Origin of the sequence: Flavobacterium rhizosphaerae (assembly GCF_046000445.1) — a bacterium.
Taxonomy (GTDB): domain Bacteria; phylum Bacteroidota; class Bacteroidia; order Flavobacteriales; family Flavobacteriaceae; genus Flavobacterium; species Flavobacterium rhizosphaerae.
Genome location: NZ_JBELPZ010000001.1, coordinates 403,700 through 461,370, shown reverse-complemented (window position 1 = coordinate 461,370; position 57,671 = coordinate 403,700). Strand labels below are relative to the sequence as shown.

The window sequence follows — 57,671 nt, the reverse complement described above, 5'->3', positions numbered from 1 at the left end:
AACCCGCCTGAAGGGTGAGAATGACTGGCTGTTGCCCGGAGGTTATGTAGGTAAAGGTGAAGAACTGAAAGAGGCAGCCATACGTATACTCGAACAGCGTACGGGAGCTAAAGATATTTACCTGCAACAGTTTGAAGTGTTTGACGGGCTTAACCGTACCAGCGCTTTTTTTGAAGAATACCCTGAAGGGTTATGGCATAAAATACGTTTTATTGCGGTAGGCTTTTATGCCTTGGTAGATTTTACCCATGTTATACCCGTAGCCGATGCTTTTTCATCGGATTGCGAATGGCAGGATGTTAACAACCTGCCCGGCATGCTTATGGACCATCGGGCGATACTTGATAAGGCTCTTATAACCCTTAGGCGCGAACTTAACTATAAGCCTATAGGGCTAAGCCTTCTTCCGGAAGAATTTACCATGCCGGAGTTACAAAGCCTGTATGAAATTATACTGGGCAGAAAACTGAACCGGGGAAATTTTTACCGTAAAATGATAGCCTACGGAATATTGATTAAACTAAACCACTCCAGGACAGGGGGAGCACACAAGGCACCTAATCTCTATAAATTTGATGTTGAAAAATACAACGAAGCACTGAAAGGTGGCTTTAAAGAAAGCTGGTAGCGCAGCTAACACTTCGTATAAAACAAGAGGGAGAATAAAAATTCTCCCTCTTGTTTTATATTTTATTATCGTATAAAGAAAAAGTTGTGCACCAGGTCCGGGTAAAGCCCCAGGCCTATGGTTATAAGTATTGATATTATGGCTACAGCTTTATAAAGCACAGGTGCGGGCTGGGTTTCTTCAGTACTGTCTTTGGTATACATGGCCAGTATCAGCTTAAAGTAATACCCAACACTCACTATAGAGTTTATAACCGCAATAATTACCAGTGCCACATGACCCCTTGACAAGGTTTGCTGAAAAAGGAAAAATTTAGCAAAAAACCCGGAAAATATTGGGATACCCGCCATTGATAGTAAAGCGCAGGTAAGCACCGCAGCCATGGCAGGGTTACTCTTACCCAGTCCATTAAAGTTGTATATTTTTTCGTTGTCTTTGTTAGTACACACAAAAATTACTACCGAAAAAGCGGCTATACCAGCAAGGGAATACGCACTGGCATAATACAGCAATGTGCCGTCGGCAAACGTGGGGTTTAAAAATATCATAAGCATAAAACCAGCATGTGATATACCCGAATAAGCCAGCATACGCTTTACGTTATCCTGCCTCAAGGCCAAAAGGTTACCCACAGTCATACTTAATACAATGGCTATGGTTATCACTACTATATAAGCACCACTTACTTCATGGTTCATGCTTTTCATTAGCCTGAAAAAAGCAGCCACTGCAGCTACTTTAGCCAAAGTAGCCATGGTAGCAGTACTTAGCGTAGGTGCACCTTCATACACATCGGGTGCCCAAAAATGAAAAGGCACTGCTGCTATTTTAAATAACAGACCTACAGTTAGTAATACTATACCTATAGTAAACCAAACAGGCAACTCGGTAGCAGATGCGGCAAATATTTCTGCGGTGTTAAATGAGCCGGTAGCACCATAAATAAGGGCAATACCAAACAGTATAACCCCCGATGCAAATGCACCCATTAAAAAATATTTCATACCGGCTTCGTTACTCTTCACGTTTTTAGGTTCACTGCCGGCCAGTACATATAATGCTATTGAAAGTATTTCTATACCAAGAAAGAACATGGCAAGGTTGCCAAATGACACCATAGCAACGGCTCCGGTTAGCAAAAACAGTTTTATGGCAATAAAGTCTGATAATTTCTGGCTGTGTTTTTTATGAAAGTCATAGCTTAACGCCACAAGGAAAATAGTAAGCAAAATAAACAGTGTGCTGAATGATACGGCATACCTGTCACTCACAACCATATTAAAATACTGTTGTTCATTAAGGCCAAAGCCTGTATTAGTACCCGTAACAACGCCATATGCTTTATAGCCTGCATAACCCAATATGGCTATAAGCCCTGCCAGTGTAATGGGCACTATGGCTTTTCTTCCGTTAAAAATTTCAGCTATAAGGCAAATAATACCTAATCCTGCAATAGCTATTAATAAATCCATTTTCTATTCAAATCGGGTTATATAAACTAAAACTTTCTCCAGGGCCGGTGTAACAAAATCAACCAATGGTTTAGGGTAAAGGCCAAAAAACAGCAATACTCCTATTATAATTACAAAAACGAGCCCTTCGTTAAAAGTAACATCAGCAAATGGTTTTGCATTTCTTTCGCCCAGCATAACGTGCTGAAACATCCTGAGCATATAAAAAGCACCCAGTATTATAGTGGTACCACCTAATATTGCATACCATATATTGGCCTGTGCAAGGCTGTATAATAATTCAAATTCTCCTACAAAATTAAAAGTACCCGGCAATGCTACCGATGCCAGCACCAGTATCATAAACATACTGGCAAATTTTGGTGTTTGCACCCGTATGCCGCCCATCTCGCTTATTTCTCCTGTTTTGTAACGGCGCTCAATAATTTCGGCTGCAAAAAACAGTCCCACTACTACAAAACCGTGGGCAAGCATTTGTATAAAAGCGCCCCTAAGACCGTCTAGTGTAAGCGTATATGCACCTGCTGCAATAAGGCCAACGTGTGCCAGAGATGAGTAGGCTAATAGCCGTTTAAGGTTAGTTTGCTTAAGCGCAAGTACAGACCCATATATAACACCTGCGATACACAGGGCAATACAAATTGTTTTATGTTGTGATGCCGCATAAGGCGTTATGGGCAATTGCCATTTTATGATGCTGAATAATGCCATTTTAAGCATGATTCCCGATAAAAGCATAGTGCCCGCTGCAGGGGCTTTTTGATATACATTGGCCTGCCAGGTATGAAAAGGCACAATAGGAATTTTTATGGCATATGCTAAAAAGAATGCGGCAAATATCCATGATTGTTCAGTAGATGTTAGTTGTGCATGGTACAGGTGTAGATCTAATAAAGAGCCTGTTTTCCTGTACAAGTATGCAAATGCGGCAAGCATAAATAAAGATCCGGCAAAGGTGTAGATAAAGAATTTTACCACCGCCTTTTTACGCTCTTCGGCATCACCGCTACCCCATATAAGGGCAATAAAATAAATAGGGATTAACGATAGTTCCCAAAAAATATAATATAAAAGTCCGTCAACACTTAAAAAAGAGCCCACCATGGCAAAAGCCATAAACATAATAAGGGCATAAAAGTTTTTGGTTTTAGGGAAAAGGTTTCCAAATGATGTATATACAATTAGCGGGGTTAGCGCCGTTGTAAGCAATACCATTGTCATAGACATGCCATCTGCCTGTAAAGCCAATGTTATACGCGGGTTGCTTATCCACTGGTGAAAATAACTTACACGCTCACCCTGCCCAAGGCGGTACATTATATAAAGTGTTGCCGCAAAAGCTGCCGTGCTGAAAATAAGCGCTGCCTTAGAGGCCCATTTATCGCCTACAAACCAAGTGGCTGCCGCCCCGAATAATAAAATGACAAGTATAAATGATACGTCCATCAGTATGAATTATTTTATCAAAAAGATATAACCAACTATAGAGCAAATGCCCATTACAAATATAAAAAGGTAAAAGCCGATACTTCCGTTCTGCATGGTGCGGCCTTCTTCTCCCAAAGCATTGGCAAGCTTGCCAAAACCATAAACAATACCCGATAGTGCTGCTTCTACTATGTATTTACAAAAATTACCCAAACCATAAACCGGTTTAACAATAAGGGCCATGTATAACTCATCAACATAAAACTTGTTGTACACTACTTTAGTAATACCATGTATATCTTTATCCTGTGGCGGCACTTCACCTTTTTTGATGTATTTAAAATAAGCCAAGGCTATACCTATTATAGCTCCAACCACCGCAATACCCATTAATATATAAGTGGTGCTGCCCATAGCGTGGTGTTCAGCAGGCACGGCGATTACAGGCGCAAGGTAATGATTTAGCCAGTTGCTGCCCGGTAAATTAATAATTCCTCCTACAGTTGCTAAAAGTGCAAGTACAATAAGGGGAAATGTAATAAGCGCAGGAGATTCGTGCAAATGGTGTTTTTGCTCTTCGGTACCGCGAAAATCTTTATAAAAAGTAAGGTATATTAAACGGAACATATAAAAAGCCGTCATTATTGAGGCGATAGAACCAATAGCCCATAGTACAGGGTTATGGTGAAACGCTGTCATCAAAATTTCGTCTTTAGACCAGAAACCGGCCAAGGGCGGTACGCCCGATATTGCTATAGAGGATACCAGGAAAGTAGCAAAAGTTACCTTCATTACTTTACGCAGGCCACCCATATTGCGCATATCCTGTTCGCCATGCAGGGCGTGTATTACAGACCCTGAACCTAAGAACAAACAGGCTTTGAAGAATGCGTGTGTTATTACGTGGAAAACAGCTATCTCATAAGCGCCGCAACCCAGTGCAAGGAACATAAGCCCAAGCTGAGATACGGTAGAGTAGGCCAGTACTTTTTTAATGTCGGTTTGGGCAAGGCCTATGGCAGCAGCTATAAGCGAAGTTACAGCGCCTACAATGGCAATTATATCCTGTACATCGGGTACCAGGTTAAATAAAAAATTCAGCCTTGTTACCATAAATATACCGGCTGTTACCATAGTAGCAGCATGTATGAGCGCTGAAACCGGGGTAGGGCCGGCCATTGCATCGGGCAGCCAGGTGTATAGTGGTATCTGTGCACTTTTACCACAGGCACCAATAAACAAGCACAGCATAGCTATACCAAGCCAGGTGGTGTCAACCGTCCAACCATTTTCAAGGGCGGCTTTAATTCCGTTATATTCAACGGTATGAAATAGGTAAGCAAGTATAAATATACCTATCAAAAAACCAAGGTCACCAATACGGTTCATGATAAAAGCCTTTTTGGCAGCATCATTATATTCCTGGTTTTTATACCAAAAACCTATGAGAAGGTAGGAGCAAAGCCCTACGCCTTCCCAACCTATGAACATTATAAGCAGGTTACTGCCCATAACCAGCATTATCATAAAAAAGATAAACAGGTTTAGGTAGGCAAAAAATTTATGCACATTTTCATCATCATGCATATAACTGATGGAGTATAGGTGTATAAGGGTGCCTATACCGGTAACAAACATTAGCCAAAGCAGCGAAAGCTGGTCTAGCTGAAAGCTGAAATCAACAGAAAAGTTAGTAAGTCTTAACCATGGGAAAAGGTTAACCATTACAGGCTCGTGCGTGCCCATAACCTGTAAAAAGAAAGTAAGGGTTGCGCCAAACGATGCGGCAACGGCTATAGTGCCTATCCAGCCCGGGGTGCTGTGCCCCAGTTTTTTTCCGAAAAATACATTTATTAAAAACCCGGCAAACGGGGCAAGTAGTAATAGTAAGGCCAAATTTGTCTCCATTAGGCGTTATCCTTTTAATTTCTTTAAGTTATCAATGTCAATACTGTGCAGGTTGCGGTATACGGCTACCAATATGGCAAGGCCTACGGCAACTTCGGCAGCGGCCACAGCCATAGAAAAGAATACAAATACCTGCCCGGCGGCATCCTGATGGTAGGTGCTAAAGGCAACCAATAGCAGGTTTACGGCATTAAGCATAATTTCTATAGACATGAACATAACAATGGCATTACGGCGGTACAGTACCCCAAAAGCACCTACACAAAAAAGCAGGGTAGAGAGGTAAATGTAATTATCAATGCCTATTTCCTGTAAAATATTTTCCATTTTAGCTATTGATGTGTTCTTTTTTAGATAATAATACAGCACCTATCATTGATACCAAAAGCAGTACCGAGGCAAATTCAAAGGGCACCATATAGTCGTTAAGCAATACCTCTCCCAGCACTTTAATAGATTGGTAATCTTTACCCGATATTTCATACTGGCGCATAGCGGGTTGAGATTTTATAAAAGTGGCTAAAAGTACAAAGGCAAGCAGACAGAAAGAAAACACGGCGGCAATGCGCGAAAGAAACGTTTTATCCCTTTCGTCTTCTTTGTTCAGGTTCATGAGCATGATAGTAAAGAGCATCAAAATCATGATGGCGCCTGAGTATACAATAATGTGTACTATAGCCAAAAATTGTGCATTAAACATAAGGTAATGCCCGGCTATAGAGAAAAAGCATAATACCAGGTAAATGGCACTGTGAATGGGGTTTTTACTAAATATAGTTAAAAAAGCCGTGGCAAGGGTAATGGCCGATAAAATGTAAAATAAGGTCAGCATACTAGTTCGCCATTTGTGTTTTATTGGTATTTTGTATAGCCATATCAAGCGGCATTACAAGTTTTTCTTTTCCGTAAATAAAATCTTCCCTGTCGCTTTGCGATTTTACCATCACGCGGCTTTTGGTAAGGTATATTGCCTGTTTTGGGCATGCCTCTTCGCACAGGCCGCAGAAGATGCAGCGCAACATATTTATTTCATAAATTTCAGCGTATTTTTCCTCGCGGTACAGGTGTATTTCATTAGGCTTGCGTTCGGCAGCTTTCATGGTTATGGCCTCTGCCGGGCAGCTAAGGGCACACAGGCCGCAGGCCGTACAACGCTCGCGCCCTTCGTCATCGCGCATCAGCATGTGCTGGCCACGGTATACCGGGCTAAGTTCACGTGTTTGCTCAGGATATTTTATGGTAACCTTTCTTTTAAAAAGGTGCTTTATGGTAATCATCAGCCCTTTAAAAATCGCTACAAGGTAAAGTTTCTCCCCAAACGTCATCGTTTTGTTGGAAACTTCCTTTTTGCGTCCGGATAATGACATCGTTTCTATTGACATACTATATTGTTTAGCCTTTTGAAGGCGGAATTATCTAATCATTTATGCTTTATCGGCAATTAAAATTACAATACCGGTAATAATAATATTTGCAATAGCCAGCGGTATTAATGATTTCCAGCCCAGTTTCATCAACTGGTCATAACGGAATCTCGGTATCGTCCAGCGTACCCACATGTAAAAGAATATGAACATGCATATCTTTATAAATAATACGGCAATACCTATAATGTTAGCCGGGTTATGGCCCAGGTTTTCTGCAACCCAATCCATGCCGGGATAGTTATATGCACCAAAATAAAGCACCGCCAGTATAGTTGAGCTGATGAACATAGAGGCATATTCGGCAAACAGGTAAAAACCCATTTTCATTGATGAATATTCGGTATGGTAACCGCCGATAAGCTCGGCCTCACACTCAGCAAGGTCAAACGGGGTCCGGTTGGTTTCTGCAAACGAACATACCAAAAAGATAAGGAAGCCCACAGGCTGGTAAAATACATTCCAGTTCATGCCGTGCTGCCCGGCAGCAATTTCACGCAGGCTAAGGCTCTCAGTCATCATTAAAAGGGCAATAATGGCAAGCCCCATGGCTACTTCATACGATATCATTTGTGATGAGGCACGCATGGCGCTCATCAGCGAGAATTTATTATTAGAGGCCCATCCGCCAATCATAATGCCGTATACACCTACCGAAAGTACTCCAAATACATAAAGTATGGCCACATCAATATCGGCGGCCTGTAGTACAACATCACGGCCAAAAATTTGCAGTGTATCACCCCATGGTATTACAGCACTCGTCATTAGTGCAGTACTCATAGAAATGGCAGGCCCTACAACAAAAAGAAATTTATTTGGCGTATTAGGGAAAAACTCTTCTTTAGAGAAAAGTTTTAAACCATCGGCAAGTGGCTGTAATATACCGCCTTTACCTGCCCTGTTTGGTCCGATACGGTCTTGCAGCCAGGCTGCAATTTTACGCTCGGCAAGGGTTTCGTACATAGCAAAAAGCATGGTGATTGCAAAAATCACAACAATAAAAATGCCTTTCTCTATAATTATTGCACTATCCATTCTATTATAGTTAACAGTTTACGGCTTAAAGTTTACAGCTGTTTATTAAAAACAGGTAACCGGCAACCAACAACATTTATAAATTTCCTTCTTTAAAAACTTCTTTTTCTTTCGCGTCGAGCGTTATCTCCTTCATGCTTATCTTTTTACGATCCTGCTCACGCCCTAACAAAATTTGCTTTTCGGTTTCAATATGCACCGGCTCAAGCTTGCGGGTATAGTTATTTTGGTTAATAACCGAATCCTTTTCAAACTTGCGAGGGCCTTCAATTACCCAGTCGGCCGGGTCTTTATGCTCAAAGCGGCATTCGTTGCAAATAAATTCTTCCACTTCGTGGTATATGTCTTTACGTGCGGTAACCCTTTGTATTTCGTCGCCAAACATCCATAAGGTTGTTTTACCGCAGCATTTATCGCAATCCCTGTGTGCATTATACGGTTTGTTGAACCACACCCTTTGTTTAAAGCGGAATGTTTTATCGGTTAACGCTCCAACCGGGCACACATCAATCATATTTCCTGAAAACTCATTATCAATAGCCTTAGAAATATAGGTTGATATCTGTGCATGGTCGCCACGATTTACTACCCCGTGCACACGCTCATTAGTAAGCTGGTCTGCCGTCATTACACAACGGTAACACAGTATGCAGCGGTTCATGTGCAATTGTATATATGGCCCTATATTTTCAGGCTCAAAGGTACGCTTTTCTTCTATATAGCGTGTTTTGGCCGCACCGTGCTTAAAGCTAAGGTTTTGCAGGTCGCACTCCCCGGCCTGGTCACAAACTGGGCAGTCTAACGGGTGGTTTATCAGGAGGAATTCCGTTACCGATTTGCGTGCATCAAGCACTCTTTCGCTGGAGATGCTTTTTACCTCCATACCATCCATAACCCCTGTAACACACGATGCCATAAGTTTTGGCATCGGCCTTGGGTCTGCCTCACTGCCTTTGCTTACTTCAACAAGGCAACAACGGCATTTGCCGCCGCTCCCCTTTAATTTGGAATAGTAGCACATGGCGGGTGGCACACTTTCGCCTCCAATCATACGCGCAGCCTGCAGGATGGTTGTTCCCGGTTCTACATTTATTTCCTGGCCGTCTATTGTTACTTTCATCTTAAAATTTGTTTGAAAGTTTCATGTTTCAGGTTTCCCTGATATTAACATTACAACCTCTATTTTACAAAAAGCAAAGCCTGGATGCTTTTACTTTTTCGATTTAACAACTTAGTTACACTGTTTCTTTTGCCACAAGGTGCCTTACTTTTTCAAAAGGCTCGGCTACAAAATGGTCTTTGTTTTTAATTTTTTCAGGAAAACGAACATGGTATTCAAATTCATCCCTAAAGTGGCGTATTGCTGCTGCTACAGGCCATGCTGCTGCATCGCCCAGCGGACATATTGTGTTTCCTTCAATTTTTTTCTGTATATCCCAAAGCAGGTCTATATCTTCTTCGCGGCCTTCGCCGGTTTCTATACGGTATAATACTTTTTCAAGCCACCCGGTACCTTCACGGCATGGTGAGCACTGCCCACAGCTTTCGTGATGGTAAAACCTTGAGAAATTCCAGGTATTCCTAACCACACAGGCAGTATCATTATATACTATAAATCCGCCCGAACCCAACATAGACCCTGTAGCAAAACCACCATCACTAAGCGATTCATACGTCATTACACGGTCATTACCTTCGGCTGTTTTATAGATAAGGTTTGCCGGAAGTATAGGAACTGAAGAGCCTCCGGGCACCAAAGCCTTAAGCGGCCTGTCATCCATCATTCCGCCAAGATACTGGTCTGAGTTCATAAACTCATCTACCCCAAGGCCTAATTCTATTTCGTAAACGCCCGGGTTTTTACAATGCCCCGAAGCAGAAATCAATTTTGTACCTGTTGAGCGGCCAACGCCTATTTTAGCATATTCTGCACCTGTATTATTTACAATCCATGGCACAGCGGCAATAGATTCTACATTGTTTACCACCGTAGGTTCCTGCCATAAGCCTTTAACGGCAGGGAATGGTGGCTTAATCCTTGGGTTGCCCCTTTTTCCTTCAAGAGACTCTATAAGGGCGGTTTCCTCACCACAAATATATGCGCCTGCACCACAGTGCACAGCAAGGTCAAGGTCATACCCTGTACCTAATATGTTTTTACCCAGCCATCCTGCGGCATAGGCTTCTTTAATAGCTTTTTCAAGAATTTTGAACACCCACATGTATTCCCCACGGATGTAAATATAGCTCAGGTTAGCCTCTAAAGCATAGCTGGCAGTAATCATACCCTCAATTAACAAGTGGGGTATGTATTCCATTAAAAAACGGTCTTTAAATGTTCCCGGCTCCGACTCGTCGGCGTTACACACCAGGTGGCGTGGGTTGCCGGATTTTTTATCAATGAAACTCCATTTTAAGCCGGTTGGGAAACCTGCACCACCACGGCCACGTAGCCCCGATGTTTTTACTTCTTCCACAACCTCGTCAGGCGTCATTCCTTTCAGGGCTTTCTCCACCGAAGCATAACCACCCATTTTGCGGTATACTTCATAGGTTTTTATCCCCGGTACATTTATATGTTCTAATAATATCTTCCTTCCCATTATTGTTCGGTATAAGAATCCTGTTTGTGTAAATCTATCTTACCGGCACGGCAATCCTCAATAATCTGGTCTACCTTTTCTTTGGTAAGATGTTCTTTATAAAAATCACCAAGCTGCATCATGGGTGCATAACCACAGGCGCCAAGGCACTCAACACCTACAACGGTAAACATACCGTCGGGCGTGGTTTCGCCCGGTTTAATACCCAGTTTTTGACAGGTATAGTCTATAAGGTCTTCGGCACCACGAAGGGCACAACACGAAGTACGGCAAAACTCAAACATGTACTTGCCTATTGGCTTCTGGTTGTACATGGTATAAAATGATACCACTTCATACACCTCTATAGGTTGTATTTCTAGTATTTCAGCAACTTTATCCATCAGGGGAGCGCTAAGCCAGTTATCATGTGCATCCTGCACTTCGTGTAATACGGGCAGCAAGGCACTTTTCTTTTTATCAGCCGGGTAGTGGCTTAAAAGCTCATCAATCCTGGCCTGAAGGGCAGGGGTAATGTTTATTTCCTGATGTATGTTACTAACTTCCATACTCTTTTTGTTCTATATTCTATTTTTTATTTTAAATGTTGAATTTTAAATGACAGCGTCATCTTTCATTCATAATTTAAAATTTATAATTCAAAATAATTTACGCGTCAAGCTCCCCGGCAATTACATTAAGGCTACTTAGTGTGGCAATGGCATCACTCAGCATCTGGCCCCGTACCATATCATTAAATGCCTGGTAATATATAAAACAGGGCCTGCGGAAATGCAGCCTGTACGGTGTGCGGCTACCATCGGTTATCAGGTAAAATCCAAGTTCTCCGTTACCGCCTTCTACAGCGTGGTATACTTCTGTTTTTGGCACGGGCACTTCGCCCATCACAATTTTAAAGTGATAGATGAGTGCCTCCATATTATTATATACTTCTTCTTTAGGTGGCAGGTAATAATCGGGCACATTGGCATGGAAAGGCCCTTCAGGCAGTTTATCAAGCGCCTGGCGGATAATCTTCAGGCTTTCCCAAACCTCTGCATTACGCACACAAAAACGGTCATACGTATCACCTGATTTTCCTACCGGTACATCAAATTCAAAATCTTCATAAGAGCTGTAAGGGCTCATTACCCTTACATCATAATCTATGCCCGCAGCGCGCAGGTTAGGGCCTGTAAAACCATAGCTTATTGCTTTTTCTGCCGATATTGGCCCTACATCAATAGTACGGTCCATAAATATCCGGTTGCGCGACAGCATATTTTCGAATTCTTCCCATATTTTAGGGAATTCATCCATAAAATCGTTCAGCTTTTTAAAGGCAGCGGGGCTCCAGTCCCTTTCAAAACCACCAATACGGCCCATATTTGTAGTAAGGCGGGCACCGCAAATTTCTTCGTATATCTCGTAAATCTTTTCCCTGTACTGAAATACATAAAGAAAACCGGTTAAGGCGCCGGTATCTACCCCAAGTACCGAGTTACATATAATATGGTCTGCAATACGTGCCAGCTCCATTACTATTACCCTTAAGTACTGTACCCTTTTAGGGACTTCTATATCCAGGGCTTTTTCTATAGTCATCCACCATCCCATATTATTTATTGGGGCTGAACAGTAATTCATCCTGTCAGTAAGCGGTGTTATCTGGTAAAATGGCCTGTTTTCGGCAATTTTTTCAAAAGCGCGGTGAATGTAGCCTACGGTGCCTTCGCCATCCAGTATGCGTTCACCATCCATAAGTAGTATATTCTGAAATATACCGTGTGTGGCGGGGTGTGTAGGCCCAAGGTTTAGTATAGAGAGTTCGCTGCCGTCTTCATTCTGCCGTTGTTCAATCATTTTGGCATAGCGTTGCTCTGGTGGTAATAACAGGTCTGACATATTATTGTATAATTAGTCCTTGTTTTTAACTGTATAAGCATTATCTGTGGTACGGCCAAAAAAGCGGTCATCCTTATCGGTACGGCCTGCGTCTTCTAACGGGTACTCTTTCCGCATCGGGAATGATTCCATCTCATCCATGTTGAGTATTCTTTTCAGCTGTGGATGGCCTTTAAATATAATGCCGTAAAAATCGTAAGTTTCACGTTCCTGCCAGTTGGCGCTCAAAAAAAGGTTGGTAACGCTGTCTGTTTCAGGATTATCGCCGTTAAGGTATGTTTTTATCCTTATCCGCACATTATCTATCCAGTTATGCATATGATATACCACTGCAAACTGGCGTTCTTTATCATTATCAGGATAATGTATACCACATACATCGGTAAGGAAGTTAAAGCGGAGTTGTGGATCTTCTTTAAGATAACGGATTATGTTATTGGCTTCATCCGAAACCACTTCAAAAGAAAAGATGTCTTTTATCAGGATAAAATCACCAACTTTTTCGCCAAATTTTCCGGTAAGTTTTTCTTCTATTACAGCTAATTCTAAAGCCATTTGCTTATGATATATTATAAGAGGCCAATAATTCTTTATATTCAGGTGAGTTTCTGCGGCGTACCGATTCACTTTTTACAATGTCCTGTAGTTTAAGTATGCCGTCAAGTATCTGCTCCGGCCTTGGCGGGCACCCGGGCACATAAACGTCTACCGGTATCACCTTGTCAATGCCCTGAAGTACAGAATAGGTATCAAATACTCCGCCTGAGCAGGCACAGGCACCAACAGCTATAACCCACCGGGGTTCACTCATCTGCTCGTATACCTGGCGTAATATTGGAGCCATTTTTTTTGCAATGGTACCCATAACCAGCAGCATATCTGCCTGGCGTGGTGAAAAACTCATACGTTCTGAACCAAAACGGGCTACATCATAATGAGAGGCCATGGTGGCCATAAATTCTATACCGCAGCATGATGTTGCAAAAGGCAAAGGCCAGAGTGAATTTGCACGTGCAAGCCCTACAACTTCATCCAGCTTGGTAGCAAAAAATCCGTTACCCTGCACTCCTGCAGGAGTGTCAACTACTTTTATATCTGATGAATTACTCATGTTTAATCATTTTTTTTGTTAATCAGGTATGTAACTTCAAAAAGCATACCTAATTAACCAAGGGTTATTCCCACTCAAGGCCTTTCTTTTTAATTACATAAAAAAAGCCTACTACAAGTAGTAGCATAAATATACCCATTTTTATAAGGCCCTCTACACCCATGCCACGAAAGTTTACCGCCCAGGGATACATAAATATCACTTCTACATCAAACAACACAAACAGAATGGCTACAAGGAAATATTTAACCGAAAACGGGATACGCGCATTGCCTATAGACTCTATACCACACTCAAAATTTTTATCTTTATTTACTGAGTTTCTTTTTGGACCCAGCATGTTTGATACCGCTATGGTGCCTGCCACAAAGGCTATAGCAAGGCCCATTTGCATAAGTATTGGTATGTAATCTGCCTGATTTGTTTCCATATATAAAATATATTATATCTATATCAATACACAAATATACATGTGATATTTCAACTAATTCAACGTTTTTTTAAGAGATAAAAAACAATCGCTTAATTTTTACTGATTCTAAATAATGTAAAATTTACTTTTTTTAACGGGTGATGCATATTTGTCATTTACCTTAACCACTTGTTAACAAATCTTTAAAAAAAGGCATAAAAACTTTATTAAACATTATGTTTTTTGCTTGGTGTATGGTAACAAAAAAGCCGTGCGTATAGCACGGCTTTGGTTGGTTTAAGGTAAACGTAATATTATTATATATATATTATATAGCTGCTACTTGTGCTGCTACTTTACCTTTTTTTCCGTCTTCTTCTTCGTAACTTACTTTGTCGCCTTCGCGTAGTCCTTCTACCCTAAGACCTGAAGCATGTACAAAAATGTCCCTGCCTGTTTCATCGTCAGTTATAAACCCATAACCTTTAGATTCAATAAAAAATTTTACTTTGCCTGTTCGCATTGTTTTGGTAATAAAAAATTAATAATGGGTAAAGTTAGTATTATTTATTTTTCGGCAAAGGGATTTGTTAAAAAAAATGTAATATAGCTGGTTTTTTGTTTTTAAATTTATTATGTTGTAAAATTTGTTACAGTTTATTGCTTGATTTATAAGCATTGCATTTTCTGGCTAAACTTATCACATATGCCACCTGAAAGGTGCAAATGATAGCAGGCTTAAAATAATAGCCTTATTTTTTTAGTGTAATGTGCAGTTCATCAAGCTGTTTATTGTCAATAACACTTGGTGCGTCTATCATAACATCTCGGCCGCTGTTATTTTTGGGAAAAGCTATAAAATCCCGTATCGTTTCCTGTCCGCCCAAAATTGCCACAAGCCTGTCAAAACCAAAAGCAAGCCCACCATGGGGTGGCGCGCCATACTGAAAGGCGTCCATTAAAAAGCCAAACTGTGCTTTAGCCTCTTCTTCGGTAAAGCCAAGATATTTAAACATTAATGATTGTGTTGCCTTATCATGTATTCTTATTGAGCCACCTCCAATTTCGTTACCGTTTAATACAAGGTCATAGGCATTGGCACGCACTGCACCAGGATTAGTTTCTAAAAGCGCTATATCTTCGGGCTTTGGCGACGTAAAAGGGTGGTGCATGGCATGGAAACGCTCAGTTTCTTCGTCCCATTCCAAAAGTGGAAAATCTACTACCCATAATGGAGCAAACTCATCGGGTTTCCTTAAACCTAAACGCGTAGCCAACTCCATACGCAATGCGCTGAGGCGGGTACGGGTTTTGTTTGCATCGCCACTAAGTACTAATATAAGGTCGCCAGGTTGTGCACCTGTAGCCTCTGCCCATTGTTTAAGGTCGGCTTCATCATAAAATTTATCTACAGATGATTTAAGTGACCCATCTGTGTTATATTTAACGTAAACCATGCCGCTGGCACCCACCTGTGGGCGTTTAACCCACTCAATAAGTTCATCTATCTGCTTACGGGTATACTCGGCTGCGCCGGGCACCGCAATGCCCACAACCAGCTCAGAGTTGTTAAACACGCCAAATTCTTTATGCTGGGCTACTGTGTTCAGTTCTCCAAATTCCATCCCAAAACGTATATCGGGCTTATCATTGCCATACTTTTTCATAGCCTCATCATAAGTCATACGTGGAAAAGTACCTGTTTCAATGCCTTTCAGTTCTTTTAATAAATGACTGGCAAGGCCTTCAAACATTTGTATAATATCTTCCTGCTTTACAAAAGCCATCTCACAGTCAATCTGGGTAAATTCCGGCTGGCGGTCAGCACGTAAATCCTCATCACGAAAACATTTTACAATCTGGAAATATTTATCCATACCGCCTACCATAAGCAATTGCTTAAAAGTTTGTGGAGATTGCGGCAGGGCATAAAACTGCCCCTCATTCATACGGCTTGGCACTACAAAATCACGTGCCCCTTCGGGGGTACTTTTAATAAGTACCGGTGTTTCTACCTCTACAAAGCCCTTGCCTGAAAGGTAATTGCGCACTTCCATAGCTACCTTGTGGCGAAAAAGCAGGCTATTTTTAACCGGATTCCGGCGTATATCAAGGTAACGGTATTTCATGCGGAGGTCTTCGCCTCCGTCGGTTTCATCTTCAATTGTAAAAGGGGGCACCAATGCGGCATTAAGTACGGTAAGTTCTGTTACCAGTATCTCAACGTCTCCGGTAGCCATATTCGGGTTTTTGCTTTCGCGTTCTATTACAGTGCCCTTTACCTGTATTACAAATTCGCGGCCCAAGGTTTCTGCACGTTCAAAAACGGTACGGTCTGTACGGCTTTCGTCAAAAATTAGCTGTGTTATGCCGTAGCGGTCCCTAAGGTCGGCCCATATTAAAAATCCCTTGTTACGGGTTTTTTGCACCCATCCTGCCAATGTAACTTCCTGGTTTATGTTGGTGGCGTTAAGCTCGCCGCAATTATGGCTTCTGTACATTATATTGTTGTTCTGAATTTGTGCTGCAAATTTAGAAACTATTACTATATATTTATAGTTTATTGTTCATTGTTTCATCATTTGTAATTGGTGTCATTTACTTTATGTAACAATATATTTTGTTATTTTAGCATAAAACCAATTACTAATGAGATTATTATTTGCACTTTTATTTACAGTAGTTAGCCTTAACGCACAGCAAAATCTGGCAACGATAACCTTATTTGATAAAACACAGCCAAACAAAGGTTTTGCAATTACACAAAGTTATTTATCTCAGATTATAGAATTTATGCCATTAGGAAATTCTGGCAGCAATACTTACCGGGTTATATTTAATGTTACAAATGGCTTGTATGTTTTACTATGGGAAGATAAAATGCAGCCAATATATTTAGAAGAAGGGTATAAAGTAGCCATAGAAGTGGAAGAGGGAAATTTTCCTGAAAATTTGATTTTTAGGGGAGGGGGTGCGCTGGAGAATAACCTGTTGGTAACATATAGTACTTATGAATCTTCTTTTTTTAAAAAGATAAATGATAGCAAAGAAGATATTGAAGCGCAGGAAAATCTTATAAATGCCAATATTGAGTATATAAGGGATAAATTGAAGGATAAAAGGCTTAACAGGAATTTTGTGAAAGCAATGGATGATTTGGTGACGTACAAGCGAAGAAAGTGGTTTGAAGTTTTGAAACAAAATGAAAACAACCTTAAATTAAAAGGTAAGCCTTGCCCGGATTTTAAATATGAAAATTTTTCGGGAGGTACTGTTTCACCCAAAGACTGGAAGGGCCACTATGTCTATATTGATTTATGGGCTACATGGTGTGCCCCCTGCCGTGCAATACACCCCGAATTTGAAAAACTGATAACAGAGTATGCAGATGATAATATTGTATTTGTAAGCATTTCTATTGACAAGCTTAAAGACCATAAAAAATGGAGAAAGGTTTTAGAAACCGGACAACATGGTGGTGTGCAGCTTTTAGCCGACAAAGACTGGAACTCTAAACTTTTAAGAAAGTTATTGGTAAAAAGTATCCCCCATTTTATTTTGCTTGATCATGAGGGTAATTTTTTAGATGCTGATGCACCAAGACCGGGAACACCCGAGTTACAAGCGTTGTTAAATAGCACCCTGAGGGCAGATTAAAAAAACGTTTACGAATATTTTTTAGTATTTTCGTTATAAAATCCACAGGTTAATAATTATAAAGACAAATTGCATGAAGAAAATAACCATATTATTATTGTTTATTACTACAATAGTATTTGCACAAAACGATGTTGTAAGCTTTAAAGCAGATATAAAAAATGCTAATAGCGATTCTATAGTAATACGCACGCGCGGCTTTAGCCATACCATTAAAGGCCATAAAGGCTCGTTTAAAGATACATTTAAGGCATCCCCCGGATTTTACCAGCTATTTGATGGTACAGAACAAACATCGCTTTACCTTAAGCCTGGCTTTGATTTATCACTAAAGATGGATGCCAAAAAGTTTGATGAATCTATAAAATATATCGGTAAGGGCGAAAAAGAAAATAATTTTCTTGCACAACTTATGCTGGATATGGAGCAATTGAGCGATAAAATTGCGCAGGCAACCCCCGAAGAGCAAAATACAGCGATAACAGCTAAACTGGAAGCGTTAGAAAATAAGCTTGATGACCCTGAAATGGATGCCGATTTTAAAAATATGGTAAAGATGCAGCTGCAAGGCCAGAAAAAACAATTGCAAATGATGGCAGAACAAGCTGCAAAAAATAATGCATTGAACGGAAAACCTTCTCCGGTATTTAATTATGAAAATTATGCAGGGGGCAGTACCAGCCTTGAAGATTTTAAGGGTAAATATGTGTATATAGATGTGTGGGCAACCTGGTGCGGCCCATGCCGCCAGCAGATACCGTACCTGCAAAAGCTTGAAGAAGAATACAAGGATGAAGATATTGCATTTGTAAGTATTTCTATTGATAAAGAGAAAGACCATGGTAAATGGCAAAAAATGGTTGAAAGCCAATCGCTTGGTGGTACGCAGCTTTTTGCTGATAACGACTGGAACTCTGAGTGGACTAAGGGTTTTGGAATTAACTCTATACCGCGTTTTATATTGATAGATCCCCAAGGCAATATTGTTAATGCTGATGCGCCAAGGCCATCTGACCCTAGCCTTAAACAAAAGCTGGATAAACTGTTAAAAAAATAGTATACCTTTAGGTGTAGTATTTAAAAGCAATGTTAAATTTTACCTCAATGTTACCAAATTGTTAAGTGAATGTGTTTTTAATGTAAATAAATCATTATATTTGTTTAGTGATGAATGTTTAACTAAAAACACAAAGCGATGAAAAAGATTATTTTTGCAGCATTGTTCTTATCAGCCGGCATATTATCGGCGCAGGATATAAAACCAAAACACGAAATAGAAAACAATATAATTAAGTCTACCTATTATTATGATAACGGTAATGTAAAACAGTCCGGTTATTATAAAGATGGTAAACTTCACGGTGCATGGGTTGCTTATAATGAAGATGGCACAAAGCAATCTATGGGAGAGTATGTAAACGGCCAAAAAATAGGCAAATGGTTTTTCTGGACCGGAGAAACCTTAAACGAAGTTGATTATGCCGATAGCCGTATAGCCCAGGTAAAAACATGGAGTAAAGATGCTGTTGCTGTAAACAAATAATAGCTAACCTGATTTTTTAAAAATGAAAAGCCCCGCAAAATTCAATTTGCGGGGCTTTTGTTTTATACCATTGTTGGTTTTTTCTTCTTTTCTTTATTGTTGCGACCCCACCATATCAAAAAACCGGTAACGGGCAGCATAGCGCAGATAAAGCTTACTATAAAAGCTATTATTTTCCCCGGTATGCCTAATATGGCACCCACATGTATGTCATAATTAGCGGTTATAATCTTTTCGCCAAAATTCTTTTCGCTATGGTCACGTACATGCAATAGTTTGCCGGAATACTGGTCAAACTGCAATTGATGGTACACATAATACTTGCCTTTATACGGTTGCACATACGCCTCTATAGCGTTAATACTGTCTTCAGCTTTTCCTATACTAATGGCATCGGCGTTAGGATATTTTTCCCAGGTTATTGCACTGGCAATATCTAAAGCCCTGTCGGTATCGCCATTACTAATTACCGATTGTTTGTGTATCACTTCCGGCGGGGTTAGGCTTTGTGACCCCGCAACATATACTATGGCCTGAAACCATGTAAAGGCCCACACCATACCCGTAAAGGCTATAATTATAGCAATAAAAGAAATATAAAAGCCCAATATATTATGCAGGTCATAATTTTTACGGCGCCACTTTGTACTGTCTTTCCACTTAAATGCAAAACGTTGTTTGCGTGCCGCCTTGTTTTTTGGCCACCATAGTATAATGCCGGAGATAAGCATTATTACAAAAATAAAAGTGCCCCAGCCGACAATAACCTGCCCAATTTCGGTTTTAAGCAACAGGCTCCAGTGCAGCATTTTTATGATGTTAAAAAAATCTTTCTCTTCATTATAAACACCTAATATGTTTCCAGTATAAGGGTCTACATATATATGGTAATAATATTCTATAGTATCAAAATACCAGATGGAAGATGTATCTTCATTAGCCTTATAGCAATGAAATTCAAATGCTTTTTCAGGGTCTTTGTAAACATGCATATCCCCAAGGGCTATGGTATCTCCTACGGCCTGTAGCGTTTTGTTCCATATTACGCTGTTGGCAAGCCTTTTTTCTTTAACCTGCGGCACATACATAGCCTCACTACGTTGCCATTCGGTAATTTCCTGGCTAAAAACATAAATACAGCCTGTAGTACCCAGTAAAAGAACAATAAGCCCGGAAGCTAAACCGAGCACAAGGTGGATCCTGCCGATCCAGTATTTAAAATCCTTCTTTTTCTTCTTCTTTTTATGCATAGGGCTGCAAATATATAAAAAGCATGCCCCTGCAAATGCAGAGGCATACTATTCAAAAATATTAGAATTTATAAGTAACGTTGGCCGAGAACGAACGCGGCTTTTGTGGGCTTATGGTAGACCAGCCTTTGTAATACTCTTCGTTAGTAAGGTTATCAAGCTTTAGCGTAATAGTAAAGTCTTTTACATCGTAAAACACCGAAGCATTAAGAACAGTATATTCCGGTAGTGCAAAGGTACCTGCTACATTCCTGTTATAAATTTTACTTTCAGAGCCGTAGTTTCCACCAAAACCAAGTCCGAAACCGTTTAACAACCCGTTACCAAATCTATAACTTGCCCAAAGGTTAGCAAGATTTTGCGGGCCAGCGCTTTCGGGTCTGTTGCCTTTAAAATCAGAATCGCCTGCTACGAGTTTACTGTCGTTATAACTATAGCCGGCTATAAGATTTAAGCCTTCAACAGGGTTAGCCGTAATAAAAGCCTCAAAACCTTTACTGGTTTGTTTTCCATCTTGTAAATTAAGGGTTGAAAGGGTAGTGATAGTAGGGTCAGCCGGGTTATTTGTTACACTGGTAATGCTGTATACCATATCATCTACTGTAATGTCATAATAACTTAGTGTAGCGGTTAACTTGTTGTTGAGGTTTACTTTTACTCCACCTTCAAACTGTTTGGCATGTTCCGGCTTAAAGGTGCGTGAGGTGTTGGTTGATGCTATTACAGCACCTGTGCCGTCAGTTGTTGTAGAAGTATCAGTACCCGGTGCAACATTACTAAACCCATCCATATAGTTGGCAAATATTGATACTACATCAAGTACCGGTTGGTACACTAAGCCAAACTTAGGTGAATAAGCAGTCTGGTTATAATCATCAGACGAAGTGCTCAGGTTCCCTTTATTAGAAAAGCGGTCTACGCGAAGGCTTATCATGGCCGAAAGTTGTGGCAGGAAGTTGATAACATCAGATCCGTAAGCGCTGAATATTTCTTCTTTGGTTTTAGAAGGCGTAGCCTGGTCTCCTGATAGTATTGCGTTCATCCCGGCCTGGCTAAGTACACCTGTATCATCGCTGGTAGCAGTAACACCAAAGGCATTCATAACACCTGCAAACTTATCAAAATTGTTACCTATATAAACATATCCGTTGCCATAGTAGCCTGAACTGTTATTTACAACATTGCGATTGAAATAATCAACGCCTACTACCATGCGATTTCTTAAGCTGCCAATGTTAAAATCGCCAATAAAATTTTGCTGTGCATCAACACCATAGGTTTCAGAGTTTTGTTTGCTCATATAACGTGCAAATAAAAGACCTTCCAGGTTGTTATCCGGTAAAAGCGCTTCTGCAGTGCTGGTACCTTCGTATAAATAAGAATAAAAACCTTCTGATTTGGCTGAAGTTCTTGAAACTACGGTTTGAGATTTCCAGTGCTCATTTATTTTGTAGTTCATTTGTGCCTGCAGGTTAAACGTAGGGGTATCTATATACAAATCATTACTGGTATAAGAGCGGTTCCTGTCATAACCAAAGTCCTTCAGGTCGTTTATATTATTAACATGTAGTGGTGTTGAGCGGTCAAAAAACAGCATACCGGTATTGGTACCTCTGTTATTGTAAAATTCAGTATTTACAAAAAAGTTAAGCCTGTCATTTACTTTATATGTTAGTGACGGGGCTACAAAAAGTGATTTTCTGAAACCGGCATCCTGATAAGAATTTTCGGTATGGTAGGCAGCGTTTAGCCTTACAGCTACTTTCTTTTCAGTTCCTAAAGGGGTATTAATGTCTACCATATAGCGGTTAAGGCCATACGTTCCGCCTGTGTAAGATATATTTCCTCCAAAAGTGTCATAAGGTTTTTTGGTGGTAATGTTAATAAGGCCACCATATGATATAAGGCTACTGCCAAATAATGTGCCTGATGGGCCTTTAATTACATCTATACGCTCTGTGTTTTGAGGGTCTGCACTACCGTTTGATAGAGACGGTAATCCGTTTACCATGGTAGGCTGTACATCAAAGGCTCTAAGCGTGAAGTAGCCTGCACCGTCGCTACCCCTGCCGGTAGATTCCCACAATCTGTCTAAACCAGGTACATTTTTAAGGGCATCGTCCAGGTTTGTTACCAGTTGCTCGTTCATGAGTTCGGCAGTAACCGTATTATATACCTGTGGGTTCTCTATGTCTTTCAGGGGCATTTTTGCTACAATATCACTTTTTGTGCGTGCAAATTTGTTACCATTTCCGTTAATGATCACCTCGTTAAGCTCTTCATGGCTTATAGACAGGGTAACATTTTTGGTAAAGGTTTCACCCGCTGATATAGTTATGCTTTCTTCAACCGGGGTAATACCCACAGAAGTAAGCAGCAGGGTATATGAACCGGCTTTAACGCCCCTAATTTCATAAAACCCCTGTGTATTACTCACAGCAGTATAATTTGTACCTTTTAATACCACAGAAATATTTTCTGCCGGGGTATTATCATTCAGAATAATGGTTCCGTTTATCCTGCCGCGGTCCTGTGCCCAAAAGGTAAGGCTGGTACACAACGTAAGGCAAAAAAACAGTTTTTTTAATGTATTTGCGTTCATTTTATTATGGGTATTACAATTTTCGGGCACAAAAGTAAGCGGCAATACTATACCACGCAACATTATTTTTAATTATTCTAAATAAAATTAGTTGTATGAATTATATCTGTATCATTTATAGTTTATTAGCGTTAAAAAAATCATAAAAAAAGTCCCGGTTGCAAACCGGGACTTTCAAAAAATGCATGTTGTAATTTAGTGTTTGGCTGTAAAACCATCATCGCTTAATTCGCGGTGCTGGTAATCGGCAACCATAAGTTCATCAAAATTGGTTTTCTCTTTTTTAGAAACACGCCTTATAATACCGTCAAAAATTGAATATACCACCGGTACAATTATAAGCGTAAGGAAAAGCGAACTGATAAGCCCCCCGATAATTACCCAGGCAAGGCCATTGTTCATCTCGGCTGCGCCTCCTTTGGCAATGGCAATAGGTATCATACCAAAAACCATTGCAATTGTAGTCATCAAAATAGGGCGGAGACGGGCATGGTTAGCCTGTACAAGTGCATTAAAGGTTGTTTCGCCTTCGGCCTTACGTTGGTTGGTAAAGTCAACCAGAAGTATTGCATTTTTACATACAAGCCCAATAAGCATGATAATACCCAATATGGTAAAAATGTTTAGAGTATTGTTGGTTAATGCAAGCGCTATAAGTGCCCCGATAAAGGATAGCGGTACCGAGAACAATACCACAAACGGATACACAAAACTGTCATATAGGGCAACCATTACAAGGTATACCAATATAATAGCGGCAAGCAGCGCTATACCCAGGGTACCAAAACCTTCGCTTTGGTTTTCCATATCACCACCCCAAACATAATCTACTCCGGCAGGGCGCTCTAATTTGCTAAATTTAGTTTCCCACTCAGCAGCTACGTCACCGGTAGGCCTACCTACCGTTTGCCCCTGTATGGTTACTGAGGTACTTTTATCGCGCCTTTCCAGCAAACTTGGCCCAGATCCCTCTGTTACGGTGGCAAACTGGCTTAGTTTTATCTGCTGGCCCATAGCATTGGTAAAGGTAAGGTTACGCACATCATTAATATTCATACGGTCATACGCGCCAAAACGTATGTTTATATCATATTCATACTGGCCTGCCCGGAATTTTCCGTCGGTATTACCGTTAAAAGCTGTTTGCATGGTTAAACCTACAGTTTGCAGGTCTAAGCCAAGAGCCGACATTTTATCGCGGTCAACCTTAACATCTACTTCAGGAGAACCGGCTTCAGAAGTAAGCTTGATACCTGTTGCTCCTTTAATATCAGCCAGTTCGGCAGCGGCCCTGCGGGCAAAATCTGACACACTCTCAAAGTCGTTACCGGTTATAGTAAGTGCAAGCGGGGCTTCATCGGCACCACCCATAATACTTACCGGTACCGTTTTTACCTTAGCGCCTACCAGTATCTTTTCAAGCTCACGCTTGGTTTTGGCAGCATATACAAATGAGTTGTCTTTACGCTCTTGGCGGTCTACCAGTGTTACTGTAATTTCAGATTTGTAAAATGTAGTCTGAGATCCGGCAAAACCTTCACTGGTCTGCCCTACTGTGGTAATAAGGCTGGTGATTTCCGGCTTACTGTCCAGGTACGCTTCTGCCTGCTGGGTAAGAAAGTTTGTTTGCTCCAGAGAGGCATCTTTTGGTAACTCTAACTGCACCATGAATTGGCCCCTGTCTAACTTAGGGAAGAATTCACCCCCTACAAAACCGGCACCTACCAACGCAACAGAGCCAAAGAAAAGCAAGATTACTACAACAAGGCTTATTACTTTATGCCACCTTGTGCCTAATGACCATTTAAGTATGTCACTTACCCAGTGTGTAAACCTGTCAAGGCCTCTTTCAAACCCTAATATTATTTTGCCAAAAAAGTTTTTACCTTCTATATGCTCCAGCTTACCAAAGCGGGAAGAAAGCCACGGTATTAAAGTAAAAGAAGATAGTAATGATAGTAATGTGGCAATAACCACTACCACACAGAATTGTGTGATAATATTACTTACCAGCCCTGTACTCATGGCAATAGGCAGGAACACTACAACAATTACCAACGTAATGGCCGATACGGTAAACCCGATTTCTGATGTACCGTCAAAAGCAGCGCGTACACGGTTTTTACCCATCTCCATATGGCGGTAAATGTTTTCGAGCACCACAATGGCGTCATCCACAAGTATACCTACCACCAGCGATAAACCAAGTAAGCTCATCAGGTTAAGGGTATAACCCATAAGGTAAATACCTATAAAAGTAGCTATAAGCGATGCCGGAATAGATACCATTACAATAATAGCGTTCCTGATACTGTGAAGGAAGAACAGCATTACAAATGCCACCAGGAATACAGCCAAAAACAAGTCATGTATTACACCATCGGCTGCTACAAGGGTAAACTCAGAGGTATCATTTGCAATCTCCAGTTTTAGCCCTTCTTTTTCATAAGCCTTTTCAATATTTTGTACTTCTTTGCGCACATCTTCACTTACCTGCACTGCATTGGCTTCTGTTTGTTTGGTAATTTGTATGGCAATAGCCGATTTTCTGTCAACGCGCGATATTTTTTCGGCTTCTTTCTGGCTATCCTGCACATCGGCTATCTGGCCAAGGCGTATTTGGGTGCCGTTATCAGAATATACTACCAGGTTTCGCATTTCTTCTACACTTTTGTATTTACCAGAAAGGCGTACCAGCATATTGTTTTCACGTGTTTTAATGCTACCGGTAGGGAAATCAAGGTTAGAGCCCAATATTAATTGCTGTACCTGGGGTATACTAAGTCCATAGCCCTTTAATTTTTCCTCGTCAAGGTTTACCTGTATTTCACGCTCCTGGCCTCCAACAAGTGTTACCTGTGCCACACCATTAATACGAGACAGTAATGGCTCAATTTTTTTATCAAGCAGATCATAAAACGCTATTTCGTCCATGTTGCTTGTTGCCCCTAAGGTAATTACAGGGAGGTCACTTAGGGAGAATTTAACCAGTGCCGGAGGGTCGGCATCTTCAGGCAAATCTTTCTCTATGGCGTTTATTTTACGCTGGGCATCGTTAAGGGAATAGTCGGCATCGGCCTCCGGTTCCAGGGTAACCATTACCAACGAAAGGCTTTCGTATGATTTTGATTCTACTTTTTTTACAAGTTCAAGCGATGCAACCGCATCCTCTATTTTCTTTGTTACCGTATTTTCTATCTCACCTGGCGATGCACCCGGATAAACGGTAGAAATGGTAATAACATTCATTTCAAACTTAGGGATCAGCTCATAAGCAAGGTTGTTAAAGCTAAAGATGCCCCCAAGGGTGAGTATGATGAACAACACTATAATAAGCGTTGGCCGTTTTATTGATATTTCTGCTATTTTCATGGATATATTTTTAAAGGTTTACTCTTGTTAAAGGATGGGGCTTACACCCCATGTCTTAATCATTCATATTCCTTTTTTATCAGCTTATTTTGTAATGCTTACTTTAGTACCATCAGAAAGGTTTATCTGTCCGCTGGTTACAACAATGTCTCCTGTATTAAGGCCTTTTAGTACCTCTACCTCTTCGCCAAATATGCGGCCAGATACAATTTTGGTAAGTTTGGCTACGCTGTCTTTTACCACAAATACCTGGTTATTACCCACACCGCCTACAAATGAATTTCTCGGAATGGTAGTAACTTCTGCCTGTTTGCTGCCAGTAGCGCTAAACACGGCAGTGCCATACATACCTGCTTTGAGTTCATTATCAGGATTATTTGCAATTGTAATCTCTACCGGAAAATTTAGAGAACCGTCTGCTTTTGGGGCTATAAAGGTTATTTTTCCATCAAACTCTTTATCAGGGTATACACTTGCGGTTACTTTTACGTTTGCACCTTTTTGCAGTGCTGCTACCTGCGCTTCGGGCACGGTTACAAGCAGTTTTAAGCTGCTTACATCAACCAGTTCAAAAAGCACAGTGCCTGGAGATACCACGCTACCGGGTTCAATATTGCGTTTATTTACAATGCCGTTTATACTGCTTTTTATGCTGGCATCGCCAAGGCTTATTTTAGTTTGGTCATATTGTGCTTTGGCATTGGTAAGGGCCAGTTTAGACTGGTCTAATTGTTGTTTTGTTACACCGCCTGTTTTAAAAGCATTTTCATAACGCTGTGCATCATTTTTTGCATTTTCATAAGCAGCTTTTGCATTTTGCAGCTGTATGTTAAGCTGGTCTCCTTTTATAACAGCCAGTACCTGGCCAATACGCACGCGGTCTCCTTCATCTACCAGTACTTTAACTACACGTCCGCTGTTTTCTGCAGGAAAGTCTAATTGCTGTTTGGCCTCAAAAGTACCGTTAGCCAGATAATCAAGGTTTGGTACTTCTGTCTTAACAGTATCTACCCTAACGGCTACAGTAGTATTTTTTTGTGCTACAACTGCAGTTTCAGCCTCGTTCTTTTCTTTGTTTTTCGTTAAAATATAAGCGCCAAGGCCTACCAGCGCAATTATTACAATTATAGGAAGTATCTTTTTCATTGTTAAAGAATTAGTTTGTTAGTGTTTTTAGTTCGCCTTTTGCTTTTATTAATTGTATTTCTGCCAGTTTAAAATCAAGCAGGGCTGATGTATAATTGTTTTGCGCTTCAATATTAGAGTTTTCTGCATCAAGCAGGTCGGTTAAAGAGGCAAGGCCCTGTTGGTAGTTATTTTGGGTATTATCAAGCACCTCTTTGGCCAATGCTACATTTTCGCGTTGTGTATTAATGGTAATGAGGCTGTTTTCTATTTGGGTTTTTGCATTTTGGTAGGCCAGGTCAAGACTTAGTTTAGTGTCTTTTTTATCCTGCTCAATGCGCTTAAGCTCTATATCAGCCTGCCTTACTTTGGCGCGTGTGCCAAAACCGCTAAAAATGGGTATGTTAAGGTTAAGGCCAAGCGTAGAAAAATCAGACCAGTATACGCCGTTTGACGGTTTGGCGAACCAGGGTAGTTCCGGCCCCTGGCCAATATAGTTGTAACCCGCTGTAAGCGAAAGGGTAGGGTAAAATCCTGCCTGGGTAGCCTTTTTATTGTAAAAATAAAGTTTTTCCTGTTTTTCAAGAAGCTGGTACTCGGTGCGTATTGTTACATCAGGAGTGTCTTCAGTAGCAACAGGCCTAACTTCAAATTCTGTTTCGGGCAATGTAATAGGGGTTTCTATAGGCATGCCCATATAAAATTTAAGTGCATTTTCCTGTAGTGCTACCGCATTTATAAGCTGCTGGCGCTGTGTTTCTATATTACGCAGGTTTACATTCATACGGTCAAGGTCAATTTTACGTGCAAGCCCGTTGTCAAACTGTCCCTTTATGATATTGCGTACTTTAAGTGTGTTTTGGTACGTGCTGTCTATTAATACAAGGTTTTGGCGTTGCACATATACCTGGTAATAATTATTAGCCACCCGTTCTATTACCTGCTCTTCGGTAAGCTGGGCGTTTACCTGATAAAACTCGCGTGTGCTTTTAGCCGCCTTAAGCCCTGTAAAAACAGATTGGTCAAATATTGTCTGCGTAAGGTTAACCCCCGCAACCGAATTCCATTTTTGCCCTAAGGGCGCTAACACAGTGGTGCCCGGTGCTCCAAAAAAGTCGCCAGGAAGAGCGTTTAGCTGTAAAATAGGGTTGTAAGTAAGGCTCCCGTTTGCAGATATATTAGGTAAAGCCCGGGCGCGTACCTCCTGTATCTGGTACTCGCTGTTTTCTATATCCAGCTTTGCTTTTTGTGCCTCAGCTTTATTTTGCAGGGCATAATTTACAGCATCTTTAAGGGTAAGCACTTCTGCCTGCCTTTGCTGGGCATGCAGTAGCGGCACCATTAAAAGGGCTGTTAGCAGCGCAGCTGTTTTAAAAGAAAATCTTTTTTTGTTACTTAGAATTTTCATTTGCTAACTTAGTTGTTAATTGATAGATGATTTATATATTGAATAATAAGTCCATAACTATTTCTTTGCGTTCTTCCAGTATGCGGTCATAGCTTTCATTTGTCATGCCCATGGTTTCTTGTAACAACGGCCTCATTGAAACCGGGAAGGATACAAGTGAGATAAAATTGAGGACAAACTGCTCCGGCCTCATTTTTTTTATATTTCCCTTATCCATTTCTATGGCAATTTCAAGGTAAAATTTATCCAGCATTCTATTCATTGTTTCTTTATCCTTAAAATCGCATCCCTGGTTTACCTGTGTTACCATGTAAATATCAAGGTATGGGTAATCTTTACTTTGTTCTAAAAACATGTCCAGATAAGCGCTTATTTTTTCCTTAAAAGGAAGTTTAGAAAACACAATGCTTTCAGTACGCTCATGTTCTTGTTTTTGGGCATCTATAAACACAATATCAAACAGGTTATCGCGTGAGCGGAAATAATAATTTATAAGTGTACGGTTTACGCCCGCAGCATCTGCAATTTCCTGTGTAGTGGCATTAAAGCGGCCCTCAGCAAAAAACAACTTTTTAGCTGTGGCTTTAATTAGTTGTTCAGTATCTATAGTTGTAGTGTCCTCAGTTTTTTTAGCTGACATTTTTGTTTAACTTTTTAGTTTGACATTTTTGTCAATGCAAAATTATGCGGTTTCATAAAATGCAATGTTAAAAATTTGTTAATTAATCTTTTTCTTTAAGGTATCTTTCAAGTAGTGCAATGCCTTTTGGGGTGCATATGGCCCGGAGGTGATATTCAAGAAAAAGGTTTGTTGTTTTACCGATATTAAACAATTCTTCGTGAAATATTTCATTGTCTTTAGTACTGGAAACACCGATAAAATATATTCTTGAAATAAACTCTTTATCCAGTTCTTTTCTATAAAGCCCCATAGCCATACCTCTTTCAATATTGCTTTTTACGCTGGTATACATTTTATCAAACTGATTGCTGCGTAGCTTTTGGGCTATCTCCGGGAAAAATCTGTTGAGCTGGTAAATTATAAGTTGGTATTTTCCTTCTACAGTTTGTTTAACATACCTTCTTATTTCAAAAAGTTCTTCCATTGGGTCATGTATGGACGCGTTAATATTGTCAATATTACATTTAATAGTATCAACAATTTCCATACATACCGCTTCTACAAGGCTGTTTTTATTGGAAAAATGCTGGTAGATGGTTTTTTTGCTTATACCCATTTCCTGCGCAATATCATCAAGCGTTACCCCTTTGAGTCCCATTTTCATGTACATTTCGGTAGCTTTATCTAATATTGCCTCTTTCATTTTTAGTCAGAATTACGATGCAAATATAAACAGGAAACTTTTAAAACAAAAAAAGTTTCCAAAGTTTTTTAAAAAATGTTAAAATTGCACAGCAATGCACAAACAACTACTTTAGCAAAAAAAATTCTGTATGCAGCCTATAGCCCATTATCAGCAGATAATAACCGATTATTTTAACAACGTAACCTTTGATAAGCAGCCTACTGGTTTGTATCAACCCATCCAATACATACTTTCTTTGGGAGGTAAACGCATACGGCCGGTGCTTACACTTATGGCTGCCGAAATATTTGATACCGATTGCCGCAAAGCATTGCCAGCGGCAGTGGCTGTTGAGGTTTTTCATAATTTTAGCCTGGTACATGATGATATTATGGATGATGCACCCCTGAGGCGCGGACACAAGACGGTACATGAAAAATGGGATATAAACACCGGCATACTTAGCGGTGATGCTATGCTGATACTGGCTTACCAGTATTTTGAGCAGTATGAGCCTGAAATTTTCCGTTCGCTTGCAAAATTGTTTAGTAAAACAGCTTTGGAGGTATGCGAAGGGCAGCAATGGGATGTAGATTTTGAAACCCGCAGCAACGTTACCCAGGATGAATACCTGAAGATGATTGAATATAAAACCGCAGTATTACTTGGCGCCGCAATGAAAATGGGGGCTATTGTTGCACAGGCAACAGAAGAGAATTGCGATTTGATATATGATTTTGGGCGGTACCTTGGTATTGCTTTTCAATTACAGGATGATTACCTGGACGCGTTTGGTAACCCACAAACGTTTGGTAAACAGGTTGGGGGTGATATTATTGAGAATAAAAAAACGTATCTTTATCTTAAAGCCATTGAGCAGGCCAACCCGTATGAGAAGGAGCGGTTACTGCAATGGTTTGCGGTACAGCCCGATGACCATATGGAAAAAATTGCTGATGTTAAGCAGGTGTTTAAAACATCGGGGGCTGATGCGGCTGTAAAAAATGCTATTGAATTATATACCCTTAAAGCCTTTGAAACACTTGATAAAATGGATATTGATATAAGTAAAAAGCAAGCGTTAAGGGCTTTTGGTGAAATGCTTATGGAAAGAAACGTATGATTTTTACCCCTCCTGAAAATACCGACCTGCTATTGAGCGAGGCGCAGAAAGAGCAGTTGTACCAAAAACTTATTGAGCAGCTTAATAAAGATTTTGCACTGGCTAATGAATCTATAGACTTTGCCGAGGGTACCACACCAATTGAACTTAAAGTGCAGCTTCAGGATAAGGTATACAGGCTTATACAACATAAATTTGCCGAATACCTTAACCTGCTTTATATTATAGATGTGCCTGAGCGTGAAGTAAAATCGCTTGTTGGTAATGATATGGAAGAACTGGCCGAAAACATGTGTTTTTTAATATTAAAGCGCGAATGGCAAAAAGTGTGGTTCCGTAACAGGTATTAGAGTTTTTAGTTTACAGTGTTTGCTCACAATCTTAATACTCTCTTACTCTCTTGGTGAAATTTGTTGTAATCATTTCAATATATTTTACTAACAACTGGCAACTAATAACCATCAACAACAAATTAAAAATAAACCCTTATAAACGGCATCAGTGCATCGCTGTATACCCGGTCTTCTTCCCTGAATAAAACATTATAACGCAGCCCCACGGTAACATTGTTGGTACGGTAGCCCACGCCAAAAAATAAGGCAGTATTCCAGAAATTGCGTTCGTGCGAGCGGTTATACGTCGGTGTAGCAGGCCCGGGAAAAGTAACATCGTCATCATACGTCAGGTTTACCCGTAATTGCTCTACTTCAGCCGAAAGCTGTAACTGCTCTATCGGGTTAAACACCCCAATAACAGATCCCCCGTAAATCACAGATTTGTAATAGTTCTTATAGTTAACGTAGGTGCCCTGCAATCCTGCTCCCAAACCAAAATACTGGTTGAACTCGTACAGGGCTCCGGGGGCTACGCTAATATCTGTATAACCGTTGCCAAAAGCCACCCCAAGGCTCCCGCCAATACGCAGGTGGTCGGCAAAACTATTACCGTTTTGGGCATGCATACACAACATGTGAATAAATAACAGGCCTGTTAATGATTGTTTTGTTAAAATTTTGAAAATATTCTTCATAGCCAGCGTTGTGAGGTGAAAATTTGTAAGCATAAATATAGAAAAAACAAGGTCAGATTATTTCAATTATTGTACTTTTGCAGTAATTTTTGTAATTAAAAGAAGGTCATCAAAGACACACTATGGATAGATTTTCATTTTTAAATGCAGCAAATACTGCTTTTTTTGCCGATTTATACGATCAATATATTGAAAACCCTGATAGCGTAGAGCCTTCCTGGCGCGCATTTTTTCAGGGATTTGATTTTGCAGCGAGCGATTACGGCTCCGGATTTTCTGAAGCAGCACCCGCTGCTTCTTCACAGCAAACCGCTAATGCCCCGCAGGCTCCGGTTTCTGACTACACAGGCATCCCCGAAAAGGTGCAGAAAGAATTTAAGGTACTTAACCTTATTGAAGGTTACCGCACCCGAGGCCACCTTTTTACCGAAACAAATCCCGTAAGGGAACGCAGGCAATATACGCCTACTATAGAGCTTGAAGATTTTGGGCTGGGCAATGCCGACCTTGATACCGTTTTTGATGCGGGTAAAGAAGTAGGGTTGCCGCCATCATCATTAAGGCAGATTGTAGACCACCTAAAAAAAGTATACCGAGGCCATATTGGGGTAGAGTACATGTATGTACGCAACCCCGAGATAAGGCAGTGGATACAAAACAGACTTTCGGTTAACAATAACCAGCCGGAGTTTGATAGCGAACGTAAAAAAGCAATACTGGAAAAACTTAATGAAGCGGTGGCTTTTGAGAGTTTTCTCCACACAAAATATGTTGGGCAAAAACGTTTCTCTCTTGAAGGTAACGAAACCCTTATACCTGCACTTGATGCCCTTATAGAAGCCGCAGCTGATAAAGGCGTAGAGCAGTTTGTAATGGGTATGGCACACCGCGGACGCTTAAATGTACTTGCCAATGTATTTGGTAAAAAAGCTTCTGAAATCTTTAGTGAATTTGACGGTAAGGATTATGAGGAAGATGGTATGTTTGACGGCGACGTAAAATACCACCTTGGGGTTACAGCAGACAAGAAAACAAAAAGCGGGAAGAAAATAAACATTAACCTAGCGCCCAATCCAAGCCATTTGGAAACAGTAGGTGCGGTTATTGAAGGTATTGCCCGTGCCAAGCAGGACAGGTATTATGCTGAAGATACCTCTAAAGTACTGCCTATAGCACTTCATGGAGATGCAGCCATTGCAGGGCAGGGTGTCGTGTACGAAATTATACAAATGGCTAAGCTTGACGGTTACAAGACAGGCGGAACCATACACGTAGTGGTAAACAACCAGATTGGTTTTACCACGAATTACCTTGATGCCCGTTCCAGTACGTATTGTACTGATGTGGCTAAAGTTACCCTTTCTCCGGTACTGCATGTTAATGCAGATGATGCTGAGGCAGTAGTACATGCCATGTTGTTTGCACTTGATTTCAGGATGGAGTTTGGCTCTGATGTATTTATAGATTTGTTAGGGTACCGTAAATACGGGCATAACGAAGGTGATGAGCCGCGTTTTACACAGCCAAAGCTGTACAAAATAATTGCAAAACATGAAAATCCACGCGATATTTATGCCGAAAAGCTTATTGCCGCAGGGTTAATTGATAAAGATTATGTAGGCGGGCTGGAGCAAAAGTATAAAGAAGCACTGGAAGAAAGCCTTGAGGCATCTCGCAAAACCGATTATACTATAGTAACCCCGTTTATGCAAAATGAGTGGGAAGGTTTTGTGCATGCTGATGAACAAACAATGCTGGAAAAGGTAAATACAGCCTTTTCTCAGGATATGCTTACTGATATAGCAAAGGTTATAACACAGCTTCCTTCTGATAAGAAATTCATTAAGAAGATACAGAAACTGATTAATGACCGTAATAATATGTTTTTTGACACTGATAAGCTGGATTGGGCTATGGGTGAGTTACTTGCTTATGGTACACTGCTTACCGAAGGATATGACGTACGTATTTCCGGACAGGATGTAGAGAGGGGTACTTTCTCTCACCGCCATGCTGTACTGAAGGTAGAAGATTCTGAAGAAGAAGTAGTACTGCTTAACCAGCTTAAAGAACAAAAAGGTAAATTTTATATCTATAACTCGCTGCTTTCAGAATATGGGGTAGTTGGGTTTGATTATGGTTATGCCCTTGCCAGCCCTAATACGCTAACCATTTGGGAAGCGCAGTTTGGCGATTTTAGCAATGGCGCACAGATAATGATAGACCAGTATATTAGTGCTGCCGAAGATAAATGGAACAACCAAAACGGGCTTGTAATGTTACTGCCCCATGGTTACGAAGGGCAGGGTGCAGAGCACAGTAGCGCCCGTATGGAGCGTTATCTGCAGCTTTGTGCTAACCAAAATATGTATGTTGCAGACTGTACCACGCCCGCAAACTTTTTCCACCTGCTTAGGAGGCAGATGAAAACAGATTTCCGCAAGCCGCTTATAGTATTTACACCTAAGAGTTTGTTACGCCATCCGTTGGCGGTATCAAGTGTTCAGGATTTGGCCGAAGGTAATTTCCAGGAAGTCATAGACGACCCTGCAGCAGACCCTGCAAAAGTAAAAACGCTGGTATTTTGTACCGGTAAGTTTTATTATGACCTGTTGGCTGAAAGGGAGAAAAACGGCCGGGACGATGTTGCTTTTGTGCGTATTGAGCAGCTTTTCCCTCTGGCGCAAGACCAGATTGCTGAGGTTATTGCCCGCTACAAAAATGCTGACGATTATGTTTGGGCACAGGAAGAACCCCGTAATATGGGAGCCTACAGCTATATGCTTATGAATTTTACGCAAGTTAAATTCCGCGTGGCGTGCCTTAAACCGTCAAGCGCCCCTGCGGCAGGTAGTTCGGCACGTGCTAAAAAGCGCCATTCTGCAGCCATTGCTATGGTGTTTGATAAAGACTTATTTCAGGAAAAAAAATAACATTTACTAATATTGCATACCAAAATAAAATTATACTGACATGATTTTAGAAATGAAAGTTCCCTCGCCGGGGGAATCAATTACCGAAGTAGAAATAGCTACATGGTTGGTTAAAGATGGTGATTATGTTGAAAAAGACCAGGCCATAGCCGAAGTAGATTCAGATAAAGCAACACTTGAGCTTCCTGCAGAAGCCAGTGGTATTATTACCTTAAAAGCAGAAGAAGGTGATGCAGTGGCAGTAGGGCAGGTAGTATGCCTTATTGATACTGATGCTGCCAAACCGGATGGTGGCAGCGCCCCTGCAAAAGAAGAGAAAAAAGAAGAAGCGCCAAAGGCTGAAGAGAAGAAAGAGGCTCCTAAACAAGAAGCTCCAAAACAGGAGAGTTATGCTACAGGTACGCCTTCTCCGGCAGCTAAAAAAATACTTGACGAAAAAAATATAGACCCTTCTTCTGTTTCAGGCACAGGTAAAGGAGGACGCGTAACTAAAGATGACGCGGTTAATGCCAAGGCCAGTATGGGCACCCCTACAGGTGGCACCCGTGGTTCTGAACGTTCTAAGCTTTCTATGCTGCGCCGTAAGGTGGCAGAACGCCTTGTTGCTGCTAAAAACGAAACAGCCATGCTTACCACATTTAATGAGGTAAACATGACACCCATAAACAAAATAAGGGCAGAATATAAAGATGCCTTCAAAGCTAAACACGGCGGTGTAAGCCTTGGGTTTATGTCATTCTTTACTAAAGCGGTAGTACGTGCCTTACAATTGTACCCCGATGTAAACTCTATGATAGACGGCGATTATAAAATATCGTACGATTTCTGCGATATCTCTGTAGCAGTATCGGGCCCTAAAGGGTTAATGGTGCCTGTGGTACGTAATGCAGAAACACTTACTTTCCGCGGTATTGAGTCGGAAATTAAACGCCTTGCCATCCGTGCCCGCGACGGACAGATTACCGTTGATGATATGACAGGAGGTACCTTTACCATATCTAACGGTGGTGTATTTGGCAGTATGCTTTCTACACCAATCATTAACCCGCCACAAAGCGGTATATTGGGTATGCACAACATTATAGAGCGCCCTATTGCCGTAGATGGTAAAGTTGAAATTCACCCAATGATGTATGTGGCGCTTTCTTATGACCACAGAATTATTGACGGGCGTGAGTCGGTTGGTTTCCTTGTAGCAGTAAAAGAAGGTTTAGAAAATCCTGAAGAGTTACTTATGGATAACAATCCTAAAAAAGCATTAGAACTTTAATATATTGTCAGTATATATACTACAAACGCCCTGCAATCGCGGGGCGTTTTTGTTTTTTGTAATAATAGGAATATTAAAAATAAGCTAAAAGCTCGTAATTATTTATTTGTTTAAAAGGTTGTTGCTAACTTTAAAGGACCTTACTAATAAAACATTTCATGGCAAATAAACTAAAACCGGTTTCGGTGTGGGCGCTGGCAGCCGGAGGCATGGTGGGCGGCGGTATTTATACCGTGCTTGGTGTGGTTATAGCTGTTTCTGCGCAGTGGAGCTGGCTCTCATTTGCATTTGTAGGCCTTTTAGCTATTACTTCGGCATACAGTTATGTATTCCTGTCTAATAAGTTTAAAGAAAGCGGCGGCGCCTTTGCCTTTATAGAAGAGGTAGAAAATAAAGACCTTGCCGGTAGCCTCTCCTGGATGCTCATCCTCGGTTATGTGCTAACCATTTCCGTATATGCGTATGCCTTTGGGCATTATGTATCATTTGCTTTTCATGGCGGGCCGCTTATAACCCGCTTACTTGCGGCAGGTATTGTAATAGCCCTTATTGCCCTTAACCTTGCAGGGGTTGGTAAAATGACTAAGGTAGAAATTACCATTGTTACTGTAAACCTCTTAGTGTTGCTGGCACTTGGTGTATATGGCTTAACCCAATGGGAACCTGCACAGCTTGTTTCGGGTATAGAACCGCGCCCGGCCTGGGCGGGGCTGTTTGGCGGAGCCGCTATATTTATGGCCTATGAGGGTTTCCAACTGCTTAGTTATGAGTATGACCGTATTAAAGACCCTGAAAAGAATTTTATGCCGGTATTGATAAGCGCTACAATATTTGTAGTGTTGCTTTACATTATTGTAGCCCTGGGAGCCACGTTTATCGGTGGGGCAATATCATTGATTGACTTTAAGGAGATAGCCCTATCCGTAGCAGCTAAAAAATCTTTTGGCACTGCCGGGGTTGTTGTAATGACGGTTGCTGCGGGTTTTGCTACATCGGCCGCTATAAATTCAACGTTATTTTCTACGGCACAACTCAGCAGGCGCATTGCCGACGATAAAGAACTCCCACAATGGTTTAGCCACAAAAACAGCAATGGCGTGCCTGGGCGCGCTATAATATTAATAGGTGCAATAGCAGGGTTGCTTGCAGTTATAGGCTCCCTGAGCGCACTGGTAGAAGCGGCCAGCCTGGTGTTTGTGGTAACCTTTGGCATTGTGAATTTTATATGCTATAAAGAACGCGATACTAAAAAGTGGATTCCAATGGTAGGGGTGGTAATTGCCGGTATTACTCTGGTGGCATTGCTTTTCCGTGTAATTATATCCAAGCCTGTTGCATTTGGCGGGCTGGTACTTATAGTGTTGTTAATACAATTTGGGCGCCCGAAATTATTAAAGAACCAACAAAAATCAGCCAAATAAAATGAAGGTAGCTTACAACCCCCGTAATATAGCGTTTGGTATTTGTTTACTATTATTAGCCATTGCCGGATGCAGTAAACCTGACACAAAGCCAGCTAAGGTAAGGCTGGGGAATTTTTTGGCAAATAGCACCAGCGTTACGGTACAGATATATAATGAAAATGGCGTTAACGACAGTATTGAGGTAAAATATGGAGAAGTTACCTCCTATAAAACCTTACAGCCGGGGCGCTATGCTTTTAAAGTAATGGCACAGGGAAAAATCATACTGAATAAAACATACGGTTTAGGCGATGACGGCAGATATACCATTGATGTGGCAGGGCTGTTGCCGCAAGAGGCAAATAAGATAAATAAGCACATCACCTTAGCCAGACTGCAAAATATTACGGAGGGAGCCGCTGCACATCCTGCTAACGGGTATTATCCTGTACTGTCGCTGTTTAATGATTATTTTATTAAAGAAGATGGTAAAGGTAAAGTACGGGTGGTAAACCTGCTGCCGGGGGCTGTTGCGCTTGAAGCTATTTTTACTAAAGAAGATGAAGCAGTTAATGAATTTAGCGGACTGAAATATCCAAAAGCCGCGGAAACAAAACCTTTTGAGCCGGGGAGCTATACCATAAAACTAAAATATAAAGGAAATGCCCTTGCAGGGGTATTTAATAATGTGGTGGTTGAAGAAGGTAAACTAACTACTTTTTATATAATGCCTGATATGCATAATGATACCCCTATAATAGCAAAAACTACTGCTGAACCTTAAATAAAACCAGTAACTATAGCTTTAATTAAAACTTCAGTTACCGGATAGTATTTTTTACTTTTAAGTATTTATATAAAAAAATACTGTCTCCTGCTTATGGCAATGCATTTATCAATACTATAAGTTCTTCCTCAGTAGCCGTTTGCAGGTCTGCATCTTCAAAAGTTATAATGCCGTTTTCTGTAATTGTTACCGATTGAATGGCATATATCCATTCGCCATTATTTTCAGAAACAAATATAACACTGCATTCCAGCCCGATAGGTGTTTGCCCGTAGTGCTCAGAAAATAATCCCTTTTCAGCATCGTAGGTGTCAAGCACTGCCAAGGCATTATCCTCATCATTATACGCTAAATAAACAGCGCTGTTTGTGTTATCAAAACCATCAGGCACACCTACCTGTATAGTCGTTTTTGGCCTTGGGTCGCTGTACCAGCGGTCAACATTGGTCCAGCCAAACTGGTTAAAATATGCGTAGTAAACCCCGCCTTTCTGCCAAACGCCCTGCTTCTGGCCATTTACGTTATCGTCTTCTTCCCAAACAATATCACTTTCAGCTTCTATACCAAACCATAGTCCCATTTCGTTGTCCGGGCCACCTGTAAGTTCACATGGTACTGCAAGTTCTATAAAATACGCATCTAGCTGGTGCCCATTTTGTGTGGCATTTATATAAAATTCACCCCCCGATATAATAAGCGCTTTTTCAGCGCTATTTGTTAACCCCATTGTTGACATGCCAGTAGCCAGCATAGTACCGCGGTCAAATATTTCAACAAACTCAATGTCCACATTTCCGGTAACAACGCTGCCATTATAAGTAAAACTACCCAGGGCAAAACTAAGGGTTACGCCTTTTTGAGATGTTACCATGATGTATTGGCTGGCATCAACAGTAAACGTTTGCCTAATATTGTTGTAAGCACTTTCCTTAAGTGAGGTAAATTGTTGCTGCGTTGGAGGTGCAAACTGCGCCTGGCTGATTGGGTCATCATCATTACAACTGGTAAACAGAAAGGCACATAAAAGTGCTGAAGTAAATAAAACATTTTTCATAGCTTAAAAGTTTATTTTTATTTTAAGTCATTGATTTTACAAAAGGTTGCGTGTTATAGTAAAAAAACAAAGCAGAAATAGAAATCCTACTTTTTTATACTGTATATTGGTTGAAGAGGAGAATTTTTGATGTCAGGAGCTGGTGTTTTTCCCTCCTTAGCTTCTTTAAAAGCTATATCTTTGAATGATGTAAAATTCTGTTATATGAAAGATGTAAGCATATATTGTTATACAATTGTACTGTTGCTAGTTTCAGGATCTGTATTTGGGCAAGTACCTTACACGGCACAATCCTTCTTTAATGATTCAGTTGCTGTAATGCTTCCGGACAACTTAGTGAAAATAGAACATGAAGCAGTTAAAGCAACTTTTTCAACAGATACCAAAGATTTTTTTGCTTATAAAAATGATTCTGATGGAATTATTTTTACCATAAAAAAGACTGATAGAGAGGCTACACAAGCCACCCTGCCGGAGATTGAAGACCGTATGGCCTACGACCTGAAAAGTCAGTTGCCAGCTGCCATATGGAAGAGTGAGGGACTTACCAGTGTAAACGGCAGGAAAATTGCCTTTAACGAGTTTTATATACCCGATAGTAATTTTGGGAAATATTATTTTACTTTCTATACCGACTTTAAGGGCAGGTTATTAGTGTTTAGTTTTGAATGTTCTAAAAAAGATGCAAATCAATCACATATCGTTGCTAAAAAAATAATGAACAACCTTAAAATACAATAGCTATACTACTATCAACCGCATTAGCTTACGCTTGTTTAGGGTGTAATTGTTGGCTTTGTACAGGCCCAGTGCAGCATCGTTATGGCCTTCTACCTCAAGGTAAATAATTTTTATATTAAGCAGGCGTGCCTGCTGGTTTATAAATTCCAGTGCCTGTTTGCCAAGCCCGTTACCGCGCATTTTGGGTAGTATAAAGAGTTCATCTAAAAAAGCAATACGCCCCTTATACTCAAAACTAAAAACAAAAGTGAGTATAACGTAACCTACGGGTTCACCATTATACATAATTACCCAACCATTACCCAGGTGGCCACCATCAATAAATTCAAAAAACAATGCTCGTGAGGTTTGTGGGTCCATGGGGTAATTATCTATATCATAAAATTCGCCCATCATTTTCACTACAATGTCGGCATCGGCAGCTTCAAAAGGTTTATAGGTTATTTCGGTCATCATTGGTAATATAGTTTATAATTTTATGTACCGCGCCCCGGCTCATTTTTACAAAAGTTTCGGCAATATGGCCTTTTTCCTGCCGGTAAGTATCATTATATATCAACTCGCTCAGTGCAAGTTCAGTTTCAGCTTTATCTTTTACAGTAATGGCGCCACCGTTTTGCACCAGTGCAACTGCTTCGGGAAATTTTTGGTGGTTAGGGCCAAAAACCACAGGTATACCAAAAGCGGCAGGCTCTAAAATGTTGTGCAGCCCGGCTGTGCCAAAGCCCCCGCCCACATAAGCCACATCGGCATAGCTGTATATTTTGCCTAAAAGCCCTATGGTGTCAACAATAAAAACATCATACTCTGCAAGGTTTTTATCCTCCATTTCCGAATAAAAAAGCACCGGCTTTTTAAGGCTCTGTCTTAACCCCTGCATGTGTGCCTCGCCAAAAGTATGGGGTGCAATTATGAATTTAGTATCAACCGACCTGTTTATGAAATCAACAAACATGTCTTCATCCTTTGGCCAGCTACTGCCAAAAACTACAGTTGTTTTACCGTTGATGAATTTTTCTATAAAAGGCAGGCTATTATCTTGTTCAAGTATGCGGCTTACGCGGTCATAACGGGTATCGCCACTCACGGTAACATTAGCAAAACCAATGGTTTTTAGTAACTCTTTAGAGCTCTCGTACTGTACAAAAAAGTGGTTAAATGCTTTAAAAGCATTGCGGTAAATGCCCCCATACCATTTAAAAAATGCCTGGTTGGGCCTGAAAAGTCCGCTAATCAGGTAGGTAGGCGTGCCGGATTTTTTCAATTGGTTAAGGTAGTTAGGCCAAAATTCATATTTTATGAAAAAAGCCATATCAGGGTGCGCCAGTTTCATGAATTTTTTGGCATTGCTTATAGTATCAAGCGGTAAATAGACCACAACATCTGCGGCAGTGGTATTTTTTCGTATCTCATATCCCGATGGTGAAAAAAATGTAAGTAAAATTTTACTTTCAGGATAAAGCGCCCTCATTTTCTCCATTATGGGCAACCCCTGTTCATACTCTCCAAGCGAGGCCGCGTGGAACCAAATCACGGTATCGTCAGTGTGAACGAATTTTTCTAATGTGCTGAAAACGTGCTGGCGTCCCTCTACAAAAAGTTTCATTTTTTGGCTAAAAAGTGAAACAATTTTCAGTACAAAAGAAGCTATAAAGGTTATAAAACTATATAGGTACAGCATGAGCGGTAAATAAGCTGCTAAATTACTATTTTTGATTGGTAAGGCAGTATTTAATTAGTAGTTTTGTATGATTTTAATACGTTCAGTAACATGAAAAAAATACAAATGGTCGACCTGAAATCACAGTATGACCATATAAAAGATACGGTTAACGCTTCTATTCAGGAAGTGCTTGATAATACTGCTTATATAAATGGTCCACAGGTACATAGCTTCCAGAAGAGCCTTGAAGATTACCTTGGCGTAAAGCATGTAATACCGTGTGCCAATGGTACCGATGCCCTGCAGATTGCTATGATGGGGCTGGGTTTACAGCCCGGAGATGAGGTGATTACGGCTGATTTTACCTTTGCTGCTACGGTTGAAGTAATTGCACTTTTGCAGCTTACCCCTGTGCTGGTAGATGTTAACCCCGATACGTTTAATATTTCTATAGAGGGCATCCGTAAGGCCATTACCCCTAAAACCAAAGCTATTGTGCCAGTTCACCTGTTTGGGCAAACGGCTGATATGGATGATATTATGGCAATTGCCAAAGAGCATAACCTATATGTTATTGAAGACAATGCCCAAGCCATAGGAGCCGATTTTACTTTTGCCGACGGGACTAAAAAGAAAACCGGAACCATTGGGCATGTGGCATCAACCTCGTTTTTCCCCAGTAAAAACCTGGGCTGTTATGGCGATGGCGGCGCTATTTTTACTAACGATGATGACCTGGCACATATCATTCGGGGTATAGTAAACCATGGTATGTATGAGCGTTACCACCATGATGTGGTAGGGGTAAACTCAAGGCTGGACAGCGTGCAGGCAGCCGTTTTAAATGCTAAATTACCACTGCTTGACAGCTATAATAAAGCCAGGCAGGCCGCTGCTGAAAAATATACCAAAGCATTTGCAGGCCATGCCAATATTATAACCCCGACTATTGCAGGCGATACTGATAGCCATGTATTTCACCAATACACACTCAGGATTTTAAATTCTGACCGTAATGCCCTGATGAAACATCTGTTAGATAAAGGTATACCATGTGCCATTTATTACCCGATACCATTGCACAAACAAAAGGCTTACGCTGACAGCCGTTATGATGAAAATGACTTTGTGGTAACCAACCAGCTTGTAGAAGAGGTACTCTCTTTACCCATGCATACCGAACTTGATGATGATCAGATAGACTTTATTACCAGTACTATACTGGAGTTTTTTATACAATAAACGGGTGTAATACGCTGTTGTATATACCATTTTTTTTAACCCAAATTATATTTTACTACAGTAATTTATAATTTGGGTTTTTAATTTTTAAATTTGAAAAAGACATTACAATAAAATCAGATGAATGCATTGGTAATTTCGGGCGGGGGCAGTAAAGGTGCCTTTGCGGGTGGCGTGGCAGAGCACCTTTTAAAGCATGATAAAAAAGAGTACGATCTTTTTGTGGGTACATCAACAGGCAGCCTGCTCATCCCTTTCCTGGCACTTGGAGATATTGAGAGGATTAAAAGGCTTTATACTACCATAGAGCAATCGGATATTTTTACCGTTTGCCCTTTTAAGGTTAAAAAGAAAGATGGTAAAGTAAAAATAGGTATTAACCACTTTGGTATTATAAAACAGTTTATAAGGAGGCAAAAAACCCTTGGCGACAGTAATAACCTCAGGAAACTGATTAAGGAAAATTTTACCAGAGCTGATTTTGAAAAGATTAAAGCCCTTAATAAAGAAATTGTGGTTACTGTAGCCAACCTTACTACAGAGCAGGTAGAATATAAATCGTCTAACGATTATAGTTACGAAGATTTTTGCGGCTGGATATGGGCATCATCTAACATGGTGCCGTTAATGAGCCTTTATAAGAAAGACGGCTGTGAGTATGCCGATGGGGGCTTTGGCAACCTAATACCCTTGCAACATGCCATATCAAAAGGGGCTACTACTATAGATGCTATCGTGTTAAGGCTTGAAGAATCAGCCTACAACAACCCACCGTTACAAAATGCACTGGATATTTTTGCCCGCACCAGTGAGTTTATGCTAAACCAGATTGCAAATGATGATTTAATTATATCACAACTCCAGGCGGCCACTAACAACGTTGATATAAATTTTTATTTTATTAACAGGCTGCTAACCACCCATTCTTATATCTTTGATAAAGAAGAAATGGCTATATGGTGGCGGGAAGGGTTAGACCTTTTAAAAACAAGGGAACACAAAAGCCATGTTATAAAAGTGAAACCCAATGACAATGCAACGGCTATGCTTTGATTTAATACTAAAAATAGAATAAGAACCAGTCATGGCAAGGCAAAGAAAAACTTCTGTACATATATTAAGTACCTCTACCAACCTTTTGGGTTTTTGCCTGGTAATTATAACCGCATTTCATGTAGCAAGTAAAAGTGAGATGACCTATATTGATGAAGTAACGGCTATAATATCAATATTTCTCGCTGTAGCCTCAATACTCTCTTTTCTTTCCATAAGAACAAAAAACGAGTTTGCCGAAGAACGTTTAGAGCGTATTGCGGATTACTTATTTCTTTTTTCGCTTATTTCTTTTATTATTGATATTATACTTATAGCGCTTAATTTTTTATAAAAGTTATTTAAGATAGCTGACTGAAAATTAAACTATACAGCTAAACTATCCCTGAGCTGTTTCTACATCTTTATTTATTTTTTTAACCAGCCCTTGTAGCACGTTGCCGGGGCCTACCTCAATAAATACGATAGCACCATCAGTAATCATGTTTTGTACACTTTGCGTCCATTTTACCGGCGCCGTAAGCTGGGTGATAAGGTTCTTTTTAATCTCTTCGGCATTGTCAACGGCTGTAGCCGGTACATTTTGATATACAGGGCATACTGGGTTATTAAAGCTTGTTGCCTCTATGGCAGCGGCAAGCTCTTCACGTGCGGGCTCCATCATCGGGCTGTGAAATGCTCCGCCAACCGGTAAAATAAGGGCACGCCTTGCACCGGCAGCCTTTAGTGCTTCACAAGCAGCTTCTACAGCTTTGGTTTCACCACTAATTACTAACTGTCCCGGGCAGTTATAATTGGCGGCAACTACTACGCCATCGGTAGCAGCGCAAATATCTTCTACTGTTTTATCATCTAAGCCCAGTACAGCAGCCATGGTGCTCGGGGTAATTTCGCAGGCTTTCTGCATGGCAAGGGCACGCTGGCTTACCAGTTTTAAACCATCTTCAAAGGTAAGGGCTCCGGCAGCAACAAGGGCACTGAATTCACCTAAAGAGTGGCCTGCAACCATATCCGGCTGAAATGCATCGCCCAGTGTTTTTGCTTTTATAACCGAATGTAAAAATACCGCAGGCTGTGTAACGCGGGTTTCTTTAAGTTGTTCGGCAGTACCTTCAAACATTACATCGGTAATGCGGAAGCCTAAAATATCATTTGCCTTTTCAAAAAGTTCTTTTGCTTCGGCTGAGTTCTCATACAAATCTTTACCCATACCGGTAAACTGGGCTCCCTGTCCCGGAAAAACATATGCTTTCATACTATTGCTTTTAGCTTGTTTGTTTGCAGGTGCAAAAATAAGGCATTTTTAAGGGAGTGGCAATATAAATAACAAAACCGCCTGCCGTGAGTGTGGCAGACGGTTTAAAATACTCCGCTGGGGGGAGTATCAACCAACCAATTATTTACAAAACAAAATAAGCATTTTTTACAGGCTCGGTATTGGCAAGGCTTTCATCAGTAGTGGCAGCTTCATGCTCAAATTCGTCCCTATATTCATTTACCATCTGCATAAGGTTTTTTTCAATGTTTGTGGAAATACTAAGCATAGGGGTATCGGTAGGGCGGCTTTCAAAAGGATCCTGTAGGTGGATGGCCATTTTTTCGATAAGAAAGCAAGCTGCGCCAATAACGGCTACTACAGGTATTTGCAGCCAGCCCAGGGAATCTTTTAATCCAAAAGGCAACAGTATGATAAACAAAAACAGCGTGAACCTTACATACATACTATACGTAGTAGGGAACACAGTATTTTTTATACGCTCACATTTACCCATAGCATCACACAGGCGGGTAAGTATACTATCCATCTCAACTTGCTGGTACGCATTAATGTGACCTTCTTCAAGCGCTTTTTTAAGGTCTTTTGCATGAAGCATTAGCAATGAATTAGGTACGTGTTTAAAGTTTTTTACAAAACGCAATTCATCTGGTGTTAGCAGGGTAGTTATAGGCTTCACAGGGTCTTTACCTCTTAAAGACTGTGCTAATGCATAACACCAGGCCGCCTGCCTTTTGGCAAACCGCTCTTTAAAATTATTTGCTTCTATACTAAAATCAGGATCTTTATAAAAGGCAATAACCTGGCGTACTAACGACCTGGAATCGTTTACTATTGCGCCCCATACAATGCGGGCTTCCCACCAACGGTCATAAGCCTGGTTACTTTTAAATGCCAGCAGTAACGATATAATAGTACCTAAAATAGCAGGCACTGCAATAGGTATATTTACAGAGCCGGCATTATAGAAATGGTGAACAACTTCAAAAGCAATAGCATATAAAATTACCAGTGCCAATTCTACTTTTATCTTTCCCAGCACGTATCGCATGGGTATTCTTTTTCTTAGTAACATAATATTAGGGGTATTTTAAATAAGTTGTTCGTGTAGCGAAAGCACCGGCATGCCAAGGGCCTCATTTACACTTTTGCTGTTTTTTTTTCTTTTCATCTCGGTATCTGCCGAGCGGGTTTCCACAAGCAGGTCAATGTCATTTTTAAATATTGCCTCAGCTAACAGTGGGGCAAGGTCTTCCGGTTTTTGTTCGTTGGGCACCCAGGCCCTGCTTACTATATTAAAATTAAACTCGCTATACACTATTTCCTGCACTTTATGCAGGCCTACTGTTGTTTTCTCCTGTTCAATATAAAGTGCCTTGTTAAAGAGTGTGCTTTTGGTATTATAGCCAAGGTATAGTAAAGGGTAGGTGCATTTTGGCAGCATTTTGGTAAGTACGTGGCTTTTTTTGTCTTTTATAAACATAGGTGTTAGCATTATAAGGCCAATATCCTTATGTTCTATTAAATTTTTAAGCAGTGGCTTGGTTATACCATATTGCAGGTGTATGGCTAATCGGCAATTGTTGCTTGCATCAATTATCTGCCTGCACTTATCCAATACTGCCGATTGTGCTGCGGTATATTGTGGCGCCATAGTTTTTAATGTCCACCCTGCAGAATACATATCAGGAACATCATAAACCTGCAGCAGATATATCATGCATTTTTTTTTATCGGCATAAGCTACTGCCAGCTTTACGGCGTCTGTAGTATCTCCTTCGAGCTGTGTAGGTATCAGGATGTTTTTCATGGGTAATGCGGGTTTACATTACAAATCAACAATCCGAATATTACAGGGGGCTTAAAACAATATTAAAATTTCATAAGAATTTACATTAGAAATTCTAATCCCGAGAAATTTCAAATAATATAGTAACAATAGTGCCTTTTTTTGGTTCACTTTGTACAGAAAGATTTCCGCCATGCATGCGTATTATTTTCATGGCCAGCGGTAATCCCAATCCGTATCCACTGTATTTAGTAGCTTCTTTTCCCCTGAAAAAAGGTTCATACAGGTATGGGATGTCTTCCGGTGGTATCCCTATACCTATATCGGTAATCACAATCTGAATGTTTTTTTTAGTAGCCGTAAGAGTTACAAAAACCTCATCATTATCACTATACTTTACCCCGTTACTAATAACATTGCCTATAGCAAGCTCCAGCAGAGGCCGGTTACACGGCAAAGTAAGCAAGGCTTCATTTTCCGGCATGTTGCCAAGGTTTATAGTAATGCGGTTTTGGGGGTAAAGCCTGTCCAGGCTCGATTTTACATCCATTAATACTTCATCAATGCGCGCTATATCCTGTACCTGTTTCTTGCCATCATACCCGGTTTGGGTAAGCTTAAGCAGGCTTTCAGTAAGGTTGCCCAGGCGCGTTGCCTGTTGCAGTATATTCTGCAATGTTTGCTCATATTCGGTTACATCGCGTTTTTTTAGCAGTGCAATCTCACTCTCTGCAATAATAGTGGCTATTGGGGTTTTTAATTCGTGCGAGGCATTATTAATAAAATTGGCCTGTATTTCAAAACTTGTTTCCAGCCGGTCCAGCATATCATTAAATGTTTCGGCAAGGTCATATATTTCATCATTTGCATCAGAGTCTGGTACAGGCAGGCGGCTGTGCAGGTTACTGGCGCTAATGCGTTTTACCTCTTTTGTTATGTGCGATACCGGGTTAATAACCTTGCGTGCCAGATAACGGCCAAAAAAATAAGCTATAGTTATAAAGCCAATGCCGCATATTAGCAGTAAACGTAAAATGTAGATAGTACTGGTAGTACCGCGCACATCGCGCGCGGTAACAATAACCATATATTTAATGCCGCTTTCGTCAAATACCTGCCCATAAAAATACTGGTGGCTTTTTTGTATGTAGCCAAAGCCTTTTTCCATCACTTCTTTATAAAACTCCGGGGGCAGGTGCAGGCGGGTATTATATTCAAACGATTCTGCCCCGTTTACCCGTAACACATAATCATCCTCATCAATAAGTTCTTCCAGCCCGTGGGCTTTAAGCTGACGGTAATATTGTGCTTTTTCAGGGTCGTGCTGATAGTGTATTGAAGCTACTATTTTAGCGCGGTCTACCAGGCGTTTAACAAAATAATATTCGTTATTGCGTTTAAAAAGAAAAAATACCACACCGCAAAGTAATAATGTGCTAATGCAGGAAAGGGCTATGTAATTAATGGTGATTTTCTTTTTTATGCGCATATCAGGTTTTTAAAACATAGCCCAGCCCTTTTATGGTGTGTATGAGCTTTGTGCCAAATGGTTTGTCAATTTTTTTTCTGAGGTAATTAATATACACATCTACCACATTGGTATTCATGTCAAAATTAATATTCCATACATTATCCAGTATTTTTTCTCTGGATAATATAGTACCACTGTTTTTGGCAAGGTAATACAACAAACGGAATTCTTTTGCAGTAAGCGTTATAATATCGCCTGCACGGGCTACTGTTTTGGCGCGGCGGTCTATTTCAAGGTCATCAATTTTTATAATTTCGGCTTGTTTATGATCCTGGCCTGCACGGCGGGCCAAAGCGTTAATGCGGGCTTCAAGCTCGGCAAATTTAAAAGGCTTTGCCATATAATCATCAGCGCCGGAGTTAAGCCCGTTTACCACATTATCGCTACTGTTAAGCGCAGTAAGCATGAGTATGGGTACATAGTTGCCTGCCATGCGTACCCTCCGGCATATTTCTATACCGTTAATATCAGGCAGCATAACATCAAGTACTACCACATCATACGTGTTTGCAGCAATCATTTGCAGGGCGGTAGTACCGTCTAACACTGCGCTCACATCGTGGTTTTTTTCCGAAAGCCCTTTACGGATTATCGAGAGCAGGTTGGGCTCATCTTCTACAATCAACAATTTCATATAGGCTACTATCTTTAAAACAAAAATAGCTACTTAGCGAGTAATGCCTTGTTAAAAACAATAAAAATTTAAGAAAGATGGTGTTTGTATAATTATTTTTCGGAAACCACAACAAGTTTTGCCGCATCTTTCGCTTTTTCAACAACTTCCTCAACTGGAGTTTGCAGGGTGTCGTTTACCAGTGCTACACCCATACGGCGGTAAGGGCGGGTTGTTGGCTTTCCAAAAATACGGAAATCAGTTCTAGGCAGAGCGGCAATTTTTTCCATACCAGTATATTTTGGTTTACCGCTGCCTGTAGCAAGTATTACTGCGCTGGCCCCTGTTTTTTCAAGGGTTATTTCTGCAATAGGCAGGCTGAGTATAGCCCGAAGGTGCAGTTCAAACTCATTAAAGTTTTGTGTTCCTGCCAGGGTTACCATTCCTGTATCATGAGGGCGGGGTGAAAGTTCACTAAAATATACACCTTCATCGGCAAGAAAAAACTCAACACCAAAAATTCCTGCTCCACCCAAAGCTTCGGTTACTTTCCGTGCCATATCCTGTGCTTCGTCTATAGCTGCATCACTCACATGTGCAGGCTGCCAGCTTTCCTGGTAATCACCACGTTCCTGGCGGTGCCCAATTGGTGGGCAAAATAAGGTTGGGTTATTATTTTGGGTAACAGTTAATAGTGTAATTTCCGAATTAAAATTTACAAAGGCTTCCACAATTACCTCTACCACATCGCCACGGCTGCCTTCAACAGCATATTTCCATGCTTTTTCTATATCGTCTTGTGTTTTAATAGTGCTTTGTCCTTTTCCGCTTGATGACATTAAGGGCTTTACTACACAAGGCATGCCTACTTCGGCTACTGCTTTTTGAAGCTCTTCGGCTGAGGTAGCATAGCGGTAATTTGCAGTACGCAGGCCAAGCTCTTTAGCAGCAAGATCCCGTATGGCTTTACGATTCATGGTAAAGTTTGCTGCTTTGGCCGAAGGTACAACAGTAATGCCTTGCTTTTCATAATCATAAAAACGCTCGGTACGTATGGCTTCTATTTCGGGTACTATAAAATCAGGTTGGTATTTAGCTATAACAGCATCCAGCGCAGCGCCATCAAGCATGTTAATTACTTCAAAGCCATCTGCAACCTGCATGGCGGGTGCGCCTTCATAACTATCAACTGCAATAACTGTCTGGCCAATGCGCTGTGCGGCTATTACAAATTCTTTTCCCAGTTCTCCTGATCCTAATAATACTATTTTTTTTTGCATGTTTTAAAAAGTTGCCGTTTGTTTAAGGTTTTGTAAGGGCAAAGGTATAAAAAATCCCGCCGTTGGGCGGGATAGTGTTATGCGGTTAAAGCTTCTTTTATTCGTTTAAAGGCTTCTTTCAATGCGTCATCACTGGTAGCGTATGAAAGCCTTATACAGTTAGGGTTGCCAAAAGCATCGCCGGTTACGGTAGCTACATTGGCATGCTCTAAAAGGAACATGGAAAGGTCGTTGGCATCTTTAATTTCCATACCTTTTAATGTTTTTCCAAAGTAGTATGATACATCCGGGAAAACATAAAATGCCCCCTCGGGTACGTTCACCTTCATCCCTTCAATATCATTGGTTAACCCTACTACTAAATCGCGCCTGCGGTGAAAAGCATCAACCATATCTTTCAATACACTTGGGTCTGCCTGTAGTGCCGTGATAGTAGCGCGCTGTGCAATACTGTTAGCACCGCTGGTTACCTGCCCCTGCATTTTGGTACAGGCTTTGGCAATAAACTCCGGCCCGCCTATATAACCTATACGCCATCCTGTCATGGCAAAAGCTTTGGCTACACCATTTACAGTAATAATACGCTCATACATGCCCGGTATAGTGGCAATGCTGCAAAAACTGCCGCTGTAGTTAATGTGTTCATATATCTCATCTGATATTACATAAATATCAGGATGTTTTTCAAGCACCTTGGCAAGCGCTGTTAATTCTTCTTTATTATAAACCGAGCCGCTTGGGTTGCAGGGAGAACTGAACATCATCAGCTTGGTTTTTGGTGTAATGGCTGCTTCAAGTTGTGCCGGGGTAATTTTAAAATCACTCTCAACACTGGTAGGCACTTCTACCGGAGTAGCCTCAGCCATTTTTACCATTTCGGCATAGCTTACCCAATAGGGTGCAGGTAAAATACACTCGTCACCAGGGTTAAGCAATACCTGGCATAAGTTGTAAAGCGATTGTTTAGCCCCTGTTGAAACCACAATTTGAGACGCTTTATAGTCCAGCCCATTATCACGTTTAAATTTTAAAATAATGGCCTCCTTCAGTTCGGCATAACCATCTACCGGAGGGTAGGCGCTGTAATTATCATGTATGGCCTGTATGGCGGCTTCTTTAATAAACTCCGGCGTATTAAAATCGGGTTCTCCAAGGCTAAGGCTTATAATGTCTTTACCTTGGGCTTTAAGTTCCCTTGCTTTTGCGGCCATGGCCAGCGTTTGCGATGTAGATAAGTTGTTGATCCTGTCTGAAAGCGCGTTCATCTTTTTTATGTATTATGCAGTTTAAAATCAATACAAAGATAACTATTGAAATTATAATTGTGTTTCATTTTAATACGTTTACATTATTCCGGGTAGTTTTTGAGTACTTCGTCACAACAAAACTGATACCTGTTATAAAAAAAAACCGATCAGTACACCACGAATCAATGTGGTAAGTAATGGTTCAAATGAATTATATATAGACCAACTGGAAGGCAAATAATCCCTGTGCAAACTCGTAACTATTATTACAAAACGCTCAAAAAGCCAGCCCGTGTTTATGAGGAGAGCCACAAGAAATATTGCCCAGCCTTTGTATTTAAATTTTTTAAACAACAATACAAATGGAAGCATACAGGAAAAGAAAATAAGAAGCCAATACATAGCCGCATAAGGCCCCGTAGCCCTTGAAGAATAAGACATATTATTAGCTGTGACCAAATATATAATCCAGCTTAAGATGGATAAACCGCCGCTGCTGATAATAAGCCAACGGATAATTTGTTTAGAAATAGTATATGCTTCTTTCGCAAGAAAACAGGAAAACAGTTTTACAGTGAGCAGGCTAATATAAAGGTTATGTATAATTGTTACCTCATATAACTTTAACGTTTCTGCTACTATTTCCATAAGCCTCTCAGCAAATTAAACTACAGCTGGCTTCATCCCCAATTCTTTAAGATGTTTAAAGTGGGCAAATATAGCCCCTCGCATGGTGCGAAACTCATGGTATGGCAGGTTATGTTCCTTAGCAGTTTGCTTTACTATTTCGGCTATTTTTTTATAATGCACATGGCTTATGTTTGGAAAAATATGGTGCTCTATCTGATGATTAAGCCCTCCTGTAAACCAGTTTACAAAACGGTTTTTAGGTGCGAAATTAGCGGTGGTATACAGCTGGTGTATGGCCCAGGTATTTTCCATTTCGCCATTTTCACCCGGCATAGGGTTGTCGGTTTCCTCTACAATATGAGCCAGCTGAAATACAATACTAAGTATAAGCCCCGCAACATAATGCATTACAAAAAAGCCTATCATTACCTTCCACCAGGCAATGCCGATTATGATAGGCAGTGCTATCCATATGGCAATGTAAATTATTTTGGTAATTACCAATATAGTCCATTGTTTTACCGGGCTTTGGAATTTTCCGTACGCCAGGCCGCGCTTAATGTAGCGGCGCATCTGTTTGATGTCGGTAGTAATGGCCCAGTTAAACGTAAGCAATCCATAAAGGAATACCGAGTAGTAGTGCTGAAACTTGTGTATGGTCATCCATTGCGCCGACTTAGAAAAGCGGATGATGCGCCCGGCCTCAAGGTCTTCATCATGACCATGTATGTTTGTATAGGTATGGTGCAGCACGTTGTGCTGTATCTGCCAGTTGTTTACGTTGCCTGCCAGCAGGTACATGCTGCTACCCATTATTTTATTAAGCCAGCTTTTGCCGCTGTACGAGCCGTGATTGGCGTCGTGCATAACATTCATGCCTATGCCAGCCATGCCCACACCCATAGTTATGGTAAGCAGCAATTGAGCCCACCAGGGCAAATCAAGTGTAAGGATTATAAAATAGGGTGCCAGGTAGAGCGAAAACATTACAGCCGCTTTAAGGTGCAGCTTCCAGTTTCCGGTTTTTTTTATATTATTTTCTTTAAAATATTCGTTAACACGCTTATTGAGCGTCCTGAAAAACTTTAGGGAGTCTTTTTTTGAAAAAACAGGTTGGATTGAAGTCATATTGCACTTAAATAGTAGAGTACCAAAGGTAATTATTAATCAAAAGTGAAATGCATAAATAAGCATAAAATTTCATAACTGAAAATTGTACTTTTGTAAAAAATTAAACATGGAGGAAATTCTACACTGTTTTCCTGACCTTACAAATACCCAAAAGGAACAGTTTGGCGCACTTGAAGGGCTATATAAAGACTGGAATGCTAAAATAAACGTAATTAGCCGTAAAGATATAGACGAATTGTATACACGCCACGTGCTGCACTCCCTGGGTATTGCCAAAGTAATGACCTTTGAGCCGGGTTCCAGCGTACTTGATGTGGGTACGGGTGGTGGTTTTCCCGGTATACCGTTGGCCATATTATTTCCTGAAACGCAATTTTACCTGGTAGATGTTATTGCTAAAAAAATAAAAGTAGTGCAGGAAGTTGCCGCAGCCCTGGGGTTGAAAAATGTGCGTGCCGAACAAAAACGCGCCGAAAATATTAATGCAGAATTCGATTTTATAGTAAGCCGCGCTGTTACCAACATGCCCGATTTTGTAAAATGGGTACGTGGCAAAGTTAAGAAAGAGCAAAGGCATACGCTGCCCAATGGTATACTATACCTAAAGGGCGGAGACCTTACCGAAGAGCTCAGCGTGTTTCAGCGCGTAACGCTCTATGAGCTTTCTGATTATTTTTCTGATGAATTTTTTGATACCAAAAAGGTGGTGCACCTGGCAATGAAGTACAAGGTGTAAAAAAAATAATTAAAGCTCGGGCTTAATGCGCCTCAAGCCAGTTAGGCCCGGTGCCAATTTCTACTTCCAGTGGTACAGCCATTTCAAAAGCATTTTCCATTTCATGCTTTATTAGGGGTTGTATACGCTCCAGCTCCTCGTTATAAACATCAAAAACCAATTCATCGTGTACCTGTAGCAGCATTTTGCTTTTCCAGTTTTCTTCGGTAAGTTTTTTATGAATGTTTATCATGGCAATTTTAATAATATCAGCAGCGCTGCCCTGTATAGGGGCATTTACAGCATTACGCTCTGCCGCGCCACGTACAACGGCATTAGCCGAATTAATGTCTTTTAAATACCTTCTTCTGCCTGAAATAGTGCTTACATAACCATTTTCACGGGCAAATTCTACCTGTTGGTTTATATAGTTTCTCAGCATAGGGTAGGTAGCATAATAGGCATCAATAAGGTCTTTCGACTCTGAACGGCTAAGCGATGTTTGGTTGCTTAACCCAAATGCCGAAACGCCATATATAATGCCAAAGTTTACGGTTTTGGCATTGCTCCTCTGTTCCCGTGTTACTTCGGCTAAGGCTACATTAAATACCTTTGCCGCCGTACTGGCATGGATGTCTTCCCGGTTTTGAAAAGAGCGTATCATATCTGTATCGCCGCTTAATGCTGCAATAATACGCAACTCAATCTGGGAGTAGTCAGCACTTAAAAGCGTATGGTTTTCATCACGCGCCACAAAGGCTTTGCGTATTTGCCTGCCGCGCTCAGTGCGTATAGGTATATTTTGCAGGTTGGGGTTATTGCTGCTTAACCGTCCCGTTGCTGCTACGGTTTGCATATAATCGGTATGCACGCGGCCAGTACGGGGTTCTACCTGAGAGGGTAGTGCATCTACATAAGTGTTTTGTAGTTTTACCAGTTGGCGCCAGTCTAAAATATCCTGCACAACCGGGTTGTCTTTAGCGAGGTAAGACAGTATCTCTTCACCAGTGGCATATTGCCCTGTTTTTGTTTTTTTCTGTTTTGCCCCGCCTATTTTAAGCTTGTCAAATAAAATTTCGCCCAATTGTTTTGGGGAGCCTAGGTTAAATGATTGGCCTGCGGTTTCATAAATACGCAGTTCAAGGGTTTTTATGTCATCTGTTAATACTGATGACAGCTCTTTTAAATAAGCCACATCAAGGTTAATGCCCTCAGTTTCCATTGCGGCTAAAACCGGCATTAGCGGTATCTCTATTTCTTCAAAAAGTTTTTGGGTTTCGGTTTGTTGCAGGCGTGGTTCAAAAACCTCTTTCAGTTGCAGGGTAACATCAGCATCTTCAACGGCATATTCCTTAATAAGCTCCAGTTCCACATCGCGCATACTTTTTTGGTTTTTACCTTTTTTCCCTATAAGCGCCTCAATGGGCATGGGCGAATATTTCAGGTACGTTTCTGCCAGTATGTCCATACCGTGGCGCATGTCCGGGTTAATAAGGTAGTGGGCAATCATGGTGTCAAAAAATTTACCCTTAACCGTTATGCCATAATTGGCCAGTATTTCCAGGTCGTACTTCAGGTTTTGCCCCACCTTTTCTATATGTTCTGCTTCAAAAAACGAACGAAATTTATCTACAATCTCCTGTGCCTGTTCACGCTCTGCCGGTATGGGTACATAAAATCCCCTGCCTTTTTCCCACGAGAAGGAAATCCCAACTAACTCTGCCGTAAGGGCGCATATACCGGTGGTTTCGGTATCAAAACTCACGCTTGTTTGTTTAAGCAGTTCTTGCAATAAAAGGTTTATAGCAAGGTTGCCCTGTACCGATTGGTAAAAATGGTCGGTGTTTTCAAGCGTATTGTAAAAACCTGAATGCCCTGCGCTTTCATCGGCAGCGCCTTCCTCAAATAAAGAAAATTGCTGTTCCTGGTTTGTAATTGTTTTAGTAGGGGAGTAGCCGGTATTCTTTATCTCGTCATACTCTTCCCCATGAGAAAAGAGTTTATGAAATTGCTCCATCATCCGGCGGAACTCCAGTTCATTAAACAGCGCCTCAACCTTTTCGGTGTCAGGTTTGCTTAATTCGTAATCTTTTTCATTAAAAATTACATTGCAGTCGGTTATTATGGTAGCAAGTTTTTTTGAGAGCATACCCAAATCTCTACTGGCTTCAATCTTTTCACGCATTTTACCTTTAAGCTCATGCGTATTGGCCAGCAGGTTTTCCATACTGCCATATTCTTTTAGTAATTTTTTTGCGGTTTTTTCTCCTACTCCCGGCAACCCGGGAATGTTGTCTACCGCATCACCCATCATTCCTAAAAAATCAATAACCTGCTCGGTACGTTCTATTTCAAAACGCTCCAGTACTTCGGGTATGCCCCATATTTCTATAGCGTTGCCCATTCTTGCCGGGCGGTACATAAATATATTTTCGCTTACCAGCTGGGCAAAATCTTTATCAGGTGTTACCATAAACACCTGATAGCCCTGCTTTTCGGCCTGCTTTGCCACGGTACCAATAAGGTCATCCGCTTCGCACCCGGCTTCCTCAATTACCGGTATGTGCATGGCTTTAAGTATTTCCTGTATATAGGGTACAGCTATTTTTATGGCTTCGGGCGTTTCGTCGCGGTGGGCTTTATAATCAGCAAACATTTCAGTACGCACAGCGCTTCCTTCTTTATCAAATGCTACCGCAAGATGATCGGGCTGTTCCCGTTTAATAACATCCAGCAATGAATTCATAAAACCCATTATAGCACTGGTGTCCATTCCTTTAGAGTTAATTCTCGGGTTTTTTATCAAAGCATAGTATCCACGGAATATAAGTGCGTATGCATCAAGAAGAAAAAGTCGTTTTTGCTGTGACATGAAGTTGTTATTTGTTTGGTAAAAATAAACAAACGCCAGCAGAATAGAAAGCCCCAAATGTTTAATAAAGGGAACACCCTGCTATCTAAATAAATAACAGGGTGTTGTATATATAG

Annotated in this window: 52 protein-coding genes (1 of these 52 cut by a window edge); 15 read left to right on the top strand and 37 right to left on the bottom strand. The window is 40.8% G+C overall.

Annotated elements, in window-relative coordinates; genetic code table 11:
• Positions 1 to 628 carry the 3' portion of an NUDIX hydrolase gene (locus tag ABS766_RS02035; protein ID WP_408083421.1) on the top strand. It extends 119 nt beyond the left edge of the window, so the window shows 628 of its 747 coding nt (coding positions 120-747); the start codon falls outside the window, past its left edge; its stop codon occupies positions 626 to 628.
• Between the two features lie 65 nt (positions 629 to 693).
• On the opposite strand, the gene ABS766_RS02030 is transcribed toward ABS766_RS02035, so the two are convergent.
• From ABS766_RS02030 to aspS, 16 genes are all read right to left on the bottom strand, one after another.
• A complete protein-coding gene (locus ABS766_RS02030; protein ID WP_408083420.1) occupies positions 694 to 2,100 on the bottom strand; it encodes an NADH-quinone oxidoreductase subunit N in 1,407 nt (468 codons plus the stop codon).
• Between the two features lie 3 nt (positions 2,101 to 2,103).
• Positions 2,104 to 3,546, bottom strand: a complete 1,443-nt coding sequence (locus ABS766_RS02025; RefSeq protein ID WP_408083419.1) for a complex I subunit 4 family protein — start codon at positions 3,544 to 3,546, stop codon at positions 2,104 to 2,106.
• A 9-nt stretch (positions 3,547 to 3,555) separates the two neighbouring features.
• Positions 3,556 to 5,436 (bottom strand): NADH-quinone oxidoreductase subunit L, encoded by a 1,881-nt coding sequence (nuoL, locus tag ABS766_RS02020; RefSeq protein ID WP_408083418.1) that lies wholly within the window; start codon positions 5,434 to 5,436, stop codon positions 3,556 to 3,558.
• A 6-nt stretch (positions 5,437 to 5,442) separates the two neighbouring features.
• Positions 5,443 to 5,763: an NADH-quinone oxidoreductase subunit NuoK gene (nuoK, locus tag ABS766_RS02015; RefSeq protein WP_408083417.1), complete on the bottom strand. Its 321-nt coding sequence runs from the start codon at positions 5,761 to 5,763 to the stop codon at positions 5,443 to 5,445.
• Position 5,764: 1 nt separating this feature from the next.
• Positions 5,765 to 6,268 (bottom strand): NADH-quinone oxidoreductase subunit J family protein, encoded by a 504-nt coding sequence (locus ABS766_RS02010; protein ID WP_408083416.1) that lies wholly within the window; start codon positions 6,266 to 6,268, stop codon positions 5,765 to 5,767.
• 1 nt (position 6,269) lies between these two features.
• Positions 6,270 to 6,818 (bottom strand): NuoI/complex I 23 kDa subunit family protein, encoded by a 549-nt coding sequence (locus tag ABS766_RS02005; RefSeq protein WP_408083415.1) that lies wholly within the window; start codon positions 6,816 to 6,818, stop codon positions 6,270 to 6,272.
• A 42-nt stretch (positions 6,819 to 6,860) separates the two neighbouring features.
• The gene (nuoH, locus tag ABS766_RS02000; protein WP_408083414.1) at positions 6,861 to 7,898 is read right to left on the bottom strand and encodes an NADH-quinone oxidoreductase subunit NuoH; all 1,038 of its coding nucleotides are present in this window, start codon (positions 7,896 to 7,898) and stop codon (positions 6,861 to 6,863) included.
• A 76-nt stretch (positions 7,899 to 7,974) separates the two neighbouring features.
• Entirely contained in the window at positions 7,975 to 9,018 is a 1,044-nt protein-coding gene (locus ABS766_RS01995) for a 2Fe-2S iron-sulfur cluster-binding protein (protein WP_408083413.1), read from the bottom strand.
• Between the two features lie 115 nt (positions 9,019 to 9,133).
• Positions 9,134 to 10,501 (bottom strand): NADH-quinone oxidoreductase subunit NuoF, encoded by a 1,368-nt coding sequence (gene nuoF, locus ABS766_RS01990; protein WP_408083412.1) that lies wholly within the window; start codon positions 10,499 to 10,501, stop codon positions 9,134 to 9,136.
• Positions 10,501 to 11,049 (bottom strand): NADH-quinone oxidoreductase subunit NuoE family protein, encoded by a 549-nt coding sequence (locus tag ABS766_RS01985; protein ID WP_408083411.1) that lies wholly within the window; start codon positions 11,047 to 11,049, stop codon positions 10,501 to 10,503. The genes nuoF and ABS766_RS01985 overlap by 1 nt, the downstream gene beginning before the upstream one ends.
• 100 nt (positions 11,050 to 11,149) lie before the next feature.
• On the bottom strand, positions 11,150 to 12,385 hold the full coding sequence (locus ABS766_RS01980) for an NADH-quinone oxidoreductase subunit D (RefSeq protein WP_408083410.1): 1,236 nt from the start codon (positions 12,383 to 12,385) through the stop codon (positions 11,150 to 11,152).
• Between the two features lie 12 nt (positions 12,386 to 12,397).
• Complete coding sequence (locus tag ABS766_RS01975) at positions 12,398 to 12,940, bottom strand: NADH-quinone oxidoreductase subunit C (RefSeq protein ID WP_408083409.1); 543 nt, start codon at positions 12,938 to 12,940, stop codon at positions 12,398 to 12,400.
• Between the two features lie 4 nt (positions 12,941 to 12,944).
• Positions 12,945 to 13,496, bottom strand: a complete 552-nt coding sequence (locus tag ABS766_RS01970) for an NADH-quinone oxidoreductase subunit B (RefSeq protein ID WP_408083408.1) — start codon at positions 13,494 to 13,496, stop codon at positions 12,945 to 12,947.
• A 64-nt stretch (positions 13,497 to 13,560) separates the two neighbouring features.
• Complete coding sequence (locus ABS766_RS01965; RefSeq protein WP_408083407.1) at positions 13,561 to 13,926, bottom strand: NADH-quinone oxidoreductase subunit A; 366 nt, start codon at positions 13,924 to 13,926, stop codon at positions 13,561 to 13,563.
• A 310-nt stretch (positions 13,927 to 14,236) separates the two neighbouring features.
• Positions 14,237 to 14,431 (bottom strand): cold-shock protein, encoded by a 195-nt coding sequence (locus tag ABS766_RS01960; protein WP_408083406.1) that lies wholly within the window; start codon positions 14,429 to 14,431, stop codon positions 14,237 to 14,239.
• 229 nt (positions 14,432 to 14,660) lie between these two features.
• Positions 14,661 to 16,409, bottom strand: coding sequence for an aspartate--tRNA ligase (aspS, locus tag ABS766_RS01955; protein WP_408083405.1), 1,749 nt, complete (start codon positions 16,407 to 16,409; stop codon positions 14,661 to 14,663).
• A gap of 148 nt (positions 16,410 to 16,557) precedes the next feature.
• On the opposite strand from aspS, the gene ABS766_RS01950 reads away from it, so the two are divergent.
• The 3 genes from ABS766_RS01950 (at position 16,558) to ABS766_RS01940 (ending at position 19,108) form a co-directional block, all read left to right on the top strand.
• On the top strand, positions 16,558 to 17,565 hold the full coding sequence (locus ABS766_RS01950) for a TlpA family protein disulfide reductase (protein ID WP_408083404.1): 1,008 nt from the start codon (positions 16,558 to 16,560) through the stop codon (positions 17,563 to 17,565).
• A gap of 73 nt (positions 17,566 to 17,638) precedes the next feature.
• On the top strand, positions 17,639 to 18,622 hold the full coding sequence (locus ABS766_RS01945; RefSeq protein ID WP_408083403.1) for a TlpA family protein disulfide reductase: 984 nt from the start codon (positions 17,639 to 17,641) through the stop codon (positions 18,620 to 18,622).
• A 138-nt stretch (positions 18,623 to 18,760) separates the two neighbouring features.
• The gene (locus tag ABS766_RS01940) at positions 18,761 to 19,108 is read left to right on the top strand and encodes a toxin-antitoxin system YwqK family antitoxin (protein ID WP_408083402.1); all 348 of its coding nucleotides are present in this window, start codon (positions 18,761 to 18,763) and stop codon (positions 19,106 to 19,108) included.
• A 62-nt stretch (positions 19,109 to 19,170) separates the two neighbouring features.
• Here ABS766_RS01940 and ABS766_RS01935 read toward each other — a convergent pair whose 3' ends face one another.
• From ABS766_RS01935 to ABS766_RS01905, 7 genes are all read right to left on the bottom strand, one after another.
• Positions 19,171 to 20,358 (bottom strand): PepSY-associated TM helix domain-containing protein, encoded by a 1,188-nt coding sequence (locus ABS766_RS01935; RefSeq protein WP_408083400.1) that lies wholly within the window; start codon positions 20,356 to 20,358, stop codon positions 19,171 to 19,173.
• Between the two features lie 61 nt (positions 20,359 to 20,419).
• The gene (locus ABS766_RS01930) at positions 20,420 to 23,023 is read right to left on the bottom strand and encodes a TonB-dependent siderophore receptor (protein WP_408083399.1); all 2,604 of its coding nucleotides are present in this window, start codon (positions 23,021 to 23,023) and stop codon (positions 20,420 to 20,422) included.
• A gap of 132 nt (positions 23,024 to 23,155) precedes the next feature.
• Positions 23,156 to 26,332, bottom strand: coding sequence for an efflux RND transporter permease subunit (locus tag ABS766_RS01925; RefSeq protein ID WP_408083398.1), 3,177 nt, complete (start codon positions 26,330 to 26,332; stop codon positions 23,156 to 23,158).
• Between the two features lie 84 nt (positions 26,333 to 26,416).
• Positions 26,417 to 27,478, bottom strand: a complete 1,062-nt coding sequence (locus tag ABS766_RS01920; RefSeq protein ID WP_408083397.1) for an efflux RND transporter periplasmic adaptor subunit — start codon at positions 27,476 to 27,478, stop codon at positions 26,417 to 26,419.
• A gap of 10 nt (positions 27,479 to 27,488) precedes the next feature.
• The gene (locus ABS766_RS01915) at positions 27,489 to 28,865 is read right to left on the bottom strand and encodes a TolC family protein (protein ID WP_457809839.1); all 1,377 of its coding nucleotides are present in this window, start codon (positions 28,863 to 28,865) and stop codon (positions 27,489 to 27,491) included.
• A gap of 31 nt (positions 28,866 to 28,896) precedes the next feature.
• The gene (locus tag ABS766_RS01910) at positions 28,897 to 29,505 is read right to left on the bottom strand and encodes a TetR/AcrR family transcriptional regulator (protein WP_408083396.1); all 609 of its coding nucleotides are present in this window, start codon (positions 29,503 to 29,505) and stop codon (positions 28,897 to 28,899) included.
• An 82-nt stretch (positions 29,506 to 29,587) separates the two neighbouring features.
• The gene (locus ABS766_RS01905; protein ID WP_408083395.1) at positions 29,588 to 30,190 is read right to left on the bottom strand and encodes a TetR/AcrR family transcriptional regulator; all 603 of its coding nucleotides are present in this window, start codon (positions 30,188 to 30,190) and stop codon (positions 29,588 to 29,590) included.
• 130 nt (positions 30,191 to 30,320) lie between these two features.
• Between ABS766_RS01905 and ABS766_RS01900 the strand changes: the two genes are divergently transcribed.
• Both ABS766_RS01900 and ABS766_RS01895 read left to right on the top strand, forming a co-directional pair.
• On the top strand, positions 30,321 to 31,295 hold the full coding sequence (locus ABS766_RS01900) for a polyprenyl synthetase family protein (protein ID WP_408083394.1): 975 nt from the start codon (positions 30,321 to 30,323) through the stop codon (positions 31,293 to 31,295).
• The gene (locus tag ABS766_RS01895; RefSeq protein WP_408083393.1) at positions 31,292 to 31,645 is read left to right on the top strand and encodes a hypothetical protein; all 354 of its coding nucleotides are present in this window, start codon (positions 31,292 to 31,294) and stop codon (positions 31,643 to 31,645) included. Before ABS766_RS01900 ends, ABS766_RS01895 begins: the two co-directional genes overlap by 4 nt.
• 122 nt (positions 31,646 to 31,767) lie before the next feature.
• Here ABS766_RS01895 and ABS766_RS01890 read toward each other — a convergent pair whose 3' ends face one another.
• Positions 31,768 to 32,325 (bottom strand): hypothetical protein, encoded by a 558-nt coding sequence (locus ABS766_RS01890; protein WP_408083392.1) that lies wholly within the window; start codon positions 32,323 to 32,325, stop codon positions 31,768 to 31,770.
• 122 nt (positions 32,326 to 32,447) lie between these two features.
• On the opposite strand from ABS766_RS01890, the gene ABS766_RS01885 reads away from it, so the two are divergent.
• The 4 genes from ABS766_RS01885 to ABS766_RS01870 all read left to right on the top strand — a co-directional run bounded on the left by ABS766_RS01885 (position 32,448) and on the right by ABS766_RS01870 (position 38,715).
• Entirely contained in the window at positions 32,448 to 35,258 is a 2,811-nt protein-coding gene (locus ABS766_RS01885) for a 2-oxoglutarate dehydrogenase E1 component (protein WP_408083391.1), read from the top strand.
• A 40-nt stretch (positions 35,259 to 35,298) separates the two neighbouring features.
• Entirely contained in the window at positions 35,299 to 36,528 is a 1,230-nt protein-coding gene (odhB, locus tag ABS766_RS01880; RefSeq protein WP_408083390.1) for a 2-oxoglutarate dehydrogenase complex dihydrolipoyllysine-residue succinyltransferase, read from the top strand.
• Positions 36,529 to 36,686: 158 nt separating this feature from the next.
• Positions 36,687 to 37,949 carry an APC family permease gene (locus ABS766_RS01875; protein ID WP_408083389.1) on the top strand — a complete coding sequence of 421 codons (1,263 nt, stop codon included), beginning with the start codon at positions 36,687 to 36,689 and terminating at the stop codon, positions 37,947 to 37,949.
• Position 37,950: 1 nt separating this feature from the next.
• Positions 37,951 to 38,715 carry a hypothetical protein gene (locus ABS766_RS01870; protein WP_408083388.1) on the top strand — a complete coding sequence of 255 codons (765 nt, stop codon included), beginning with the start codon at positions 37,951 to 37,953 and terminating at the stop codon, positions 38,713 to 38,715.
• A 94-nt stretch (positions 38,716 to 38,809) separates the two neighbouring features.
• On the opposite strand, the gene ABS766_RS01865 is transcribed toward ABS766_RS01870, so the two are convergent.
• Positions 38,810 to 39,772 carry a hypothetical protein gene (locus tag ABS766_RS01865; RefSeq protein ID WP_408083387.1) on the bottom strand — a complete coding sequence of 321 codons (963 nt, stop codon included), beginning with the start codon at positions 39,770 to 39,772 and terminating at the stop codon, positions 38,810 to 38,812.
• A 204-nt stretch (positions 39,773 to 39,976) separates the two neighbouring features.
• On the opposite strand from ABS766_RS01865, the gene ABS766_RS01860 reads away from it, so the two are divergent.
• Positions 39,977 to 40,513, top strand: a complete 537-nt coding sequence (locus ABS766_RS01860; protein WP_408083386.1) for a hypothetical protein — start codon at positions 39,977 to 39,979, stop codon at positions 40,511 to 40,513.
• On the opposite strand, the gene ABS766_RS01855 is transcribed toward ABS766_RS01860, so the two are convergent.
• A complete protein-coding gene (locus tag ABS766_RS01855; RefSeq protein ID WP_408083385.1) occupies positions 40,514 to 40,969 on the bottom strand; it encodes a GNAT family N-acetyltransferase in 456 nt (151 codons plus the stop codon). It abuts the gene before it with no gap.
• Positions 40,947 to 42,194 carry a 3-deoxy-D-manno-octulosonic acid transferase gene (locus ABS766_RS01850; protein ID WP_408083384.1) on the bottom strand — a complete coding sequence of 416 codons (1,248 nt, stop codon included), beginning with the start codon at positions 42,192 to 42,194 and terminating at the stop codon, positions 40,947 to 40,949. The genes ABS766_RS01855 and ABS766_RS01850 overlap by 23 nt, the downstream gene beginning before the upstream one ends.
• A 90-nt stretch (positions 42,195 to 42,284) precedes the next feature.
• On the opposite strand from ABS766_RS01850, the gene ABS766_RS01845 reads away from it, so the two are divergent.
• From ABS766_RS01845 to ABS766_RS01835, 3 genes are all read left to right on the top strand, one after another.
• A complete protein-coding gene (locus ABS766_RS01845) occupies positions 42,285 to 43,418 on the top strand; it encodes a DegT/DnrJ/EryC1/StrS family aminotransferase (protein WP_408083383.1) in 1,134 nt (377 codons plus the stop codon).
• A gap of 120 nt (positions 43,419 to 43,538) precedes the next feature.
• Positions 43,539 to 44,471, top strand: a complete 933-nt coding sequence (locus tag ABS766_RS01840; RefSeq protein WP_408083382.1) for a patatin-like phospholipase family protein — start codon at positions 43,539 to 43,541, stop codon at positions 44,469 to 44,471.
• Positions 44,472 to 44,502: 31 nt separating this feature from the next.
• The gene (locus tag ABS766_RS01835) at positions 44,503 to 44,805 is read left to right on the top strand and encodes a hypothetical protein (protein ID WP_408083381.1); all 303 of its coding nucleotides are present in this window, start codon (positions 44,503 to 44,505) and stop codon (positions 44,803 to 44,805) included.
• 45 nt (positions 44,806 to 44,850) lie between these two features.
• Here ABS766_RS01835 and fabD read toward each other — a convergent pair whose 3' ends face one another.
• The 9 genes from fabD to ABS766_RS01790 all read right to left on the bottom strand — a co-directional run bounded on the left by fabD (position 44,851) and on the right by ABS766_RS01790 (position 53,965).
• Positions 44,851 to 45,726: an ACP S-malonyltransferase gene (fabD, locus tag ABS766_RS01830; protein WP_408083379.1), complete on the bottom strand. Its 876-nt coding sequence runs from the start codon at positions 45,724 to 45,726 to the stop codon at positions 44,851 to 44,853.
• 145 nt (positions 45,727 to 45,871) lie between these two features.
• Positions 45,872 to 46,798 (bottom strand): bestrophin family protein, encoded by a 927-nt coding sequence (locus tag ABS766_RS01825; protein WP_408083378.1) that lies wholly within the window; start codon positions 46,796 to 46,798, stop codon positions 45,872 to 45,874.
• A 39-nt stretch (positions 46,799 to 46,837) separates the two neighbouring features.
• Positions 46,838 to 47,557 carry a hypothetical protein gene (locus ABS766_RS01820; RefSeq protein WP_408083377.1) on the bottom strand — a complete coding sequence of 240 codons (720 nt, stop codon included), beginning with the start codon at positions 47,555 to 47,557 and terminating at the stop codon, positions 46,838 to 46,840.
• 94 nt (positions 47,558 to 47,651) lie between these two features.
• Positions 47,652 to 49,025: a HAMP domain-containing sensor histidine kinase gene (locus ABS766_RS01815; protein WP_408083376.1), complete on the bottom strand. Its 1,374-nt coding sequence runs from the start codon at positions 49,023 to 49,025 to the stop codon at positions 47,652 to 47,654.
• Between the two features lies 1 nt (position 49,026).
• Entirely contained in the window at positions 49,027 to 49,701 is a 675-nt protein-coding gene (locus ABS766_RS01810) for a response regulator transcription factor (protein ID WP_408083375.1), read from the bottom strand.
• A gap of 92 nt (positions 49,702 to 49,793) precedes the next feature.
• Positions 49,794 to 50,960, bottom strand: coding sequence for a formate-dependent phosphoribosylglycinamide formyltransferase (gene purT, locus ABS766_RS01805; protein ID WP_408083374.1), 1,167 nt, complete (start codon positions 50,958 to 50,960; stop codon positions 49,794 to 49,796).
• Between the two features lie 77 nt (positions 50,961 to 51,037).
• Positions 51,038 to 52,225, bottom strand: coding sequence for a pyridoxal phosphate-dependent aminotransferase (locus tag ABS766_RS01800; protein ID WP_408083373.1), 1,188 nt, complete (start codon positions 52,223 to 52,225; stop codon positions 51,038 to 51,040).
• 132 nt (positions 52,226 to 52,357) lie between these two features.
• Entirely contained in the window at positions 52,358 to 52,855 is a 498-nt protein-coding gene (locus ABS766_RS01795; protein ID WP_408083372.1) for a hypothetical protein, read from the bottom strand.
• A gap of 15 nt (positions 52,856 to 52,870) precedes the next feature.
• Positions 52,871 to 53,965, bottom strand: coding sequence for a fatty acid desaturase family protein (locus ABS766_RS01790; RefSeq protein ID WP_408083371.1), 1,095 nt, complete (start codon positions 53,963 to 53,965; stop codon positions 52,871 to 52,873).
• Positions 53,966 to 54,074: 109 nt separating this feature from the next.
• On the opposite strand from ABS766_RS01790, the gene rsmG reads away from it, so the two are divergent.
• A complete protein-coding gene (rsmG, locus tag ABS766_RS01785; protein WP_408083370.1) occupies positions 54,075 to 54,704 on the top strand; it encodes a 16S rRNA (guanine(527)-N(7))-methyltransferase RsmG in 630 nt (209 codons plus the stop codon).
• 22 nt (positions 54,705 to 54,726) lie between these two features.
• On the opposite strand, the gene polA is transcribed toward rsmG, so the two are convergent.
• A complete protein-coding gene (gene polA / locus ABS766_RS01780; protein WP_408083369.1) occupies positions 54,727 to 57,555 on the bottom strand; it encodes a DNA polymerase I in 2,829 nt (942 codons plus the stop codon).
• Positions 57,556 to 57,671 lie beyond the last annotated feature (116 nt).

Coding starts and splice junctions, on each gene's coding strand:
- ABS766_RS01965 (WP_408083407.1), bottom strand. CDS start 13,926: ATGGAAACAAATCAGGCAGATTACATACCAATACTTATGCAAATGGGC.
- ABS766_RS01975 (WP_408083409.1), bottom strand. CDS start 12,940: ATGGCTTTAGAATTAGCTGTAATAGAAGAAAAACTTACCGGAAAATTT.
- ABS766_RS01820 (WP_408083377.1), bottom strand. CDS start 47,557: ATGAAAAACATCCTGATACCTACACAGCTCGAAGGAGATACTACAGAC.
- odhB (WP_408083390.1), top strand. CDS start 35,299: ATGATTTTAGAAATGAAAGTTCCCTCGCCGGGGGAATCAATTACCGAA.
- ABS766_RS01920 (WP_408083397.1), bottom strand. CDS start 27,478: ATGAAAAAGATACTTCCTATAATTGTAATAATTGCGCTGGTAGGCCTT.
- rsmG (WP_408083370.1), top strand. CDS start 54,075: ATGGAGGAAATTCTACACTGTTTTCCTGACCTTACAAATACCCAAAAG.
- ABS766_RS01960 (WP_408083406.1), bottom strand. CDS start 14,431: ATGCGAACAGGCAAAGTAAAATTTTTTATTGAATCTAAAGGTTATGGG.
- ABS766_RS01835 (WP_408083381.1), top strand. CDS start 44,503: ATGGCAAGGCAAAGAAAAACTTCTGTACATATATTAAGTACCTCTACC.
- purT (WP_408083374.1), bottom strand. CDS start 50,960: ATGCAAAAAAAAATAGTATTATTAGGATCAGGAGAACTGGGAAAAGAA.
- ABS766_RS01840 (WP_408083382.1), top strand. CDS start 43,539: ATGAATGCATTGGTAATTTCGGGCGGGGGCAGTAAAGGTGCCTTTGCG.
- ABS766_RS01935 (WP_408083400.1), bottom strand. CDS start 20,358: ATGCATAAAAAGAAGAAGAAAAAGAAGGATTTTAAATACTGGATCGGC.
- ABS766_RS02025 (WP_408083419.1), bottom strand. CDS start 3,546: ATGGACGTATCATTTATACTTGTCATTTTATTATTCGGGGCGGCAGCC.
- polA (WP_408083369.1), bottom strand. CDS start 57,555: ATGTCACAGCAAAAACGACTTTTTCTTCTTGATGCATACGCACTTATA.
- ABS766_RS01845 (WP_408083383.1), top strand. CDS start 42,285: ATGAAAAAAATACAAATGGTCGACCTGAAATCACAGTATGACCATATA.
- ABS766_RS01875 (WP_408083389.1), top strand. CDS start 36,687: ATGGCAAATAAACTAAAACCGGTTTCGGTGTGGGCGCTGGCAGCCGGA.
- ABS766_RS01950 (WP_408083404.1), top strand. CDS start 16,558: ATGAGATTATTATTTGCACTTTTATTTACAGTAGTTAGCCTTAACGCA.
- ABS766_RS01895 (WP_408083393.1), top strand. CDS start 31,292: ATGATTTTTACCCCTCCTGAAAATACCGACCTGCTATTGAGCGAGGCG.
- ABS766_RS01855 (WP_408083385.1), bottom strand. CDS start 40,969: ATGATGACCGAAATAACCTATAAACCTTTTGAAGCTGCCGATGCCGAC.
- ABS766_RS01980 (WP_408083410.1), bottom strand. CDS start 12,385: ATGTCAGACCTGTTATTACCACCAGAGCAACGCTATGCCAAAATGATT.
- ABS766_RS01870 (WP_408083388.1), top strand. CDS start 37,951: ATGAAGGTAGCTTACAACCCCCGTAATATAGCGTTTGGTATTTGTTTA.
- ABS766_RS01915 (WP_457809839.1), bottom strand. CDS start 28,865: ATGAAAATTCTAAGTAACAAAAAAAGATTTTCTTTTAAAACAGCTGCG.
- ABS766_RS01815 (WP_408083376.1), bottom strand. CDS start 49,025: ATGCGCATAAAAAAGAAAATCACCATTAATTACATAGCCCTTTCCTGC.
- ABS766_RS01825 (WP_408083378.1), bottom strand. CDS start 46,798: ATGCGATACGTGCTGGGAAAGATAAAAGTAGAATTGGCACTGGTAATT.
- ABS766_RS01995 (WP_408083413.1), bottom strand. CDS start 9,018: ATGAAAGTAACAATAGACGGCCAGGAAATAAATGTAGAACCGGGAACA.
- nuoK (WP_408083417.1), bottom strand. CDS start 5,763: ATGGAAAATATTTTACAGGAAATAGGCATTGATAATTACATTTACCTC.
- ABS766_RS01790 (WP_408083371.1), bottom strand. CDS start 53,965: ATGACTTCAATCCAACCTGTTTTTTCAAAAAAAGACTCCCTAAAGTTT.
- ABS766_RS01795 (WP_408083372.1), bottom strand. CDS start 52,855: ATGGAAATAGTAGCAGAAACGTTAAAGTTATATGAGGTAACAATTATA.
- ABS766_RS01810 (WP_408083375.1), bottom strand. CDS start 49,701: ATGAAATTGTTGATTGTAGAAGATGAGCCCAACCTGCTCTCGATAATC.
- ABS766_RS01940 (WP_408083402.1), top strand. CDS start 18,761: ATGAAAAAGATTATTTTTGCAGCATTGTTCTTATCAGCCGGCATATTA.
- ABS766_RS02010 (WP_408083416.1), bottom strand. CDS start 6,268: ATGCTGACCTTATTTTACATTTTATCGGCCATTACCCTTGCCACGGCT.
- nuoH (WP_408083414.1), bottom strand. CDS start 7,898: ATGGATAGTGCAATAATTATAGAGAAAGGCATTTTTATTGTTGTGATT.
- fabD (WP_408083379.1), bottom strand. CDS start 45,726: ATGAAAGCATATGTTTTTCCGGGACAGGGAGCCCAGTTTACCGGTATG.
- ABS766_RS01910 (WP_408083396.1), bottom strand. CDS start 29,505: ATGTCAGCTAAAAAAACTGAGGACACTACAACTATAGATACTGAACAA.
- nuoF (WP_408083412.1), bottom strand. CDS start 10,501: ATGGGAAGGAAGATATTATTAGAACATATAAATGTACCGGGGATAAAA.
- ABS766_RS01850 (WP_408083384.1), bottom strand. CDS start 42,194: ATGCTGTACCTATATAGTTTTATAACCTTTATAGCTTCTTTTGTACTG.
- aspS (WP_408083405.1), bottom strand. CDS start 16,409: ATGTACAGAAGCCATAATTGCGGCGAGCTTAACGCCACCAACATAAAC.
- ABS766_RS01890 (WP_408083392.1), bottom strand. CDS start 32,325: ATGAAGAATATTTTCAAAATTTTAACAAAACAATCATTAACAGGCCTG.
- ABS766_RS01800 (WP_408083373.1), bottom strand. CDS start 52,225: ATGAACGCGCTTTCAGACAGGATCAACAACTTATCTACATCGCAAACG.
- ABS766_RS01930 (WP_408083399.1), bottom strand. CDS start 23,023: ATGTTGCGTGGTATAGTATTGCCGCTTACTTTTGTGCCCGAAAATTGT.
- ABS766_RS02005 (WP_408083415.1), bottom strand. CDS start 6,818: ATGTCAATAGAAACGATGTCATTATCCGGACGCAAAAAGGAAGTTTCC.
- ABS766_RS02030 (WP_408083420.1), bottom strand. CDS start 2,100: ATGGATTTATTAATAGCTATTGCAGGATTAGGTATTATTTGCCTTATA.
- ABS766_RS01945 (WP_408083403.1), top strand. CDS start 17,639: ATGAAGAAAATAACCATATTATTATTGTTTATTACTACAATAGTATTT.
- ABS766_RS01985 (WP_408083411.1), bottom strand. CDS start 11,049: ATGGAAGTTAGTAACATACATCAGGAAATAAACATTACCCCTGCCCTT.
- ABS766_RS01925 (WP_408083398.1), bottom strand. CDS start 26,332: ATGAAAATAGCAGAAATATCAATAAAACGGCCAACGCTTATTATAGTG.
- ABS766_RS01970 (WP_408083408.1), bottom strand. CDS start 13,496: ATGAGTAATTCATCAGATATAAAAGTAGTTGACACTCCTGCAGGAGTG.
- ABS766_RS01905 (WP_408083395.1), bottom strand. CDS start 30,190: ATGAAAGAGGCAATATTAGATAAAGCTACCGAAATGTACATGAAAATG.
- ABS766_RS01900 (WP_408083394.1), top strand. CDS start 30,321: ATGCAGCCTATAGCCCATTATCAGCAGATAATAACCGATTATTTTAAC.
- ABS766_RS01885 (WP_408083391.1), top strand. CDS start 32,448: ATGGATAGATTTTCATTTTTAAATGCAGCAAATACTGCTTTTTTTGCC.
- nuoL (WP_408083418.1), bottom strand. CDS start 5,436: ATGGAGACAAATTTGGCCTTACTATTACTACTTGCCCCGTTTGCCGGG.
- ABS766_RS01865 (WP_408083387.1), bottom strand. CDS start 39,772: ATGAAAAATGTTTTATTTACTTCAGCACTTTTATGTGCCTTTCTGTTT.
- ABS766_RS01860 (WP_408083386.1), top strand. CDS start 39,977: ATGAAAGATGTAAGCATATATTGTTATACAATTGTACTGTTGCTAGTT.